The organism is Nodosilinea nodulosa PCC 7104 (genome assembly GCF_000309385.1).
GTDB lineage: Bacteria > Cyanobacteriota > Cyanobacteriia > Phormidesmidales > Phormidesmidaceae > Nodosilinea > Nodosilinea nodulosa.
The window spans coordinates 4,557,492-4,615,162 of the sequence record NZ_JH976537.1; the positions used below are offsets into that span (position 1 = coordinate 4,557,492).

General features: G+C 56.8%; 49 protein-coding genes and 1 tRNA gene (2 of these 50 cut by a window edge). 31 read left to right on the top strand and 19 right to left on the bottom strand.

What is annotated here, in order from left to right:
* From bioA to tig, 5 genes are all read right to left on the bottom strand, one after another.
* Positions 1-1,025: the 5' portion of an adenosylmethionine--8-amino-7-oxononanoate transaminase gene (bioA, locus tag LEPTO7104_RS0121195; protein ID WP_017300601.1), read on the bottom strand. Its footprint begins 268 nt before the window's first position; only the first 1,025 of its 1,293 coding nucleotides appear in the window; it begins with the start codon at positions 1,023-1,025; the stop codon falls past the left edge of the window.
* A gap of 65 nt (positions 1,026-1,090) precedes the next feature.
* Positions 1,091-1,978: an alpha/beta fold hydrolase gene (locus tag LEPTO7104_RS0121200; protein ID WP_017300602.1), complete on the bottom strand. Its 888-nt coding sequence runs from the start codon at positions 1,976-1,978 to the stop codon at positions 1,091-1,093.
* A gap of 2 nt (positions 1,979-1,980) precedes the next feature.
* The gene (clpX, locus tag LEPTO7104_RS0121205; protein ID WP_026072926.1) at positions 1,981-3,321 is read right to left on the bottom strand and encodes an ATP-dependent protease ATP-binding subunit ClpX; all 1,341 of its coding nucleotides are present in this window, start codon (positions 3,319-3,321) and stop codon (positions 1,981-1,983) included.
* Positions 3,322-3,330: 9 nt separating this feature from the next.
* Positions 3,331-4,020, bottom strand: a complete 690-nt coding sequence (gene clpP, locus LEPTO7104_RS0121210; RefSeq protein ID WP_017300604.1) for an ATP-dependent Clp endopeptidase proteolytic subunit ClpP — start codon at positions 4,018-4,020, stop codon at positions 3,331-3,333.
* Positions 4,021-4,260: 240 nt separating this feature from the next.
* On the bottom strand, positions 4,261-5,733 hold the full coding sequence (gene tig, locus LEPTO7104_RS0121215; protein ID WP_017300605.1) for a trigger factor: 1,473 nt from the start codon (positions 5,731-5,733) through the stop codon (positions 4,261-4,263).
* Positions 5,734-6,004: 271 nt separating this feature from the next.
* Here tig and LEPTO7104_RS0121220 point away from each other — a divergent pair, with 271 nt between their 5' ends.
* The 6 genes from LEPTO7104_RS0121220 (at position 6,005) to LEPTO7104_RS0121255 (ending at position 13,905) form a co-directional block, all read left to right on the top strand.
* Positions 6,005-7,033, top strand: a complete 1,029-nt coding sequence (locus LEPTO7104_RS0121220; RefSeq protein ID WP_026072927.1) for an aspartate-semialdehyde dehydrogenase — start codon at positions 6,005-6,007, stop codon at positions 7,031-7,033.
* Positions 7,034-7,114: 81 nt separating this feature from the next.
* Positions 7,115-8,020, top strand: coding sequence for a 4-hydroxy-tetrahydrodipicolinate synthase (gene dapA / locus LEPTO7104_RS0121225; protein ID WP_071527289.1), 906 nt, complete (start codon positions 7,115-7,117; stop codon positions 8,018-8,020).
* Between the two features lie 428 nt (positions 8,021-8,448).
* On the top strand, positions 8,449-10,329 hold the full coding sequence (locus LEPTO7104_RS0121235) for a ribonuclease J (protein ID WP_017300609.1): 1,881 nt from the start codon (positions 8,449-8,451) through the stop codon (positions 10,327-10,329).
* A 556-nt stretch (positions 10,330-10,885) separates the two neighbouring features.
* Positions 10,886-13,045 (top strand): ribonuclease E, encoded by a 2,160-nt coding sequence (gene rne, locus LEPTO7104_RS0121245; RefSeq protein WP_017300611.1) that lies wholly within the window; start codon positions 10,886-10,888, stop codon positions 13,043-13,045.
* Between the two features lie 18 nt (positions 13,046-13,063).
* Positions 13,064-13,651, top strand: a complete 588-nt coding sequence (locus LEPTO7104_RS0121250; protein ID WP_017300612.1) for a ribonuclease HII — start codon at positions 13,064-13,066, stop codon at positions 13,649-13,651.
* A gap of 172 nt (positions 13,652-13,823) precedes the next feature.
* Positions 13,824-13,905, top strand: a tRNA-Leu gene (locus tag LEPTO7104_RS0121255).
* A gap of 298 nt (positions 13,906-14,203) precedes the next feature.
* Here the strand turns inward: LEPTO7104_RS0121255 and LEPTO7104_RS0121260 are convergent.
* Genes LEPTO7104_RS0121260 through LEPTO7104_RS0121270 form a run of 3 tightly spaced genes read right to left on the bottom strand, consistent with a single transcriptional unit; the run spans position 14,204 to position 16,079 of the window.
* Positions 14,204-14,476, bottom strand: a complete 273-nt coding sequence (locus LEPTO7104_RS0121260; RefSeq protein ID WP_017300613.1) for a DUF3143 domain-containing protein — start codon at positions 14,474-14,476, stop codon at positions 14,204-14,206.
* A gap of 57 nt (positions 14,477-14,533) precedes the next feature.
* The gene (locus tag LEPTO7104_RS34755) at positions 14,534-15,178 is read right to left on the bottom strand and encodes a J domain-containing protein (protein WP_017300614.1); all 645 of its coding nucleotides are present in this window, start codon (positions 15,176-15,178) and stop codon (positions 14,534-14,536) included.
* A 49-nt stretch (positions 15,179-15,227) separates the two neighbouring features.
* A complete protein-coding gene (locus LEPTO7104_RS0121270) occupies positions 15,228-16,079 on the bottom strand; it encodes a YaaW family protein (protein ID WP_017300615.1) in 852 nt (283 codons plus the stop codon).
* A gap of 99 nt (positions 16,080-16,178) precedes the next feature.
* Here LEPTO7104_RS0121270 and LEPTO7104_RS34760 point away from each other — a divergent pair, with 99 nt between their 5' ends.
* Complete coding sequence (locus LEPTO7104_RS34760; RefSeq protein ID WP_017300616.1) at positions 16,179-17,231, top strand: NAD(P)/FAD-dependent oxidoreductase; 1,053 nt, start codon at positions 16,179-16,181, stop codon at positions 17,229-17,231.
* Positions 17,232-17,268: 37 nt separating this feature from the next.
* Here the strand turns inward: LEPTO7104_RS34760 and LEPTO7104_RS0121280 are convergent, their stop codons facing one another.
* Together LEPTO7104_RS0121280 and gltB are read right to left on the bottom strand one after the other, a co-directional pair.
* On the bottom strand, positions 17,269-17,448 hold the full coding sequence (locus tag LEPTO7104_RS0121280; protein WP_017300617.1) for a hypothetical protein: 180 nt from the start codon (positions 17,446-17,448) through the stop codon (positions 17,269-17,271).
* Positions 17,449-17,743: 295 nt separating this feature from the next.
* On the bottom strand, positions 17,744-22,453 hold the full coding sequence (gene gltB, locus LEPTO7104_RS0121285; RefSeq protein ID WP_051158522.1) for a glutamate synthase large subunit: 4,710 nt from the start codon (positions 22,451-22,453) through the stop codon (positions 17,744-17,746).
* Between the two features lie 469 nt (positions 22,454-22,922).
* Here gltB and LEPTO7104_RS0121290 point away from each other — a divergent pair, with 469 nt between their 5' ends.
* From LEPTO7104_RS0121290 to LEPTO7104_RS0121330, 9 genes are all read left to right on the top strand, one after another.
* Entirely contained in the window at positions 22,923-24,707 is a 1,785-nt protein-coding gene (locus LEPTO7104_RS0121290) for a phosphodiester glycosidase family protein (protein ID WP_155523724.1), read from the top strand.
* 291 nt (positions 24,708-24,998) lie between these two features.
* Entirely contained in the window at positions 24,999-25,418 is a 420-nt protein-coding gene (locus LEPTO7104_RS0121295; protein ID WP_017300620.1) for a cupin domain-containing protein, read from the top strand.
* 130 nt (positions 25,419-25,548) lie between these two features.
* Positions 25,549-25,938 (top strand): HesB/IscA family protein, encoded by a 390-nt coding sequence (locus LEPTO7104_RS34765; protein ID WP_017300621.1) that lies wholly within the window; start codon positions 25,549-25,551, stop codon positions 25,936-25,938.
* A 112-nt stretch (positions 25,939-26,050) separates the two neighbouring features.
* Positions 26,051-26,425 (top strand): 30S ribosomal protein S12, encoded by a 375-nt coding sequence (gene rpsL, locus LEPTO7104_RS0121305; RefSeq protein ID WP_017300622.1) that lies wholly within the window; start codon positions 26,051-26,053, stop codon positions 26,423-26,425.
* A 184-nt stretch (positions 26,426-26,609) separates the two neighbouring features.
* Positions 26,610-27,080, top strand: coding sequence for a 30S ribosomal protein S7 (rpsG, locus tag LEPTO7104_RS0121310; RefSeq protein ID WP_026072929.1), 471 nt, complete (start codon positions 26,610-26,612; stop codon positions 27,078-27,080).
* A 124-nt stretch (positions 27,081-27,204) separates the two neighbouring features.
* Positions 27,205-29,280, top strand: coding sequence for an elongation factor G (fusA, locus tag LEPTO7104_RS0121315; RefSeq protein ID WP_026072930.1), 2,076 nt, complete (start codon positions 27,205-27,207; stop codon positions 29,278-29,280).
* Between the two features lie 23 nt (positions 29,281-29,303).
* The gene (gene tuf, locus LEPTO7104_RS0121320; RefSeq protein WP_017300625.1) at positions 29,304-30,533 is read left to right on the top strand and encodes an elongation factor Tu; all 1,230 of its coding nucleotides are present in this window, start codon (positions 29,304-29,306) and stop codon (positions 30,531-30,533) included.
* A 114-nt stretch (positions 30,534-30,647) separates the two neighbouring features.
* Positions 30,648-30,965 (top strand): 30S ribosomal protein S10, encoded by a 318-nt coding sequence (gene rpsJ / locus LEPTO7104_RS0121325; RefSeq protein WP_017300626.1) that lies wholly within the window; start codon positions 30,648-30,650, stop codon positions 30,963-30,965.
* Between the two features lie 196 nt (positions 30,966-31,161).
* Entirely contained in the window at positions 31,162-31,803 is a 642-nt protein-coding gene (locus LEPTO7104_RS0121330) for an LON peptidase substrate-binding domain-containing protein (RefSeq protein ID WP_026072931.1), read from the top strand.
* Here the strand turns inward: LEPTO7104_RS0121330 and pheA are convergent.
* Positions 31,784-32,689 carry a prephenate dehydratase gene (gene pheA / locus LEPTO7104_RS0121335; protein ID WP_017300628.1) on the bottom strand — a complete coding sequence of 302 codons (906 nt, stop codon included), beginning with the start codon at positions 32,687-32,689 and terminating at the stop codon, positions 31,784-31,786. The two genes, LEPTO7104_RS0121330 and pheA, sit on opposite strands and share 20 nt — an antisense overlap.
* A 260-nt stretch (positions 32,690-32,949) precedes the next feature.
* On the opposite strand from pheA, the gene LEPTO7104_RS34770 reads away from it, so the two are divergent.
* Positions 32,950-34,788 carry a polysaccharide deacetylase family protein gene (locus LEPTO7104_RS34770; RefSeq protein WP_017300629.1) on the top strand — a complete coding sequence of 613 codons (1,839 nt, stop codon included), beginning with the start codon at positions 32,950-32,952 and terminating at the stop codon, positions 34,786-34,788.
* A 67-nt stretch (positions 34,789-34,855) separates the two neighbouring features.
* Here the strand turns inward: LEPTO7104_RS34770 and psb32 are convergent, their stop codons facing one another.
* Both psb32 and LEPTO7104_RS34775 read right to left on the bottom strand, forming a co-directional pair.
* Positions 34,856-35,596: a photosystem II repair protein Psb32 gene (psb32, locus tag LEPTO7104_RS0121345; protein ID WP_225887023.1), complete on the bottom strand. Its 741-nt coding sequence runs from the start codon at positions 35,594-35,596 to the stop codon at positions 34,856-34,858.
* A gap of 173 nt (positions 35,597-35,769) precedes the next feature.
* On the bottom strand, positions 35,770-36,042 hold the full coding sequence (locus LEPTO7104_RS34775) for an Npun_R1517 family heterocyst differentiation transcriptional regulator (RefSeq protein ID WP_051158523.1): 273 nt from the start codon (positions 36,040-36,042) through the stop codon (positions 35,770-35,772).
* A gap of 777 nt (positions 36,043-36,819) precedes the next feature.
* Here LEPTO7104_RS34775 and LEPTO7104_RS0121355 point away from each other — a divergent pair.
* The 9 genes from LEPTO7104_RS0121355 to LEPTO7104_RS0121390 all read left to right on the top strand — a co-directional run bounded on the left by LEPTO7104_RS0121355 (position 36,820) and on the right by LEPTO7104_RS0121390 (position 47,433).
* A complete protein-coding gene (locus LEPTO7104_RS0121355) occupies positions 36,820-38,475 on the top strand; it encodes an alpha-amylase (RefSeq protein ID WP_017300632.1) in 1,656 nt (551 codons plus the stop codon).
* A gap of 323 nt (positions 38,476-38,798) precedes the next feature.
* The gene (locus tag LEPTO7104_RS0121360; protein WP_017300633.1) at positions 38,799-39,878 is read left to right on the top strand and encodes a fatty acid desaturase; all 1,080 of its coding nucleotides are present in this window, start codon (positions 38,799-38,801) and stop codon (positions 39,876-39,878) included.
* Between the two features lie 157 nt (positions 39,879-40,035).
* On the top strand, positions 40,036-40,968 hold the full coding sequence (locus LEPTO7104_RS0121365) for a glycosyltransferase family 2 protein (protein WP_017300634.1): 933 nt from the start codon (positions 40,036-40,038) through the stop codon (positions 40,966-40,968).
* 77 nt (positions 40,969-41,045) lie between these two features.
* Positions 41,046-42,008 (top strand): glycosyltransferase family 2 protein, encoded by a 963-nt coding sequence (locus LEPTO7104_RS34780; protein ID WP_017300635.1) that lies wholly within the window; start codon positions 41,046-41,048, stop codon positions 42,006-42,008.
* A gap of 22 nt (positions 42,009-42,030) precedes the next feature.
* Positions 42,031-42,642, top strand: a complete 612-nt coding sequence (gene hpsU, locus LEPTO7104_RS0121375) for a hormogonium polysaccharide biosynthesis acetyltransferase HpsU (protein ID WP_017300636.1) — start codon at positions 42,031-42,033, stop codon at positions 42,640-42,642.
* A 377-nt stretch (positions 42,643-43,019) separates the two neighbouring features.
* The gene (locus LEPTO7104_RS0121380; RefSeq protein WP_017300637.1) at positions 43,020-45,641 is read left to right on the top strand and encodes a M1 family metallopeptidase; all 2,622 of its coding nucleotides are present in this window, start codon (positions 43,020-43,022) and stop codon (positions 45,639-45,641) included.
* Between the two features lie 142 nt (positions 45,642-45,783).
* Positions 45,784-46,899 carry a YcjF family protein gene (locus tag LEPTO7104_RS0121385; RefSeq protein ID WP_017300638.1) on the top strand — a complete coding sequence of 372 codons (1,116 nt, stop codon included), beginning with the start codon at positions 45,784-45,786 and terminating at the stop codon, positions 46,897-46,899.
* Positions 46,900-47,006: 107 nt separating this feature from the next.
* Entirely contained in the window at positions 47,007-47,216 is a 210-nt protein-coding gene (locus LEPTO7104_RS38520; RefSeq protein ID WP_071527291.1) for a type II toxin-antitoxin system HicA family toxin, read from the top strand.
* Positions 47,209-47,433: a type II toxin-antitoxin system HicB family antitoxin gene (locus tag LEPTO7104_RS0121390; RefSeq protein ID WP_040695581.1), complete on the top strand. Its 225-nt coding sequence runs from the start codon at positions 47,209-47,211 to the stop codon at positions 47,431-47,433. The genes LEPTO7104_RS38520 and LEPTO7104_RS0121390 overlap by 8 nt, the downstream gene beginning before the upstream one ends.
* 132 nt (positions 47,434-47,565) lie before the next feature.
* Here the strand turns inward: LEPTO7104_RS0121390 and LEPTO7104_RS41765 are convergent, their stop codons facing one another.
* From LEPTO7104_RS41765 to LEPTO7104_RS0121400, 3 genes are read right to left on the bottom strand one after another with little or no spacing between them, the layout of a single operon-like run.
* The gene (locus tag LEPTO7104_RS41765) at positions 47,566-47,748 is read right to left on the bottom strand and encodes a Uma2 family endonuclease (RefSeq protein ID WP_225887024.1); all 183 of its coding nucleotides are present in this window, start codon (positions 47,746-47,748) and stop codon (positions 47,566-47,568) included.
* Complete coding sequence (locus LEPTO7104_RS0121395) at positions 47,723-48,841, bottom strand: mechanosensitive ion channel domain-containing protein (protein WP_017300640.1); 1,119 nt, start codon at positions 48,839-48,841, stop codon at positions 47,723-47,725. The genes LEPTO7104_RS41765 and LEPTO7104_RS0121395 overlap by 26 nt, the downstream gene beginning before the upstream one ends.
* 54 nt (positions 48,842-48,895) lie before the next feature.
* Entirely contained in the window at positions 48,896-50,008 is a 1,113-nt protein-coding gene (locus LEPTO7104_RS0121400; protein WP_017300641.1) for a mechanosensitive ion channel family protein, read from the bottom strand.
* A gap of 299 nt (positions 50,009-50,307) precedes the next feature.
* Here LEPTO7104_RS0121400 and LEPTO7104_RS0121405 point away from each other — a divergent pair, with 299 nt between their 5' ends.
* Both LEPTO7104_RS0121405 and LEPTO7104_RS0121410 read left to right on the top strand, forming a co-directional pair.
* The gene (locus LEPTO7104_RS0121405; protein WP_040697207.1) at positions 50,308-51,852 is read left to right on the top strand and encodes a phosphomannomutase/phosphoglucomutase; all 1,545 of its coding nucleotides are present in this window, start codon (positions 50,308-50,310) and stop codon (positions 51,850-51,852) included.
* A 2-nt stretch (positions 51,853-51,854) separates the two neighbouring features.
* Positions 51,855-52,940: an AI-2E family transporter gene (locus LEPTO7104_RS0121410; RefSeq protein WP_017300643.1), complete on the top strand. Its 1,086-nt coding sequence runs from the start codon at positions 51,855-51,857 to the stop codon at positions 52,938-52,940.
* A gap of 119 nt (positions 52,941-53,059) precedes the next feature.
* Here the strand turns inward: LEPTO7104_RS0121410 and LEPTO7104_RS0121415 are convergent, their stop codons facing one another.
* On the bottom strand, positions 53,060-53,377 hold the full coding sequence (locus LEPTO7104_RS0121415; RefSeq protein WP_017300644.1) for an ArsR/SmtB family transcription factor: 318 nt from the start codon (positions 53,375-53,377) through the stop codon (positions 53,060-53,062).
* Between the two features lie 88 nt (positions 53,378-53,465).
* Here LEPTO7104_RS0121415 and trxA point away from each other — a divergent pair, with 88 nt between their 5' ends.
* Together trxA and LEPTO7104_RS0121425 are read left to right on the top strand one after the other, a co-directional pair.
* Positions 53,466-53,792 carry a thioredoxin gene (trxA, locus tag LEPTO7104_RS0121420; RefSeq protein ID WP_017300645.1) on the top strand — a complete coding sequence of 109 codons (327 nt, stop codon included), beginning with the start codon at positions 53,466-53,468 and terminating at the stop codon, positions 53,790-53,792.
* A 266-nt stretch (positions 53,793-54,058) separates the two neighbouring features.
* Positions 54,059-55,147: an alkene reductase gene (locus tag LEPTO7104_RS0121425; protein ID WP_017300646.1), complete on the top strand. Its 1,089-nt coding sequence runs from the start codon at positions 54,059-54,061 to the stop codon at positions 55,145-55,147.
* Between the two features lie 141 nt (positions 55,148-55,288).
* Here the strand turns inward: LEPTO7104_RS0121425 and LEPTO7104_RS0121430 are convergent, their stop codons facing one another.
* Entirely contained in the window at positions 55,289-56,062 is a 774-nt protein-coding gene (locus LEPTO7104_RS0121430) for an isoprenyl transferase (protein WP_017300647.1), read from the bottom strand.
* Positions 56,063-56,494: 432 nt separating this feature from the next.
* The gene (locus LEPTO7104_RS34785) at positions 56,495-57,325 is read right to left on the bottom strand and encodes a hypothetical protein (protein ID WP_017300648.1); all 831 of its coding nucleotides are present in this window, start codon (positions 57,323-57,325) and stop codon (positions 56,495-56,497) included.
* Between the two features lie 198 nt (positions 57,326-57,523).
* Between LEPTO7104_RS34785 and LEPTO7104_RS0121440 the strand changes: the two genes are divergently transcribed.
* Positions 57,524-57,671, top strand: partial view of a helix-turn-helix domain-containing protein gene (locus LEPTO7104_RS0121440; RefSeq protein ID WP_017300649.1) — the 5' portion only. It continues 2,324 nt past the right edge of the window; 148 of the gene's 2,472 nt are visible here — the first part of the coding sequence; the start codon lies at positions 57,524-57,526; its stop codon lies off the right edge, out of view.

Consider the following 57,671-nt stretch of genomic DNA (forward strand, 5'->3'; position numbering starts at 1 on the left):
AATACCCTGGCGGTCCAGTCGTAGCTCTCCAGCAGGTGCAGGTTCTCCAACGCCACCGCGCAGGCCAGAGGATTGGCCATAAAGGTAGGGCCATGCATGAACACCCCGGCTTCCCCCTGGGCGAACGTCTCGCTAATGTGGCTAGTGGTGAGCGTTGCTGCCAGCGACATAAAGCCCCCGGTCAGCGCCTTGCCAACGCAGAGAATATCTGGAGAAATCTCTACATATTCGCAGGCAAACAGCTTGCCCGTGCGGCCAAAGCCGGTGGCAATTTCATCGAGAATGAGAAGGACGTTGTGGCGATCGCACAGCTCCCGCGCCCGGCGCAGGTACTCGGGGCTATAGAACCGCATCCCCCCCGCCCCCTGCACCACTGGCTCAAAAATCGCCGCCGCAATCTCGCCAGAGTGGCGCTCTAAAATGGCCTCAAAACTGGCAATATCGCTCTCTTCCCACACCCCTTCAAAGGGAATTTTGGGGGCATCGGCGAAGTACTGTTCTACCAGGCTGTGGCGAAATAGATGGTGCATGCCGTTTACCGGATCGCACACCGCCATCGCCGCAAAGGTATCGCCGTGATAGCCGTGGCGCAGGGTGAGAAAGTGCTGCTTCTGCGGCTCTCCCCGGTTGTGCCAGTACTGAATCGCCAGCTTCATCGCCACTTCCACCGACACCGAGCCAGAATCGCAAAAAAAGACCTGCTGCAAGGGCTCTGGCGTCATCTGCACCAGCTTGTGGGCCAGCTGCACGGCGGGTTGATGGGTCAGCCCACCAAACATGACGTGGCTCATGCGGTCCATTTGCGCCTGGGCCGCCCGGTTCAGCCGGGGATGGTTATAGCCGTGAATGCAGGTCCACCACGACGACATGCCGTCCACCAGTTGCTCCCCGGTTTCCAGCTCCAGGTAGACCCCCTGGGCCGATCGCACCGGAAACACTGGCCCTGTGCCCGGCATCGCCGCGTAGGGATGCCAGACATGGCGGCGATCCAAGGCCATGAGCTGGTCGGTGGGCAATATGTCCATGGTCAAATCCCCTCTTCCTGAGGAAAGAGATGAGGTGGCTAAGACAAAGGATAGCCGGGCAGCAGCTAGCTAGCTGAGGCCACCGGCGTTTCCCTAGATTCCCCAAGAAATGCGTTGACGTAGTCGAGGTAAGTGTCGGGATCTTCCAGCATGGGAAAGTGCCCAGTATTTTTCACCAACGCATACTCAATCTTCGGATTCAAATCTGCGGCCCTGCGCCCCAGTTCCGCCGGGGTAATTTTGTCGAACTCACCTGATACAAGCAGCGTTGTCACAGTGATTTTGGCGAACTCTACGGGCATAACCTCTGTGGCTTTTTTACTGACGGAGGTAAAAATAGTGCCCAAGGCCGTAGCGTAGTCGGCGGCAAGAAAGTCTTCCAAAAAAGCAATTTTCTCCGCAGCGGGAATCGGGCGGTTGAGAAATCGGGCCATAAAAAAGCGCGGTGCCAGCGGAATTTTTCCCAGCCACTTGGGTCGCACAGCTACCACGTAGCCGCCAAATTTGTAGAATGACTCAAAGGCGGCCTTGTCGTATTCGAAAATGCCGTTGCAGGTGAGAATGGCCCGATCCACCAGATGCGGATACTGGTTCAAAAAATACACTGCCACCGAGGCCCCCATGGAGTGGGCATTGATCGAGACTTTCGACAACCCCAGTTTATCCACCAGCACCGCCAAATCGTCGGCGTAGGTTTCTAGCTCATAGCCTCGCGATTCCATTGCCGCCTGTTGTTCAACAGCAATGACCGATCGCCCAAACCCGCGCATGTCGTAGAGCAGGCAGTCGTAGCGATCGCCCAAGGCCGCCGCCGTACTCTGCCAGTAGCGGGCTGACCCGGCCCAGCCGTGGACAAACACCATCACTGGCCTGCGAGACTCTGGATCGCGGGGGGCATCGGTACCCACCCACTCATAGTAGTGATTGACCTGGTTAACCTGAACGTAGGGCATGGCTACGCAGACTCAGGTTTAGGCATTGAGGAGGGATGCACCAGCAGATCAGCGGTCGAGCGCTGCTCAACCATTTCGCGGGTAATGGTGCACCGTTTGAGATCTTTGCGGGAGGGCAGTTCGTACATGATGTCGAGCATCAGCTCTTCAATAATACCGCGCAGGGCACGGGCGCCAGTCTTGCGGCGATAGGCCTCACGGGCGATCGCCCGCAGCGCGTCTGACTTAAACTCCAGCTGCACGTTGTCCATCCGCATCAGCTTTTGGAACTGTTTCACCAGGGCGTTCTTAGGCTCAGTGAGAATGGCCATGAGCGACTCTTCGTCCAGCGGATCGACCACTGAAGTCGCCGGAATACGGCCAATAAACTCAGGAATCAGACCAAACTTCACCAGATCGTCGGGTTCCAGGTGGCGCAACACATCGGCGGTGCGCTTTTCGCGCGAAAACTGCCCTTCGCCAGGCTGCACGAAGCCAATGGATTTTTTGCCAATACGCTGCTCGACGATTTTCTCCAGCCCCACGAAGGCGCCGCCGCAGATAAACAAAATATTGCTGGTGTCGATCTGGATGCAGTCCTGGTAGGGGTGTTTGCGCCCGCCCTGGGGCGGCACGTTGGCCACAGTGCCCTCCAGCATTTTCAGCAAGGCCTGCTGCACCCCTTCTCCCGACACATCACGGGTAATTGAAGGGTTCTCGCTCTTGCGGGCAATTTTGTCAATTTCGTCGATGTAGATAATGCCCCGCTGGGCCTCTTCCACATCCAGGTCGGCCACCTGAAGCAGCCGCAGGAGAATGTTTTCAACATCTTCGCCTACGTAGCCGGCCTCGGTCAGGGTGGTGGCGTCGGCCACGGCAAAGGGCACCTCTAGAATGCGGGCCAGGGTTTGGGCCAGCAGCGTTTTGCCACAGCCCGTGGGGCCAATCAGCAGAATATTAGACTTTTGCAGCTCAATAACATCTTCGGGAGCCTCGCCATCGTTCCCCTGCAGATAACTCAGCCGCTTGTAGTGGTTATACACTGCCACCGAGAGCACTTTTTTGGCTTCATTTTGGCCGATGACGTGCTCGTCTAGGTAGTTCTTAATCTCCCGTGGTTTGGGAATTTGGCTGAGGGAGATGGCTGGGGCCGTCCTCGGGTGGTCTGGGGATGGCGCATCGCGACGGGGTACTGGTTGAGCGATCGCGGTGCCCGAATCAAACAACTCTTCGTCTAAGATTTCGTTGCATAGATCGACGCACTCGTCACATATATAGACCCCCGGCCCCGCAATTAGCTTGCGCACCTGCTCCTGAGACTTGCCGCAAAACGAGCACTTAAGATGGGAGTCGTACTTAGACATAAAATGACCCTAGTTGAGTGCAGTCATCGTGACGTTGGCCGAAAGCGATCGCTGCTCTACAACATCGTCAATCAGCCCGTAGTCCTTAGCCTCGGCGGCAGACATATAAAAATCGCGCTCGGTGTCAGCCTCAATCCGATCCATAGGCTGCCCGGTGTGGTAAGCAATCAGCTCATTGAGGCGGCTCTTGTGGTAGAGAATTTCCCGCGCCTGAATTTCAATGTCCACCGCCTGGCCCTGGGCACCTCCCAGAGGCTGGTGAATCATGATTCGAGAACTCGGTAGCGACAGGCGTTTACCCTTAGCCCCTGCACAGAGCAGAAAGGCTCCCATACTGGCGGCTAAGCCGAAGCAAATGGTCACCACATCGGGGCGGATTTGCTGCATGGTGTCGTAGATAGCCATCCCCGCTGTGACAGAGCCGCCAGGGGAGTTGATGTAAAGTTGCACATCCTTCTCGGGCTCCTCAGCATCTAAATAAAGCAGCTGCGCCACAATTGAGTCAGCCACCTGATCGGTAACCGGAGTGCCCAAAAACACAATTCGCTCCCGCAGCAGGCGAGAGTAAATATCAAACGCCCGCTCCCCCCGCCCTGATTGCTCTACGACAACGGGCAGCATACTGCGAACCTGGTTGGTGTTCAGGGCAGACTGGCTCAAGCTCAAAATAGGGCTATTTAAAGGGTTCGATGCAATCATAGTGGGTTTGGGCAAGATTTCAAGGGGTTCAAGATATTGCTTTACGGTAGCCCTAAGGTTGTTGCCTAGGCTAGCCCAATCGGAGACGGCTGGCTGGCCAAGCTATTGCTTGGCCTAATCGACATTATGCCCCAAAAATTTGGCTTCACGGGGTAGGTTCCCCTGGCGGAACCACATTTGGGCCCGCCCATCGATCGAATTGTTAGCTACCTTGGCTAATTTCTGGCCCTGACCGGGTTTTCAGGGTGTTTCCTCGGTCTCTTCTACGACATTGGCAGCTTCGACATCGGTGGCCTCAACATCTACGGTGGCGGTTTCGGCATCTACCTCAGCGGCCTCGGCTTCGATCGCATCGGCTTGCTCAACCGCTGCCGCCTCTGCTGCGGCCTCCTGCAAGGTTCCTTCAGGCACAAGCTCAACGGTGTTGGCTGCTTCGAGCCAGGCCAGAATTTTTTCCTGAAGCAGCTCCTCAGTTAGCACCTGCTTGAGGCGATCGGGATCCACCTGACTGGGATCTTCTACCTCAGCCATGGCTTCTTTGATCTTCTCTTGCAGGGCCTCCTCTTCAATTTTGATGCCCTCTTGCTTAGCCACTTCCCCCAGCGCCAGGGTGCGGCGCAGGCGATCGATGGCCTCGGGTCGGGTGCGCTGCCGCATGCCATCTACCAGCTCACGGGTCAGCATCTTGTTGACATCAATGCCCTGACGGCTGAGCTGCATGATGGTTTGGGTGAGTACAAAGTCCACCTCTTTTTGCACCAGAGTGTTGGGAATCTCAGCCTCTAGATGCTCTACCAGGGCTTCGATCAGAGCTGCATCCTTGTTGGCTTTAGTCTTTTCCTCGGCCTCGGTCTGGTAGCGCTCGGTTAGCGATGCTCTGAGTTCCTCAATGGTCTCAAACTCGCTGATTTCCTGGGCGAAATCGTCGTCTAAGTCGGGCAGCTCTTTTTCTTTGATTTCCTTCAGCGTGATAGAAAACACCGCTGGCTTACCCGCTAGCTCGGTTTGGGAATAGTCATCGGGGAAAGGAATCTCAACATCTTTAGCTTCATCCAGGCCCATGCCGATGATGCCCTCGACAAAGCCAGGGATGAACCGTCCTTCCTCTAGCTCTACCTGGAAGTCGGTGCCGGAGCCACCCTGAAACTCTTCGAACTCGCCGCTCTCGTTTTGAACCTTGCCTACGAAGTCAATTACCGCCACGTCACCCTGCTGGGCCGGGCGATCTTCAATGGGTACCAGGGTGGCCAAGTTGTTTTGGTACTGGCTGAGGGTCGTATCGACGCGCTCTGGGTCGGGCAAGATTTCTTCAGCCTGTACGGATAACCCCTTGTACTGCTTCAGCGTGACGCGGGGGGGAACATCGACAGAGGCTTGAATCGTGATGGGCTGCCCCGGTTCGTAGGCGAGCACCAATTCTTCAAAGGAGGTTTTGAGCTGGTAGTTGCCGATCGCGTCAATCTCTTCCTGGGCGATCGCCTTATCTACGGCATTCTGCACCAGCTCTTCCAGTACCGCCGCTTTAAACTGAGGCACCCCGACGCGCTGCAAAAAGACCTTGCGGGGCACTTTGCCTTTGCGAAAGCCCGGTACGTTAACCGTCCGCATCATCTTACTCAGCACCTGATCGTAGGTTTTTTGAGATAGATCGGCGGGGACTTCAATTTCTAGGCCTACCTGGCTATCGGGCAGTACTTCCTGAGTAACTTTCATGGGGTCTTTTGGTAACTAGACAGCGGCTGCGCAAGCTCCAAAGTGGCCTGGAGAACTTTTGACGCAATTTATAAGCATACTCTATTGCTATGGTGTGATCGGTATTCCTCGGGTTTAGTCCATATTTTTGAGCGCCTCGAACGGCTGGACGGAAATCAAGCCACCGTTCCAACTCCTCGGGCAGGGCTGTTGAGCCGCAAAGCCAAAATGTTAGTATCAGCTGATGCACGTATACTTTGAACATTTTTGATCATCTCGATGAGGTAGCGCTGTGTCGAACGGGCTAAGGGTTGCGGTGTTAGGGGCCACAGGGGCCGTGGGGGCAGAGCTTTTGGCGCTGCTAGAGCAGCGATCGTTTCCCCTCAAAGACCTGACCCTGCTGGCCTCGCCCCGCTCGGCTGGTACCACATTGAGCTTTGGAGGCGAAGAGATTCTCGTGCAGGCGCTAGGGGAAAATTCCTTTGCCGGTATTGACCTGGTGCTGGCATCGGCAGGGGGATCCGTCTCGCAGGAGTGGCTGCCGAAGGCCGTGGCGGCAGGGGCCATTTGTATCGACAACTCCAGCGCCTACCGAATGGAGTCCACCGTTCCCCTCGTTGTTCCCGAGGTCAACCCCGAGGCTGCCCAGACCCACCAGGGCATTATTGCCAACCCCAACTGCACCACCATTCTTATGGCCCTGGCGGTATGGCCCCTGCATCAGGTCCAGCCCGTGCAGCGAATAGTTGTGGCCACCTACCAGTCGGCCAGCGGTGCGGGAGCGCGCGCCATGGAAGAGGTGAAGCAGCAGGCTCGCGCCATCCTGGCGGGGGAAGAGCCGGTGGCGGAGGCGTTCCCCTATCCCCTGGCGTTCAATCTGTTTCCCCACAACTCGCCGCTCAACGAGCAGGGCTATTGCCAAGAAGAAATGAAGATGGTGAACGAAACTCGCAAGATTTTCGGTGCCGCCAACCTGAGGATTTCGGCCACCTGTGTGAGGGTACCCGTACTGCGAGCCCACTCCGAAGCGATTAACATTGAATTTGGAGCTCCGTTTGCGCCCCAGGAGGCTAAAGCTCTACTGGCCAAAGCCCCAGGGGTCAAGGTCGTCGAAGACTGGGGTCGAAACTACTTCCCCATGCCAGTTGAGGCCAGCGGGCAAGACGATGTGCTGGTAGGTCGCATCCGCCAGGACATCTCTAATCCCAATGCCCTAGAGCTATGGCTCAGTGGCGACCAGATCCGTAAGGGAGCGGCCCTAAACGCCGTTCAGATTGCGGAACTGCTGACGGTGCCCCAAACCGTAGGAGCAAGCTTCTAATCTTTCCCAGGGCTGACCCGCCGGGGGCGAACTTGGTATAATCTCAGGAACATTGGATTTCGTAGGACGTAAGGCATTCGGGTGACGTATTTTGGCAGGGTGTTAACGGCAATGGTGACGCCATTTTCTGAAGATGGCTCCGTTGACTATGCTGTGGCCGAGCGCCTGGCCGATTATCTGGTGACCAACGGCAGTGACGGAATAGTCGTGTGCGGCACTACGGGGGAGTCGCCAACCCTGAGCTGGCAGGAGGAATATCAGCTGTACAAGACCGTGAGCGGGGCCGTAGCCGGTCGTGCTAAGGTAATCGCGGGCACTGGGTCAAATTCTACTTCAGAGGCGATCGAGGCCACTCGCCATGCTTGTGACCTGGGGCTGGATGGCTCCCTGCAAGTGGTACCGTACTATAACAAACCATCCCAAGAGGGTCTCTATCAGCACTTCAGCCAGATCGCAGCAACGGTGCCCGACCTGCCGATTATGCTTTACAACATCCCTGGGCGTACCGGCTGCGCGCTGGGCGTTGAGACCATTTCCCGTTTGGCAAAAATATCGAATATAGTGGCTATTAAGGAGGCTAGCGGAAGTTTAGACCAGGCCAGTCAAGTTCGTTATCATACCCCTGCTGAGTTTGGCATCTACTCCGGGGATGACTCATTGACTCTTCCAATCCTTGCCGTGGGCGGCTGTGGGGTAGTAAGTGTTGCCAGCCATCTGGTTGGCCCTCAAATTCAAGGTATGGTGCAGGCCTACGAAGCCGGAGAGACCCGGTTGGCTACCAAAATTCATTTGCAGCTACTGCCTTTGTTCAAGGTACTGTTCCTTACCACCAATCCAGTACCGCTTAAGATTGCGCTAGCGCAGCAGGGATGGCCGGTGGGCGCTGTGCGATCGCCTCTGTGTATGCCCGATGAGTCTGTGAGTATTGCAATTTCAGAGGTGCTGCAGCAGCTCTCTGAGCAGGGTATTTTAGCCCAGAGAGCCTAGCTTTTAATGGGTCAACGACTAGCCGAAGCGCAGGGCACTACCTTTAAGGCCTCCGGTGCCTCAGGAAAACCCCTAAGCTAAACCGGCTCGAGGAAGCTACTCATTTCTGCCCAATTTTCTAACAACTGAATAGCCCGCTTATCCTTTATTCCTGTGTGAACTTTATCTATGGATCTATCTGTACTGTCTATGGCCCTAGCCGCTCTATCTGTCGATGTTGCGACATCGATTTGGGCCTGCATAGTTCCTATCACTGCTCCTGCCGACCGCTAGAGCCATAGTTGCGCTGCATACAGGCTAAGGAAATTGTCTTGCCCGCTGAGGTATAGCGCAATTCCCGATCACCATACGCGGTCTGGCCTTAGGTGCTATCTATTTCTGCTCAACTTTCCAAATTTTCAAACAACTGTTTACTGACGAGATTGTTTATGACTTCAAATTCTGCCAATAACGCCCTGAAAATCATTCCCCTGGGGGGACTGCATGAGATCGGCAAAAACACCTGCGTCTTCGAGATCAACGATGAAATTATGCTGCTCGACGCCGGGCTTGCCTTCCCCACCGATGGAATGCACGGGGTCAATATTGTGCTGCCCGACGTAACCTACCTGCGGGAAAACCGCCACAAGATTAAGGGCATGATTGTGACCCACGGTCACGAAGATCACATCGGCGGTATTGCCTTTCACCTCAAGCAGTTTGACATCCCCGTAATCTACGGCCCTCGCCTGGCTATGGCGCTGCTTGAGGGCAAGCTAGAGGAAGCAGGGATGAGCGATCGCACCGAACTGCGGCAGGTGCGTCCCCGCGAAACTGTGAGGGTGGGTAACTCCTTCCTGGTCGAATACATCCGCAACACCCACTCGATCGCCGACAGCTGCTCAGTGATTATTCACACCCCCGTAGGTATTGTGATTCACACGGGCGACTTTAAGTTTGACCACACCCCCGTCGACGGCGAAACCTTTGACATTCAAAAGCTGGCGGAGGCTGGCGAGAAGGGTGTGCTGTGTTTGGTCAGCGATTCCACCAACTCTGAGGTGCCCGGCCATACTCCCTCGGAGCGATCGGTGTTTCCCAACCTCGATCGCGAGTTTAGCAAAGCCGACGGACGGCTAATTGTCACCACTTTTTCGTCCTCCGTGCACCGGGTCAACATGATTTTGGAGCTGGCCCAAAAGCACAACCGCAAGGTATTTGTGGTGGGTCGCTCCATGCTCAACGTCATCGCCCATGCCCGCGACCTGGGCTATATCAAGTGCCCCGAGAGCCTGTTCTTGCCGCTCAAATCCCTAGGCCATACCGCCGACGAAAATGTGCTAATTCTCACCACCGGCTCCCAGGGTGAGCCGATGGCGGCCCTCACCCGCATCGCCGACGACTCCCATCGGCAGATCAAGGTCAAGAAAGGAGACACGGTGGTCTTCTCTGCCAACCCCATCCCCGGCAACACCATCTCGGTGGTCAACACCATCGACAAGCTGATGATGCGCGGAGCCAAGGTGGTCTACGGCAAAGACAAGGGCATTCACGTTTCCGGCCACGGTGCCCAGGAAGATCAAAAGCTGATGCTGGCCCTGACGCGGCCCAAGTATTTTCTACCCGTTCACGGCGAGCATCGCATGCTGGTCAAGCACTCTGAAACGGCCCAGAGCATGGGTGTGCCCGCCGAAAACATGGTGATCATTAACAACGGCGACATCGTTGAAGTCAACCCAGCGGGCATTCGCATCGCAGGTCAGGTGCCCTCGGGCATCGAGCTGGTAGATGCCTCCCGCGTTGGGGTAGTGGGCCGCGATGTGCTCAAGGAACGGCAGCAGCTAGCCGAGGACGGCGTTGTCACGATCGCCGCCACTGTGGGCAGCAATGGCAAACTGGTGGCCGAACCCACCGTGCAAATTCGCGGGGTAGCCCAGTCAATTTCCCAGGAGCGTTTCCAGGGGCAGGTGAAGCAGATCATTACCCAGGTGCTCTCTAACCGTGGCTCTGAGCTGATGGTGTCCAACGGCAATGGCAAGGCTGCCCTCGACCTAGATGCCCTCAAAGCTGCCCTTGACCAAGATCTGCGACGCCTGGTGCGGCGAGAGCTGGATAAGCGCGACCCGATGCTAATTTTGCTGATTCAGGGAGCTGGTGTAGAAGGCTCAGTCCAGCCCCAGCCCCAGGCTGAGCCAAAGCCTAAGGCCCAATCAAAGCCCAAAGCTGAACCAAAGCCCAAAGCCGAACCGAAGCCCAAAGCCGAACCCGAGCCTCAGGTGGCTGTGGCCGAGCGGCGTACCCGCACTCGGGCCACGGCAGCGGCATCCTAAGCTAGCGCCATAGTTACAGCCGGTGGGAGGAGACTGCGATCGCAGGCTCCTCCCATTTTTTATTGGCCATGGAGGGGGCCTAGGCCAATGTAAATCAACATTGCAGATGCGATTTTTGCCCACTTGTGGTAAAAAGGTACGCAATATAATGTTGCTGCTTCTGCTTGGCGCTATAATGCACACAGCAGGAGCTGATGTACCTGAGCAAAGGTGCATAGCAAGTGTCTTAAGCAGCTACACATCCTTAGCGCTCAAGGCTTCTGTCAGAATTTTTGTTCAGCTTGTGCGGTTTATCCCAAGCAGATCTAGCGCAAACGAGATCCAGTCCGAACAAGAATTCCCAGAGTTGCCCGGCGGGCTAGGTGATTTGTGCATGCCCTTAGGAGATACGAGGTCATCGCGGTGTCGCGGTGAGTTCCATTGCAAAGCCTTTGCAAATGAGTTTTCCGACGACCCGGTGGCGGTGCTGACGTGGCTTGTGAATAGCCAAATCACCCACTCAGGGCAGGAAAAGCAGACTTTATTCGCCCCGGTGAGCGTCGTATGAGGAATTTGAATGCCGAAGCAGATTGTTATTGCTGAGCAAAACCGAATCGCTGCGGTTTTTTCTGAAGATCAGATTCAAGAGCTAATCGTGGCAACGGGAAGCCACCAGGTTAGCGACATTTATTTAGGCACGGTAGAAAACGTGCTGCCCGGCATTGATGCCGCCTTCGTCAACATTGGTGACAGCGAACGTAACGGCTTTATGCACGTTACCGACCTTGGCCCCCTGAAGCTGAAGCGTAGCGCTGGTTCTATTACCGAGCTAGTAGTGCCCCAGCAGAAAGTGCTGGTGCAGATCATGAAGGAGCCCACTGGCAACAAGGGGCCTCGCCTGACCGGCAACATTAGCTTGCCCGGGCGCTATCTGGTGCTGATGCCCTCTGGGCGTGGGGTGAACCTGTCTCGGCGCATTCGCAGCGAGAGCGAGCGCAACCGCCTGCGGGCCTTAGCCATCCTGGTTAAGCCAGCCGGGATGGGGCTACTGGTGCGCACCGAAGCCGAGGGCATTAGCGAAAACGCCATTATCGAAGATTTAGAAACCCTGCAAAAACAGTGGGAGAGCATTCAGCAACAGGCCTTAAACACTCGCGCGCCGGCCTTGCTCAATCGCGACGACGACTTTATTCAGCGGGTTCTGCGCGACGCCTACAATGCTGATGTCAACCGCATTGTGACCGACTCCAGTACGGGCATGAAGCGAGTAAAACAGCATCTAGCTAACTGGAGCGATGGCCAGGTGCCGGCGGGAGTTCTAATCGATCACCACCGCGAGCGCACTCCCATTTTGGAATATTTTCGGGTGAATGCGGCCATCCGTGAGGCCCTCAAGCCCAGGGTCGATCTGCCCTCCGGTGGCTACATTATCATTGAGCGCACCGAAGCGTTAACGGTTATTGACGTCAACTCCGGCTCCTTTACCCGCTCGGCCACAGCCCGTGAAACGGTGCTGTGGACCAACTGCGAAGCAGCTACCGAAATTGCCCGGCAGCTGCGCCTGCGCAATATTGCTGGGGTGATCGTGGTCGACTTCATCGACATGGATTCGCGGCGCGACAAACTCCAGGTGCTGGAACACTTCAATAAGGCTCTGCGCTCTGACAAAGCCAGACCCCAAATTTCGCAGCTGTCTGAACTGGGCCTGGTAGAGCTAACTCGTAAGCGTCAGGGCCAAAATATCTATGAATTATTTGGGCGTCCCTGCCCCACCTGTGGTGGGCTTGGCCACCTAGTACACCTGCCGGGCGAGGCCCCAAGTGACAACGGGCAGGAGGCGCCCCGTGCTCTGGTATCTGGAGGCGGAACATCTCCGCAGGTGGCGCCAGCACCATCCCTAGGGGATGCCGACAGCTTTGATGGCCGTTCTGACCTGCAAGAACTCGATTTAGTCAATCACCCCAGCTACCAAGATCGCTCAGGACGGGGCAGCAATCGCCGCCGCCGCCGCCGTGATCCCCTGCCCACCGTCCGCAGCAATGGAAAAGATGCTCCCGCAGTGAAGGATGCTGGAGCAGGACCTGGCCTTGAGGGCAAAGAACCTGCGGAGGCAGCGACACCTGTGGTGTTAGCCAACCAGCTTGAGGAAGATAAAGCGCCGTCTCGCGGGCGCGGGCGAACCGGGGGGCGGAGTGACTCGCAGGGCGATTCTTCCCGAAATCGCAAGCCTGCGGTTGTTCCCCAGGTGGTAACCGTTGAGATGACCGCTGATGAACAGCGGATTTACGCCATGATGGGTATTTCGCCCATGGTGCTGTCAACCCAGGAGGTTGACGACCCCCGCAATGTGATGGTGTCGGTGGTTCTACCTGGTCAGGCTGCCTCAGAAGAAAGCGCGCGCAGTTCGGGCGAAACCCCTGCGGCAGCTGCCGCAGGAGGGGAGAGTTCCTCGGAAATGCCCGCCCTCGCGATCGCAGAATCTGACGCAGAGTCCGACTCTCCACCGCCTAAGCCCAGCCGTACGGTGCGCACTCGCTCAGCCCGGGCTCAGACCCAGGCTGCGGATAGTCCTAAAGAAGCGATCGCAGGCATTCCAGAGCCGATCGTGGCTGCCCCCGCCAGTGCCGAATTAAGCTCTGAAGACAACGCCCCCGAGGCAGAGGTAGAGGCCAGCAGCAGCGTCCGCCGCCGTCGCCGCCGCCGCTCCTCTGCCACCGACGACGGTGGCGATGAGTAGCCTTAGGAGCTAGCGCTGGTGGTGCGCAGCTACGGCCCGCCGATTACAACAGCTGGGGTCGATGAAGTAGGCCGAGGGTGTCTGTTTGGCCCCGTGGTGGCGGCAGCGGTGGTGCTGTCACCGGGCGCCTGTGAGCGACTCCAGGCGCTGGGCGTGACCGACAGCAAGCGGCTGACTGCCGCCCAGCGCGATCGCCTGGTGGAACCGATTCAACGTCTGGCTACGGGCTATGCCCTGGGGTTGGGCACGGTTCACGACATTGAGCGGTTGAACATTCTCTACGCCAGTCTGCTGGCCATGGCTCGAGCCCTGCGTCGCCTGGCTGTCACGCCAGATCTGTGTTTAGTGGACGGCAACCAGCCCATCCCCAATCTGGGCTTTCCCCAGCAAACCGTGGTGCAGGGCGATCGCATTCACACCGAGATTGCCGCCGCCAGTATTTTGGCTAAGGTATGGCGCGATCGCCTCATGGTTCGCCTCGATCGCCGCTATCCCGGCTATTCCTTGGCCCGAAATAAGGGCTACGGCAGCGCCACCCACCGTCTGGCTCTGCAAACCCTAGGGCCTACCTCCCAGCATCGCAAATCCTTTAAAGGCTGTCGCTAACACCGAATTTAGGCAGCCCCAGTCATCAATTTACCTCTGTGGCAACCCGAAGCGAAGTGCTTTCCCCAGCACCGCTGTCGTGGGCCCCTAGCGCTCTTTTGTTTCCAGAAGGAATAGAGGTGAAATAGGGTTTCCAGAGTTCTCAATTCTTTGCTATGCTAAATCACCTGACGCGGATGTGGCGGAATTGGTAGACGCGCTAGATTTAGGTTCTAGTGTCTTCGGACGTGAAGGTTCAAGTCCTTTCATCCGCATACAGATAAAGCCTTAGCCTGCTGCTAAGGCTTTTCTTTTCTAGATATGCCGATCCTCCTTTCAGGGCTGGGGCATAGTGACGCTGGGCGGACATCAGGCTGCCGTTCTACCTCCCCAAGCCCCCCGATCGCTTGCGATCGGCAATAGTTAATACACTTATGCCGTAGGTTGCTAGGGGCTGTAATCAATTAGTTGCTGATGGTCAAAAAATCAACGGTACAGCCCCTAGCCTGTTTTTTGGGGCGGGCGTGGCAATGCTGGTGGAATCAGGATTTTAGCCAGAATTGATGACACACCCTAGGGGCCAGAAAAAATTGCCTCCTCCAAATCTTGGCGGCTGAGAGAGTACTTGAACACCCGCTGAATATCCTTGTCCTCGACTCCGGCGCTGATGTAGCGCACCACAATACAGTCTGTTTCAAGCACAATTTCGGCTTCCCAGCGGGGTCGCACCACGTGCCAACAGTGAAGATTGCTGCTGTCTTGGGTGCAGTTCTGCTGACGCAGCCAGACTTCGATATCGGGTAGGGGATGGTTGTAGAGGGGGGTAGCCGCAGAGGGAAGTGCCATAGGAAAAAGAAACCCACAAAGAATTAATTAATGCAGAGTGAACGTTCAGCGGCTGGGCTAGAGCCACGTCGGTGGCGAAGCCGCTGGAGGCCTTGGGTAAGCAGGTTTTGTAGGGAGGGAAGGCGCTGCACTAGGTAACTCTGCTCCCAATTCCCCGACCTTGCTGGCCTCAGCCTGGGCCGAGGGAGCCTCTGCATCAAGCGTTCCTGGACCAGATGGTCCTTGCTCTAGATCTGTTCCTAGGGTTGTGCCGCGATCGGCTGTATACTCGCCGCGGGTCAGGCCGACAGTAACGACTAAGGCCAGACAGGCTACAAAGGTAAGCCCTAAAATAAACAGGGCAAAGATTTCTCCTGCTGACAGGGGGCGATCGGTAGGGTCGAGGTACAGGTTGGCGGGCTCGCGGCGCAGGGGGGGCGTTGCGGAGTGCCGCAGCGAATCTAAGGGCTGCATCAGCGAAATGCGGGAGTATCCCACCTGCTGATCGTAGGTCCAGCGGCGATCGGGGCTGCTGAGAATAGCGTAGGCATCGTTGAGCTGCTGAAACTTTTCAGTCGCTTCGGCGGCAGGTAGTTCGGTGGTATCGGGATGGTAGAGCTTACTCAGGTCACGAAAGGCGCGCCGAATTTGCTGTGGGCTAGCGGTAGGCTTAACCCCCAACTGCTCGTAGTGGGTTTTGGGCTTTGGGTTTAGATTCGGCATAGCATCCCACTGGCAGGGCAGTTGGCAACTGGCGGAGCTTAGCAATTCCCTATCCTAGAGCAAGCTCCCAATCTTCGAAGGAGCGGGTTAAGCGAATTTGTGCCAGGGTAAACACGACCGGAATGACCCGGCTGTAGTTGGTGGCCACCGCTCGCCAGCCCAGGTCAGCCAAAAGCCAGCCCCAAAGAGCTGGTCCTAATACTGAAAAAACCGCTCGCGTGGCCCCATAGCGCGCGGCGCTGGCGGCTACCCCTCGAGATGCCATATTTAGAACAACCCGCTGCTGAATTTGAGCCACTACGGTCCCCCCACCCTTCATTACGGCCTGTCGAGCCACCTCGTAGCGGGCCATTTGAAAGGCCATTTGCCGGGCAATCTGCTGCAGCAGCCAGGGCTGCAATACGGCGCTCACAGCTACGACACCACTGCCTTTGGCCAGTAAACTCAGGGGGTTAGTCTGAAGGTCCAGGGGTAGTGCCTCAAACCGGGCTGAGCCTGCTAGGGACTGCTTTAGGGACTGGTGGAGGCGATCGCGCTCTGCCTGGGGCAGTTTTCTCCAGTTGCTGCGCAGCAGGTGCAAAAACACCTCTGCCTCTAGGTCATCGGTAGACCAGGCTTTGCCATAGGGCAATTTGAGATAGTTACAAACCTGGATTAGCACTTGTCGATAGGTTATCCGCTGACTTTGCCCATTTATCACCGTTAGCCCATCGGCGGCTAAGAACCGAAAGCGGCGCTCCAAACGGTCGAGCCACTGCTGCCGACTGCCCGCCTGCGCAGTTAACGGGGCAGGATTTTGTAGATAGTCTAGCGGGTTGAACCGAGGCCGAAACAGCATATCTGTTAAGGCCAAGAGTTCTTCATCCGTCGCTAGCTCTAGGGCAGATCGCAGCTCATCCACCGGACATCACCGTTTAAAAACTGTCTTACATTTTTACACAATTCCCCAAGATAGGATGTTGGACAACGACAACACAGCAAAATTCCAGGGGGAATCAGCATGGAAGATGTGGTGGTAATTGGGGCGGGGCTAAGCGGGCTAACGGCGGCCCAGGAGCTGCACCAGCTGGGCTACCGAGTGCTAGTTGTCGACAAGTCGCGCGGCCTCGGGGGACGATTAGCCACCCGCCGCATCGGCGCCACCGTTCTAGACCACGGCTGTAGATATTTGCAGCCCTTTGCCGATCTAGAGCTCAGCCCTATTCCAGCGCTACTGGCATCCGGCATCCTCCAGCCTTGGCAGCCCGAGGGATTTGAACTTAGCGCTGACGGTTTACTGACGGCTATGTCACCCCAGGACCTCTATGTAGCTCCTCAAGGGATGAGCGCGGTGGCCAAGGCCATGGCATCTGAGCTAACGATTCAGCGCCACTGGCTTGCCACCCGCCTCACCCCCCTATCCCAGGGCTGGCAGGTTGAAGGAACCTGGCTAGGGGAGTCTGAGCAAGACAAGCCCAAAGCCTTTGCCGCCAGGGCTGTTGTCCTGGCGATTCCTGCCCCCCAGGCCGCTGCCCTGCTGCATACCGCAGCGCAGCGCAGCGCAGGAATTGACGACCTGCTGCACCAGATTCAGCGGGTCGGTTTTGATGCCGTGATTACTGTTATGGCAGGCTATGGCCCAGATCGATCGACGCGTTTAGCGTCTCAAGAAAGGGCGGATGGATGGATGATCGCAGGCAACAGCCACCCCACTTTGCGGTGGATAGCCCTAGACAGCAGCAAACGCGCTGACCCTCCGGAATCGGTGATCGTGCTGCACAGCAGTGCGGCATTTGCGGCTGACGCGTTAGATCAAGCTAACCTCGAACCTACGGGCCAGACGCTGCTGGCGGAGGCAGCCCACCTAGGGGCCTGGATGCTTTCTCCCGATTGGATGCAGGTGCACCGCTGGCGCTATGGATTTGTGCGACAGGCGCTAGGGGCACCGATCTTAGCTAGCCCTAAATTGACGAACTTGGTGGGCTGTGGCGACTGGTGCAGCGGCAGCGGCGCAGAGGATGCGATCGCCTCGGGTCGGCAAGCTGCCGCCGCTGTTGTCACAGCCCTAAGCTAGGGACAGCCTGAGCACTGTTGACCCAAACGCCACTGGCCTAGGCGTTATTGTTGGAGTAGTCGCTATTCTCTTTATCCTCACTGCCCTCTTCATCGGTAGCGCCGGAGTTGTTGCGGCGGAAGAAGCGCTGGTTGCCAGAGCGCTTTTTGCGGAACTTGCGGGCGTAGGCCTGGTTTCGCAGGGCCTTTTCTTTTTTAGGATTGCGACGCTTAGACATTCAATAACCTCAGACAACAGGGCAGGTGTGATCAGCAAACAAAGAATGGCAGTTATAAAAGGGAAGTCCCCCACTTTGGAGGGGCGCTTGGGGCCTTACCCAAAACAGCAGGTACGGCAGCGCCACCAGACACTCTGCCCGCACTGGCATCCGCCACTGACGACGTGCCATGACCAGAGGTTTACTGTAGCACATAGCCATACCCTGGCTCAGAAATAGACCTGCGGGCAACGGCGGCCAGCCAAATAGGGATATTTTCCCTTTTTAGCAGACCGCTGCGATCGCCCCCAAAGGGCTACGGCTGACTGGTGGAACTGAGCACCTTTTCCGGGCTGGTTGTGTTTGATTGGCCTGAGCTGGCCTCGGCAGTGTCGGCCTCAGAGGGGGGCACCACCTGCCAGAACCTGGGCAGGTACTCACTCCAGTTGGCCAGCATCTTTTTGGCCTTGGGGCTGCCGGTACGGGCCAGGTGAGCTTCGATTAGGGCCTTGAGCTGCGCCTCTCCAGCGGCAGTGAGGACGCGCTGCACCTTAACAATTTCAGGATTAACCCGGACCGGGAAATTACCGTCCTCGTCTAGGAAGTAGCCCAGTCCGCCGGTCATCCCGGCCCCCACATTGCGGCCCACCGGGCCTAGCACAACCACCACGCCGCCGGTCATATATTCGCAGCAGTGATCCCCGGCCCCTTCAATGACGGCCTGACCTTTGGAGTTGCGCACGGCGAACCGTTCCCCGGCGGTGCCCAGGGCGTACAGGGTACCCCCGGTGGCGCCGTAGAGGCAGGTGTTGCCAACAATGACGTTGGTTGAGGGATCGTAGGTCACACCGGCCGGGGGCTTGACCACAATTTCACCGCCGTGCATGCCTTTGCCGACATAGTCATTCGACTCGCCTACCAGGGTTAGCGTCATGCCAGGCAGGTTGAATGCCCCAAAGCTCTGGCCGGCACTGCCCTCAAAGGTGAGGTTGAGCTGTCCTTCAAAGCCAGCGTTGCCGTACTTTTCGGCGATCGCCCCCGCCACCCGAGCCCCAATGGTGCGATCGGTGTTGACGACGGAGTAGGTCTTGGTGGCGCTGCCCTGGGTTTGAATCGCCTTCTGAATATCGACATCGGCCAGGATCTCGTCGTCGAGCACCGAGCCGTTGCTGTGCACTGCTTCGTGCTTGAGCCAGGCGCGATCGCCGCGCCCGTCGGGCAAATTCATCAGGGTAGACAGATCTAAATTGCCGGTTTTAGCCAGCGATACATTGGCCCGAGCCTTGAGCAGGTCGGCCCGGCCCACAATATCGAGGAGCGAGGTATAGCCCAGGCGGGCCAGCAGCGATCGCACCTCCTCGGCAATGTAGAAGAAGAAGTTGACTACGTGCTCAGGGATGCCGGTAAAGCGCTGGCGCAGCTCCTCTTTTTGGGTGGCGACGCCCACGGGGCAGTTGTTGGTGTGACAGACCCTGGCCATAATGCAGCCCTCGGCGATCATGGCGATGGAGCCAAACCCAAACTCTTCGGCCCCCATCAGGGCGCCCATGACCACATCCCAGCCGGTTTTAAGGCCGCCATCGACCCGCAGGGTGACGCGATCGCGCAGATCATTCTCCATCAGCACCTTATGCACTTCGGTCAGCCCCAGTTCCCAGGGGACGCCAGCATGCTTGATAGAGCTGAGGGGCGACGCTCCGGTACCGCCATCGTGCCCTGACACCTGAATGACGTCGGCATTGGCCTTAGCAACCCCTGCCGCAATGGTGCCAATGCCCACCTCCGACACCAGCTTCACCGACACTCCGGCCTTGGGATTGATCTGGTGGAGGTCGAAAATGAGCTGGGCCAGGTCTTCAATCGAGTAGATATCGTGGTGAGGCGGCGGCGAGATGAGCGCCACCCCCGGTTTTGAGCGGCGCAGCATGGCGATGTAGGGGCTGACCTTCTTGCCCGGCAGCTGTCCCCCCTCACCAGGCTTAGCCCCCTGGGCCAGCTTAATCTCAATTTGGCTGGCGTGCATCAGGTACTCCGGGGTTACCCCAAAGCGGCCTGAGGCCACCTGCTTGATGGCCGAGCTGGCGGTGTCGCCATTCTTTAGCCCCCGCAGATGGGGGAAGGTGGGGGAATTCCCCTCGGCGTCGACATCTGACAGCACCTTAAAGCGAACGGGATCTTCGCCACCTTCGCCGGAGTTTGACTTGCCGCCAATGCGATTCATGGCCACCGCCAGCACTTCATGGGCCTCTCGGGAGAGCGCCCCCAGGGACATGCCCCCGGTGCAGAAGCGACCCATAATCGACTCCACCGACTCCACCTGGTCGAGGGGAATGGGCTGGCGATCGCTCTCAAAGTCCAGCAGGTCGCGCAGGGCGCTGAGCGGACGATGCTCCAGCTGAGCCCTGTACAGCTCGTAATGGTCGTACTGGCGATCGGCCACGGCCCTGTGCAGCAGCTTGGTCATGGCGGGGTTGTTCATGTGGTACTCGCCGCTGGGCCGCGACTGCACAAAGCCCATATTCTGCAGGCGCTTTGCCGTAAGTTCAGGGAACGCCCGCTGGTGAAACTTGATGGTTTCCTGGGCCAGCTCCGCCACCGAGAGTCCCCCCAGGCGAGAGGTAGTCCCTCGAAACGCCAGATCCAGCAGGTCGGGGCCAATGCCAATGGCCTCAAAGATCTGCGCTCCCCGGTAGCTGGTAATCAGCGAAATTCCCATTTTGGAGAGAATTTTGAGCAGCCCCGCATCCACCGCCTTGCGGTAGTTGTCCTGGGCACCGTTGAGGGTAGATACCGGCAGTTTTCCGGTCTCCATCAGCTTTTGGGTCCGGTTGTCGCTCCACCAGTGGCGCACCGACTCCAGGGCCAGGTAAGGACACACGGCGCTAGCCCCGTAGCCAATCAGGCAGGCAAAATGATGGGTGCTCCAGCACTGGGCGGTGTCTACCACCAGGGAGGCACGCATGCGCAGCCCGTTGCGAATTAGATGGTGGTGCACAGCCCCCACCGCCAGCAGGGGGGGAATATAGCTAGTTTCGGCGCTCAGGGGGACAAAATTGCCCTGGCCGTCTACGCGATCGCTGAGCACCAGGATCACCTTGCCCGCTTTGACCGCCTCGTCGGCGCGATCGCACAGAACCTCTACGGCGCTGGCCAAACCAGCGGGGCCATCCGTGATGGAGTACAGCGTCGAGAGGGCGACCGTCGCAAACCCCGATGTGCCGATTTGCTCCAGTTCCACCTCGTTGATGACCGGGCTTTCCAGCTTCAGCAACCGCGCATACTCGGGTCGCTCATCCAGCAGATTGCCCTGGGAGCCAAGCTGGGTAGCCAGCGACATTACCAGCCGCTCGCGTAGGGGGTCAATAGCCGGATTTGTAACCTGGGCAAACCGCTGTTTAAAGTAGTCATAAATCAGGTGCGGCTTCTCCGACAGCACCGCGTGAGGGGTGTCATCGCCCATGCAGAAGGTGGGTTCTTTACCCTGGGCGGCCATGTCCTGAATGATCATGTCCAGGTCTTCGGCGGTGTAGCCGAAGGCGCTCTGCTGGCGCAGCAGGTCGGCGGCAGCGTACAGGGGGGCGTCTGCAAATAGCTGGGGCTGAAGCTCAGCCCGATTTTCCTCGAGCCACTGGCCGTAGGGGTGCCGGGCGGCAACCCGCTGCTTAATGTCCCAGTTTTTAAGAATTTCCTGGCTGTGCAGGTCTACCGCAATCATCTGGCCAGGGCCAAGGCGGCCCTTTTCCACAATCTGCTCAGGAGCCACGTTCAGCACTCCGGCCTCCGAGGACACCATGAGCAGATCGTCTTTGGTGACCACATAGCGGGCCGGGCGAAGGCCGTTGCGATCTAGGGTGGCTCCGACCTGGGTGCCATCGCTAAAGACAATCAATGCCGGACCATCCCAGGGCTCTTGCAGGCCCCCATAGTAATCGTAGAAGTCGGTGATTGCAGGATAGGCGTCCAGCTCAGGCTGATTGTTGTAGGCCTCAGGCACCATCATCATCAGCGCCTCCTGGGGAGAGCGGCCCGATCGCACCAGCAGCTCCATCACGTTGTCCAGGTTGGCCGAGTCGCTGTTTTCGGCATTGACAATGGGCTTTAGCAGGTCGAAGCGATCGCCCCAGATCGGATGGTATAGATCTGCCTGACGGGCCGCCATCCAGTTGATATTGCCTACCAGAGTGTTGATTTCGCCGTTGTGGCCCAGCAGCCGCATGGGGTGAGCCAGGGGCCATTTAGGCATGGTGTTGGTGCTAAAGCGGCGGTGGTACACAGCAAAAGCGCTGACGTAGTCAGGATCGCGCAGATCTTCGTAGAACGCGGCCAGTACCGCCGATCGCACCATGCCCTTGTACACAATGGTGCGGCAGGAGCAGGAGCACACGTAAAACTCCTTCAGACCCGCCAGCATCTCCGCTGACGGATCGCTGGGATCAAGCGCAACATTTGCCGTTAGGCGCAGTACCTGGCGACGTACCAGGTACAAAAGGCGCTCTAGATCGTCCCCGGTTACAGTGGCCGAAGCCAGAATCAGCTGCTCAATGCGGGGCTGGTACTGCCTTGCCAGTGCCCCCAGCACCTCGGGACGCACCGGCACAGGGCGCCACCCTACTACGCTCAACCCTTCTTTTTGGGCCACCTGGTCGAAGGTGTCACGCACGAAGGCGGCGGCAGCCTCGTGGTTGGGGAGAAACATCATGGCTACTCCGGTGCGATCGCCCTCTAGCTCCCCCTGCCCCTGGCCCTGGGCCCAGCGATTCAGCACCGCCCACGGGATTGCGGTCATCACCCCCGCCCCATCGCCAGAATCCTGGTCGGCGCAGCAGCCCCCTCGATGCTCCATGCAGTCAAGGGCTGCCAGAGCCTTCGCCACCAAATCGTGGCTAGGACGATTCTGGCGATCGGCCAAAAAACCTACCCCGCAGGCATCACGTTCTTCGACCAGTGACTTTGGCCCCCAGTTTAACCACTCAGAACGGGTGGGCTGCTGGGGTAGATAGGGTTGATTCACAGGTGTACGTCCCATGGAAGAGAAATTAAGGAAAAAATAGCGGTCCAAAAACTAAGCTATGCATCCAGGAGGATTAAGACTAGCGGTATTGTCCTCTATCAGCAAGACTCCAGGTGTTCAACTCAGCGCCCGAGCCAAGGAAACCGACCCAAAATCCGGGCGCCTCACCACGGTCCAAGTGAGCCAGGGAGAAACATCTAGAACTGGGCTAATCCATTTCGTTCCAATTGGTTTAGCCTTAGCTGAAGGATATAGGGCAGTTACCTTCGGCTAAAAATCACTGGCGCGCGCCGCGCTTTATCTGTAATTTACAGACTTTATCAGTAGTTTACAAACCCTAATTCTGGCATTTAATCCCAGCTTCTTAGAATTAATCCGACGGGACGGTAGCGATTGTTTCAAAACCGCCGTTCTATCCTCCTCAAGCGGCTCGGCACCCGGTCCTTCGCACTTGTACTATTCAGCTATTGACTGCATTTTTTCTATGATTAGACTGCTAGGCTTAGCCCCGTGGCCCTTTCTTCGTCGCCATGGCTGTCGCTGGGCCGCGATTGGATGGTTTTCGCTCAGCCTGCTAGGGGCGATCGCGCCACTGGCCGTCGCCACCGAACCTTCTCCGGCATCAGACGGCATTGCTATAGCCGTCACTCCCACGACCCAGGGGCAAACTCTGAGCCTCAATGGGGCTCAGGCTGCTGTTCCCTGGATGATCGCCAACGGCCAGGTGGGTCTCGCTGACTACGGGGTTACCGATCAGCTAGGTGCCACCCTGCTCAGCAATAGTGACCCCAGTCGTCAGCCAGTCCAGTGGTTCACGGAGCCAGGCCGCCCGGTGGAACTGGCCGCCTGGGTTCACGGCGGCTATCGATACCTCGACATCGCGCCACTGGCCCAGCGCTACGGTTGGCAGGTGCAGGCGCAGGGCAGCACCCTGCAGATCGCCACTCCCCCGGCCCAGATAGTAGCCGTCCGTCGAGAAGCCCAAGAGCGTTTAATCATCGATCTATCTGGCCCTGCCCCGGTTAGTTTGGCCGACAGTGCAGATTCGCTCACCCTCACGCTGGGGGCCACCGCTGGCGATCGCGTGATCCAAGATGCGATCGCATCTCCCGCCGGAGCCCAGCTGGGATCGCTCACCGTCACCCCTGTCCCTGGGGGCCTGCGCTTCCAGGCCAGCGCCAGCCATCCGCCCCACCTTGTTACTCAAACCAACCAAATTATCGTAGACATCCGTGCCGATAGCCTGCCGCCCCACAGCATTGCCTGGGCTCCCGGCGTGCGCTGGCAACAGCGGTATATCTCCGCAGCCGGGCAGATGTTCCCCGTTTACTGGCTTCAGCTTGACCCCGCCCAGGTCAGCCTCCGCCCGATCTGGACTGATCCCACCACGGCAGTGGGTACGGCACCGCTGACTACCATTGCACAGCGCTGGCAGGCCGCCGCCGCTATCAATGCAGGCTTTTTCAACCGCAACAACCAATACCCGCTAGGCGCCGTGCGCAGCAACAACAGCTGGATTTCAGGGCCTATCCTCAGCCGAGGCGCCGTGGGCTGGAACGATCGGGGTCAGGTGCACATGGAGCGCCTTTTTTTAAATCAAACCCTCACCGCAGCTGGTGGGCAGACTTTTCCGATCCAAGCCATTAACAGCGGCTACGTCCAGGCGGGCATCGGTCTCTACACATCGGCCTGGGGGCCTGCCTACCGACCCATCACAGAGGGGGAAATCCTCATTACCGTGGTGAATGACGCCGTTGCGAACCAACAGGCCGCCAGCGCCCTTGGCGGTGGTGGGTTGCTCATCCCCACTGATGGCTACATTCTGGCCCTGCGATCCTACGCTACAGCAGCTCAGGCGTTACCCCGGGGTCAGCAGGTTGCCCTGAGCTCCGAGGTATTGCCCGCTACGCTGGCCCCCTTCCCCAACCTGGTCGGCGGCGGGCCTCTGCTAATTCGCGATCGCGTCCAGGTGCTCAATGCCGGTCTAGAGCAGTTCAGCTCTGCCTTCGCGACCCAGGCGGCCCCTCGCAGCGCCATTGCCACGACTTCCGACAGCAGCATTTTGCTAGTCGCTGTACACCAAAGCCCTGCCGGCCCGGGTCCCACCCTCAACCAACTCGCTCAAATCATGCTCCAGCTGGGCGCGATCGACGCCCTCAATCTAGACGGTGGCAGTTCAGCAAGCCTCTACCTAGGCGGACGGCTAATCAACCGTTCTCCCCGCACGGCCGCTCGGGTCAACAACGGCATCGGACTCTTTATCCAGTAGATCCAGCCGCGGCGCAGTTTCCAAGCAAGGGCCATCAGTTCCTTAACATGAAAAAGCAGGGTGTAAAGACTTCGTATGGTTATCCCTCTTGTCAGCCAGAATCCTTTGGGTGTCTAGCCGCCCTTGTTAAACTGTTGGCTGAAAGAAAAGCGGCCTGAATTCCCAGACCGCCAAGATGAAACCTTTGAGCTAAAGCAACGGTCTCACAGGAATGGGCACCCTGAAAAATGCAGCCCCAGAGTCGCCTTTCCTGGCGCAGTTTAAACTTCAGGTTCTAGGAGAACTTTCACCATGCCAAAACTGGAAGAGTCAATTCAGCCCGCTGCGCTGGCCCTGGCCACCAGCAACGGTAAAGAAATCGCCGAGACAGGCCTGCGTCCCTGGGGCTGCTACACAGTTCTCGAAGAGGGTCGCGGCTACAAAATCAAGCGGATAGAAGTAAAATCTGGCCATCGACTCAGTTTGCAAATGCACCACCACCGCAGCGAGCACTGGATTGTGGTCTCCGGCACCGCTAAAGTGGTTTGCGGCGACAGTGAAATTCTGCTCTCCAGCAACCAATCCACCTACGTGCCCCCCTGCACCCAGCACCGCTTAGAAAACGTAGGCGTCATTCCTCTAGTGCTCATTGAGGTGCAAAACGGCGAATATCTGGGCGAAGATGATATCGTTCGTTTTCAGGACGACTACTCCCGCGCCGAGACCGTCTAGCGCTAGGCTGCTCCTGCCGCTTGACCAGCTGTCTGAGCCGAGTTAGCTCAGCAGATATCGGCTATGGTGCTAAGCTCAGCACCATAGCCGATATCTGCTTTTTACTTGTAGATTTGTAGCCGTTACCGCAATGATTCATATTCGCCCTGCCGCTGCCCAAGAATTTAAGCGGTTGCTTGCTCAGCAGGCTCCCAGTACCGATAAGCCCCCCCAGATCTGCCTTACCCTAGAGCGTGGTGGCTGTGCCGAATGGACCTATCACCTGACCGCTGAAGCCATTCCTAAGACCGCTGACACTGCCACGGTGCTAGATTGCAACGATATTGCCCTAGCGGTGCCAAAAAAGCACTTAGACCTGATCAAAGACCTCACCATTGATTACACCGAGGACCTAATGGGCGGAGGATTTCGCTTCATCAATCCCCTCGCCCAGCGCACCTGCGGCTGCGGCAACGCTTTCTCACTCAAAGCCGACGCCCCAGTCACCCAAGACTGTACCGGTGGGTTGTCAGCGGGCTGAAGGCGGAGCATCCCAGCCAAAAATTCCTGCGTTTGACCAAAGCCGATTTGCAGTGCTAGCATTAGATCTTGTGAAAACTTGAGTCCACCTGCCGTAGCACAACAAGCATCCTATGCCCACGATTCAGCAACTCATCCGGAGTGAGCGTCAGAAAGCCGAGAAGAAAACCAAGTCCCCTGCCCTAAAGAGCTGCCCTCAGCGTCGAGGGGTTTGCACTCGCGTATATACTACTACCCCCAAAAAGCCTAACTCGGCTTTGCGGAAGGTAGCGCGGGTTCGTCTTACTTCTGGCTTTGAGGTTACGGCCTACATCCCCGGCATTGGCCACAACCTTCAAGAGCACTCCGTAGTCATGATTCGTGGTGGCCGGGTCAAAGATCTGCCCGGTGTGCGTTACCACATCATTCGCGGCACCCTTGACACCGCTGGGGTAAAAGACCGCCGCCAAGGTCGCTCTAAATACGGAGCTAAGCGTCCTAAGGGGTAAGTTTCTAAACCCGAAAATTAGGCCAGCAAATTAGCTCAAAGCCTCACTCCGCTCTGGGCATGTCAGTCATTTAGCTGGATTTGGGCACACGAGCCGAAATTCGCTTGATAGCTCTATTTGCCTCAAAAAAAGAAATTTTGTTCGGTTATCTGCGCAACCTTAAATCGCTACTGGAATTTGAATCATGTCTCGCCGCACCGTTATTCAAAAGCGTCCGATCCCGCCTGACTCTGTTTACAACAGCCGTCTTATCACCATGATGAGTCGCCGTCTGATGACCAGCGGCAAAAAATCTCTGGCCGATAAAATCATCTACAACTCCTTTGGAATTATCAAAGAACGCAGCGGTGGCGATCCCTTAGATGTGTTTGAACGGGCCGTACGCAATGCCTCGCCTCTGGTGGAGGTCAAAGCCCGCCGGGTGGGTGGTGCCACCTACCAAGTGCCCATGGAAGTACGCTCTGAGCGCAGTGTGGCTTTAGCCCTTCGTTGGCTAACTCAATTTGCTCGCCAGCGTCCCGGCAAGTCGATGGCAATCCGTCTGGCCAACGAGCTGATGGATGCAGCCAACGAAACCGGCGGTGCTGTTCGCAAGCGTGAAGAGACTCACCGCATGGCAGAAGCCAATAAAGCCTTTGCCCACTATCGTTACTAAGTCTGTAGGGTTACTGCTGCGGCCCCAGCACATCTGGTTGATTGGCGATCGCTGTTTCCACTTTCTACAATAGATCTATTCTGGCACAGCGAAACAGTAGCTATAGCGTGACGAGGAGGTGCCTGTGGTTCGGACAATACCCATAGAACAGATCAGGAATATTGGTATTGCTGCTCACATTGACGCTGGCAAAACCACCACCACGGAGCGTATTCTGTTCTACTCAGGCATTGTGCACAAAATTGGCGAGGTGCACGACGGCACCGCTGTCACCGACTGGATGGAGCAGGAGCGAGAGCGCGGCATTACCATCACAGCGGCAGCCATTAGCACGACCTGGCGCGACCATCAAATCAATATTCTCGACACCCCTGGCCACGTTGACTTCACTATTGAAGTCGAGCGCTCTATGCGCGTCTTGGACGGGGTAATTGCTGTTTTTGACTCGGTGGGGGGTGTTCAGCCTCAGTCCGAAACGGTGTGGCGTCAGGCCAATCGGTATAGTGTGCCTCGCATTGCCTTCGTTAACAAAATGGATCGCACTGGGGCGGACTTCTTTAAGGTGTGCGGTCAGCTGCGCGATCGCTTGGACGCAAACGCAGTGCCAGTTCAAATTCCCGTTGGGACTGAGGGCAGTTTCCAGGGCGTTGTCGATCTAGTTGCGATGCGCGCCCGTATCTACCATGACGATCTAGGACAAAATTTTGAGGATACAGAGATTCCGGCCGATGTGCTGGACGTCGCAGAAGAGTACCGCGCCAAACTAGTTGAAGCAGTATCCGAAACCGACGATACGCTGATGGAAAAATATTTTGAAGGGCAGCCGCTGTCGTCAAACGAGATTATGACGGCCCTGCGCCAGGGAACCGTTAAAGGCACTATTGTTCCAGTGCTGTGCGGCTCTGCCTTCAAAAACAAAGGGGTGCAGCTACTCTTGGACGCGGTGGTAGACTATCTTCCTTCACCGATTGAAGTACCGCCAATTCAGGGCCATCTGCCCAACGGTGAAATCGCTGAGCGGCCGGCCGATGACGATGCCCCCCTGGCGGCTCTAGCCTTCAAGATTATGGCTGATCCCTATGGACGGCTGACCTTTGTACGGGTCTACTCTGGAGTGCTGCAAAAGGGCAGCTACATCTACAACGCCACCAAAGATAAAAAAGAGCGAATTTCTCGGTTGATTGTGCTTAAAGCTGACGATCGCATTGAGGTCGACGAGCTGCGGGCTGGCGATCTCGGTGCCGCCATCGGACTCAAAGAGACTTTTACTGGGGATACCATCTGCGATCCTGCCCAGCCCATTGTGCTCGAGTCGCTCTACGTACCTGAACCTGTAATTTCAGTAGCCGTAGAGCCGAAGACCAAGCAAGATATGGATAAGTTGGGCAAGGCTCTGCAATCCCTATCTGAAGAAGATCCGACCTTTCGGGTCAGCACTAACCCTGAAACTAACCAAACCGTAATCGCAGGTATGGGCGAACTTCACTTGGATATCTTGGTTGACCGCATGCTGCGAGAATTCAAGGTAGAAGCCAATATTGGGGCTCCTCAGGTGGCCTATCGAGAGACGATACGCAAATCGACCAGCGCCGAGGGCAAGTTCATTCGCCAAAGCGGTGGCAAAGGCCAGTATGGTCACGTTGTTGTTGACGTAGAACCGGCCGATGAAGGCAGTGGATTTGAATTCGCATCTAAAATTGTGGGAGGTACCATTCCCAAGGAATACATTTCTCCTGCTGAGCAGGGCATGAAAGAAGCCTGCGAATCTGGTATCCTAGCTGGGTACCCAGTAATCGATTTAAAGGTTACTCTGGTTGATGGGTCTTATCACGATGTAGACTCATCAGAGATGGCTTTTAAAATCGCTGGGTCAATGGCGATGAAGGAAGCCGTCTTAAAGGCGTCTCCCGTCCTTCTAGAGCCGATCATGAAGGTCGAGGTTGAAGTTCCAGAAGATTTTCTGGGTGACGTCATGGGAGATTTGAACTCCCGCCGGGGCCAGATCGAGGGTATGGGAACAGAAGTTGGCGTTGCAAAGGTTACAGCCCATGTTCCCCTAGCTGAGATGTTTGGTTATGCTACCGACATCCGCTCAAAAACGCAGGGTCGGGGCATTTTTTCGATGGAATTTAGCCATTATGGCGAAGTTCCTCGAAACGTGGCTGAGGCCATTATCTCTAAAAACACTGGGAACGCTTAGAAAGGAAAGGACAAGTAACGTAAATGGCACGCGAAAAGTTTGAACGCAATAAACCCCACGTCAACATCGGCACCATCGGTCACGTTGACCATGGCAAAACCACTCTGACGGCTGCTATCACCATGACGCTAGCAGCGGCTGGCGGTGCTAAGGCTCGTAAGTATGACGAGATCGATGCAGCTCCCGAAGAGAAGGCCCGTGGTATCACCATCAACACGGCCCACGTGGAGTACGAGACTGAAAATCGCCACTATGCCCACGTTGACTGCCCTGGCCACGCCGACTACGTGAAAAACATGATCACTGGCGCAGCCCAAATGGATGGTGCCATTTTGGTTTGCTCTGCCGCCGATGGCCCCATGCCTCAGACGCGGGAGCATATCCTGCTAGCTAAGCAGGTGGGTGTACCCAGCATCGTAGTGTTCTTGAACAAGCAAGACCAAGTCGATGACGAAGAACTGCTCGAGCTGGTCGAGCTAGAGGTGCGCGAGCTGCTGAGCTCTTACGATTTCCCCGGCGATGATATTCCTATTACCTCTGGCTCCGCTCTGATGGCCGTGGAGGCGCTGACTACCACTCCTATTACTAAGCGCGGCGAGAATGAGTGGGTGGACAAAATCTTAGCGCTAATGGACAGCGTTGACGAATATATCCCCACCCCGGAGCGTGACATTGACAAGCCCTTTTTAATGGCTGTTGAGGACGTATTCTCCATTACTGGCCGTGGCACGGTGGCCACCGGGCGCATTGAGCGCGGCAAGGTAAAAGTGGGCGAAACCGTTGAGTTGGTTGGCATCCGCGATACTCGCAACACTACGGTAACTGGAGTAGAAATGTTCCAGAAGACCCTGGATGAAGGGATGGCCGGAGACAATGTAGGCTTGCTGCTACGCGGTGTGCAGAAGGAAGACATCGAGCGCGGCATGGTGCTAGCCAAGCCTGGCAGCATCACTCCCCACACTCAGTTTGAGTCTGAGGTCTATATCCTCAAGAAAGAAGAAGGTGGTCGCCACACTCCTTTTTTCCCCGGATACAAGCCCCAGTTCTACGTGCGTACAACTGATGTAACCGGTAGCATTGTAGCTTTCACTGCTGATGATGGCAGCGATGCTGAGATGGTTATGCCTGGCGATCGCATCAAGATGACCGTAGAACTCATTAACCCCATCGCCATTGAGCAGGGTATGCGCTTTGCCATTCGTGAAGGTGGCCGCACCGTTGGAGCGGGCGTGGTTTCCAAAATCCTGAAGTAGCCTAGCGCTGACTCCGCAGATACAGGAGTGATCCTTCCAAGGATTCACTCCTGTATTCTGTCTCTAGGGTTTTCTGTTTCTTCTGTACCTCGACAATTTATTTCCTTCAGATCTATGGCTACTATTCAGCAACAAAAGATTCGTATTCGCCTCAAGGCCTTTGATCGCAGACTGCTTGACACCTCTTGCGAAAAAATTGTAGATACTGCTAATCGCACTAACGCTACCGCTATTGGCCCCATTCCGCTGCCGACTAAGCGCAGAATTTACTGCGTATTGCGGTCTCCCCACGTCGATAAGGACTCCCGCGAGCACTTTGAGAGCCGCACTCACCGCAGAATTATTGATATTTACCAGCCCTCCTCCAAGACTATTGATGCTTTGATGAAGCTGGATTTGCCTGCTGGGGTTGATATTGAAGTGAAGCTTTAGGTAACCTGTTTTACCCGCTGAATCGTTTGGGTTTAGCGGGTTCTCTTTGGGTTCGCTGTAAAAGAATTCGCTGGGTGACTAATGCCTCTACCGTCGGCATTTCGTAGGGGAGTTGGGTTAGAATACCCCTATGTAAACAAGTGTTACAGCCTGCCTTGCTCTGGCACGGCGTGCTTGAACCCCGCAAGAGGCGACAATGGCATTCTCCGAGTCCATATCTGTGCGAGAACTCCCGCTTTTCCCCTTACCTGAGCTAGTTCTGTTTCCAGGGAGGCATCTGCCGCTTCATGTGTTCGAGCCTCGCTATCGGATTATGATGAATACCATACTCCAAAGCGATCGTCGTTTTGGAGTACTAATGCTGGATCCAGCCACAGGGCAGCCGGCCCAGGTTGGTTGCTGCGCAGAAATTCTTCACTACCAGCGGTTGCCTGACGATCGCTTAAAAATTCTCACCATTGGTCAGCAGCGATTTCGGGTGCTCAGCCACGTGCGGGAAAAACCCTACCGGGTTGGTCTGGTGGAGTGGGTAGAAGACAAACCCACTAGCCAAGATCTTCACCCGCTTGCCTCTGATGTCGATCGTCTGCTGCGGGATGTAGTGCACCTGTCGGCCAAGCTCACCAATCAAGATATTGACCTGCCTGACAACATTCCCGACATCCCCATTGAACTGTCCTACTGGGTCGCGAGCAACCTGCATGGGGTAGCCCTTGAACAGCAGGCCTTATTAGAGATGGATGACACCAGCGTGCGTTTAGAGCGTGAGGCTGAGATTCTAACCTCTACCCGAAACCACCTAGCAGCCCGAACCGCCCTCAAAGAAGTGCTTGAGTAGACTGGGCTTTTGCTTTGGTAGCTGCCAGGCTGGGGTCTACGGCAACTAAATTGTAGGTGCCGAAATTTATTAGGGTTTCAGTACAGGCCAAAAGCTCGCTGAGAGCTTGTTGTCCGGTTGGGCTATGGGCGTTGGTTTCAAGATCTACAAAAAATAGATATTCTCCCAGCGATCGCTTGGTGGGTCGAGATTCAATTCGACTGAGATTAATGCCGTAGCGGGCAAGAACATCCAGGGGCTTAAGCAAAGCACCGGGGCCGTTTACGGGCAGGCTAAATGCCAAGGATGTGTACTGTCCACTGAGGGCCTGGATGTTAGGTTTACTGCCCTTAAGCACCCAAAACTTAGTGCAGTTATCGATGTGATCGTTGATATTGTGGGCCAAAATAGGCAGGCTGTAGAGCTGGGCCGCCCATTCAGACGAAATAGCGGCTATTGCTCCATCGTCGGCTAGGTGTTCTAGGGCCTCTGTGGTAGAACGAGTGGCCACCAGGGTGGCCTGGGGCAAATTGTGTTCTAGCCAAATCTGGCACTGAGAGAGCGCCTGGGGATGGGAGTAGACCATGCTGACTACCGATAGCTGCTGGGCTCGGGAGAGCAGCGCGTGGCGAATTGGCATGACCATCGCGTGGTGAATTTTGAGCTGCTGAAGCTGCCACAGGGTATCTAGGGTGGTTGTTACGCCTCCTTCGGTAGAATTTTCCACAGGCACCAGGGTGAGGTCAGTTAAGCCCTCAGCAGTTGCCTGGATGGCTTTAGGAATGCTAGGCATGGCCCTTAGCTCGGCGGGTTGCCCCGTGCGCTGTTCTAAGTCAAGACCATAGGCTAGGGCAGCAAGCTGGGAATAGGTGCCTTCAGGCCCCAAGTAGGCAATGGTGACAGTCATGGGAAAGGGCGATCGCACAATGGATTTGTTTCATACTACGCCCTAGTCTAGCCGCAGGAGATGGCCCTACCCAGTTGATCGAGATTAATGGTTCCTTAATCGAAAAACGGAGCGCCTTAATCGAACAAAGTCAGCATTCCCCAGTAATATGTAATGGGTCTGGGCCGGGGCTAATGTTCTGGTGGGGAGTGAGCACAATGGGCAAGGGCGGGAAAAAAAGATTTGGCATGAAGCCCTCAAGGCTGCGAACACTGTTGACTATGGGATCAGCAGCGTTTTTGTTGGGTGCAGCCGTACCCCTGGCGGCCGCGCTGACCACTGGAGCTATTACCATAGCCAGTGTTGTAAATGCGGCACCCAACTCTGCAAATCGACCTCAAGCCTTAGATACTAAGCTGTTTGCCTTAGTTGATGCCCCAGGAGTAGACGCCTTTCCCACAGCGGTGAGCAGCGAGCGCCTGTGCCAACGCCCCCAGGGATTGGGAGAAGCGATCGCTCGTAAAGACAATCAGCTGTTTCAAGGCGTTGGTCTGGGGCTAGAAACGGCCCCCAGGGTTACTGAGGCAATTGCCCAACTGGGGGCAGCTCCCTGGCCCAGCATTCACCCTCGGGCAACTGAGGCTCGGGTGCCGGTCTTGATGTATCACGATGTGCTGGAACCAAAGGAGGTCTTTTTTGATCTTACCCCCGCAGAGTTTGAAGCTCAGCTGCAAACTATTCTGGAGCATGGCCTTACGCCCATCAGCGCAGATCAGCTGGTACAGCACCTGCGCACCGGCTCGTCGCTACCCGAAAAGCCTGTCTTGCTCACCTTTGATGACGGCTACGTAGGTCACTACGAGAACGTTTATCCGCTTTTGAAGAAATACCATGTACCCGCTACATTCTTTGTTTTTCCGGGCAAGGTAGACGGCAAAGTGGCCGGGCGCTCGACCTTAACTTGGGAGCAGCTCAAGATCATGGCTGCCGATCCGCTGGTGACCATTGCGTCCCATAGTGTTACCCATCCAGCTGACATGCGTGCCCTCAGTGACGAGGACTTAGCCTATGAGGTAGTTGAGTCTAAGCGAAGGCTGGAGAGCGAATTGGGCATCCCTATCCATTACTTCGGTTATCCCACTGGCCACTACGATGAGCGGGTGGCCCAGGCCGTAGCCGACGCTGGCTATTTAGCTGCATTTACAATGCGTGAGCAAAACGAGCAGTTTGCCGGAGCCTCAGAGTCACTACTGGCCATCGAGCGATTCGGTCAGTCCAATCTGCCAACGCTGCTAGATACGGCCTGGGGTGGTCCCCCAGAGGCCGGGGCAGCACCTGTTGCAGTGGCTAACTCAGCATTTAGCTTCAACACGCCCGTAGAGCTGAAAAAGATAGATCTAGATGGGCAATCCTTTTCCCTCATCAGCGGTGGTCGGCCGGTGACTATGCACGCCAACAGCCGCTACCAGCTGCCAGAGATGATGGCGGGTACTAACCTGGCCGCTGCTGTTGACGGCGGCTTCTTTTCCTTAGAATACCTGGACTCTAACGTGATGATTGGCCCGGTGCTGAGCCAGAGTACGCGGCAGTTTGTGCCCGGCTATGGGGGAGAGACGCCCCGGCTTAACGGTCGCCCCCTGGTGCTAATTGGCCCTGATCGGGTATTGTTCGTCCCTTTTGATGCGAACCGCCACAATACTTTAGCTGGATTAGCTCGGGAACTGCCGGGTGTAACCGACGCCTTTGTCGCAGCGGCGTGGCTGGTTAAAGATGGCCTACCCCAACCCGCCAGTAGCTTTGGCAGCCTGTTTGATTTCGATGCCCATCGCCACCGTGCCTTTTGGGGCATTAACACGGCCGGACAGCCGGTAGTAGGAGTTACCCACACCATGGTGGACTCGGTGCAGCTCGGGGAAATGCTGGCCCAGGCAGGCCTGCGGGATGCGGTAATGCTTGACTCGGGGGCCAGCACGTCCCTGGCCTATCGAGGCGATTCTTTGGTTGGGTATACCCCGCGTCCAGTACCTCACCTGGTTGGGCTAGTGCCACCAGAGGCCAACAACGGCAGCCCCTGCCCTCTGGTAATTAATGAACAAAACGCCGCAACTACCAAGCGTTAATCTCACTCAAGGCAGTGGCCTGGCTCAAAAACTCTCTTCTAGCCTGGACTGAAAAAGCTAGCTTGGCCTAATTGCCAAAGCCCGCGTACCAGAAGTACGTTGCCATAGGAATAACTGTGGCTAGCACTAAGAGCACAACTAAAATAATTGTGCTGTTGCCCCGGTTCTCGGCGGTTTCCTCGGCGCTGGCAAAGGTGCTTTCGCTGTCAAAAGAGTCATCAAAGGCCGGGGGGCCGGGGTCTTCTTTACCGCTGAGCACCGCCACTAGGCGATCGCTGGCGGCCAAAAACGACTGGTTGTATTTGTCGCCCTCCAGCAGGGGGTAAAGTACAGTTTCTTGGGCAACGCTGGTAGCAATCTCAGGTTCCAGCAGCGCGGCTGACTGCTCACCTACGCGAATACCAACTGTTTTGGTCACTTCATCGAGCACTAGCAGGGTTTGATTGGCCTGATCGGCCGGGGTGGTATACCAGCGCTCAAAGAGCTTATCGGTAAAGGTCTGAGCGGTTTCGCCATAGTCAAAGTGGTGAATGGTCACCAGGCGTACTTCGTTGCCGGTGGCGGCAGCTAGGTCTCCAAGGCGGCCCGAAAGCTTATTCTCGTTGATGCGGCTGATCAAACTAGCTTCATCAATAACCCAGGTCGACTCTCCGGCAGCTACCGTGGGCATCTGAAAAACTGCCACCGCCTCAGCTGTAGAAACCTCAATCCCGAACACTAGACACAGCGGCAAAAGCAGGTTTAAAAAGCCCTGTCGGCACAGCTGACCTAAACGGGCAAACATCCGTTGGCAAGAGGGACTGTTCATAGTCTCAGGCTACAGCAACTAACTACAGGGCCTAGGGATTACCAAGCTTCGCCTAAAGCCCTACTAACCAATATACGGGCCTGAGAGCCCAGAGGGAACCTGATCCGTCAGGTTCCTGCGCAACAGGCGATGTGCCCAGCGCTGCCTGTTGCAAGCCAAGCTACGGGATGGCGTTAGGCGGCAGGCAAATTTCGGAGTCTAATTAGCTGGCGACGCATCAGTGGCGAAGCCGCCGTTGCCGATACCTCGTTCACTTCTAATTGAGCCTCTAGCTGCTCTACAAATTCATCGCTGCCGTAGGAGTAGGCGTCGATCAGCAGCTCTAGCAAATGCTCGCGATCGGCCATAACGCCATCTTCCTCTAAGATTCGAAATCTAAGTGTAACAGCGCATTCATAGATGCCAACCTGGGCCTCAGTGGACGCATGGGGTGCAGACGTAGCCATAGTCAAAGGTGTACTCCCTGGGTAAAAAGAAAAGGAGTCATCAAAGGAGACTGGGGGCTATAGGGTTTTTCCGGCTGAGGGCGGGCAGGAGCATCGGTAACGCCACAGGATCGCGGCTGATTAAACCGGTCTAGGACGGTGATGCAAACCCCAATGATGACAGCAGGTTATTCAGGTTTTAGGGCTGCTGTGCCTGGGCAATCGGCAGTGTCCTAGGCCTAAGCGCCTAATGCCATCAAATCAAAAAAAATAGCCAAGGCTAGATTTTGCTGCCTGTTTTCACAGGATTGATACATTTTTATGAGGCCAGGATTAATGGAATTCAGACCTATACGTATAATTTCAGATTGACCTGTTTTTTTTATACTTAAGGCCTGTTTAAGGCTTAGGACTGAGCTGGTTTTAGAAGCTTCTTGAAATTTAAGATTGCTGCTAAAACCCCTGTGCTATCGACCATAGCGAGGAATTGTCGGGTTGAGTTGTTGAGATTGATTTAGAAAATTTAGCCTATTTTGGGCAGCAGCGAGCAACTGGTTTACTGGGCTGAAATTGAGTCAGGAGTCTGCTGGTGCGATCGCGACAAATACGCGCTGCCTCTGCAAAGGCCCGTAGAATACTGACTAGGCTGAGTGCCATAGCGAACTGACAAAATGCGTAATTCTCTGCGGCAGGCCCACCGGGGCGTGCAGGCATTGTCGATCGGTGAGGGTCCAGCCTTTACCCAACCCTTAAGATTTACGCCTATTGTGATGGGACTATCATCCTACGGTGACTGCAATGTCTAATCCTTTTCAGCAGCTAAAGGATACGTTTAGGACTATTGGATCCAATCTCACCACAGAGGCAGCTACTACGGCTAAGGCCTCTCTGCGGGAATGGCTGGAGGCCAACGCCGACGCGCTTCAAAATCGGCACAAGCAGGGAGAGTTTAACGGCACGATGATGCAGTATTTTCACTGGTACAGCCCCGCCGACGGCAACCACTGGAATCACGTTAGGGAGGAGGCCCAGGCCCTGGTTCGCGCGGGCATTACGGCCCTGTGGCTGCCCCCTGCCTATAAAGGTATCGGCGGCGGCTACGACGTGGGGTATGGGGTTTATGACTTGTTTGACCTGGGGGAATTTGATCAAAAGGGAACGGTTCGCACCAAATATGGAACCAAAGATGAATTTGTGGCAGCTGTCAACACCTGCCGCAATCTAGGCCTGAATATCTACGCCGATGTGGTGTTTAACCACAAAATGGCGGCGGATGTTGAGGAGGAGTTTAATGCAACTCCAATGGATCCGAGCGATCGCCATCGGCCCCTGGGCGAGATGCGCAAGATCAAGTCTTGGACAGGCTTTAATTTTCCGGGCCGGGGAGACAAATACTCAAGCATGAAGTGGCACTGGTATCACTTTGATGCGATCGACTACAACAGCTTTGAACCCGACTACAAAGCCGTTTGGCTGATGGAGGGCAAAACCTTTGAAGACAAAGTGAGCTGGGAATTGGGCAGCTTTGACTACCTGATGGGCTGTGATCTCGACATTGACCACCCCGAGGTATGCGGCGAGCTGAAATACTGGGGCGAGTGGATGCTTGACCACATCGGTGTAGACGGCTTTCGGGTCGATGCGATTAAGCACATTTGCGGCGACTTCTTTGTCGATTGGCTGGGTCACCTAGAGCACTATGCCCAGCGAGATCTGTTCTGCGTAGGTGAGTACTGGACCTACGATTTAGGGGCGTTGAGTTGGTATGCCGGCAATTCGGGCGGTCGATTAAATCTCTTTGACGCACCGCTGCACAACAATTTTCACCAGGCCAGCAAAGCAGGTAGCAGCTACGATCTGCGCACTATTTTTGACAATACCGTGGTGAAAGAAATGCCCCTGCTGGCGGTCACCCTGGTCGAGAATCACGACACTCAACCTCTACAGGCCTTGGAGTCAGTAGTAGAAGCGTGGTTTAAGCCCCTGGCCTATGCCCTGATTTTGCTGCGGGAGGAAGGCTACCCCTGCATCTTTTACTGCGACTACTATGGTGCCCACTACGTAGACAAAGGCCGCGACGGCCATGAGTATGAGATCTGGCTAGATTCGCACCGGGAGATTTTAGACCGGCTGCTGATTGGTCGCAAGCATTTTGCCTACGGCCCCCAGTACGACTACTTTGATCACCCCAACGTGGTGGGCTGGACTCGCCTGGGCTCGGACAGCCACCCCCGAGCAATGGCGGTACTGCTGAGCAACGGGGCAGAGGGCACCAAGTGGATGGAGGTAGGTAAGCCCAACACCACCTTCTACGACCTGACGGGGCATATTCCCCAGACGATTACCACCAACGAGGACGGCTGGGCGGAGTTTCGCTGCAACGGCGGGTCGGTGTCGGTGTGGGCAGAAGAACATCCAATTTTGGGATCGCTGCTGGGTCTGCTGCCGGGGTAGATATAGCTGTAGCCAGTTTGGTTGAGACATGGCTCCTATGAGCGCTCAAACGTTTGAACGTTCATAGGGTGTTTCTAGATGTCCTACCCAACGTGCCTATGGCTATGGCTATAGCAAAAGCTTGGCTGAGCTAGGGGCTGCACTGGGGGGCGATCGCATCTATCCCCAAAGCAGCTTTGAGGGTGCGCAAGCTACCGCGCCAGCCGACGGGTCATCTTCCATGGGATAGAATTTTATGCCGCGAAAAGTTAAGCTGTGTAACGCCCGCTCATTTTTTGCTCAAGCAGCTGGGCGTTTGTCTCTATGGTTAAATTGGTACTTTCGTGCAAGTAGATCGCGTTTCGACCGGGGCTACAGATGCAGAGCTGTCAGCCTATGTTCGATCAGCTCAGGAATTAGACTTCACCCTTCAAGATCTCAAAGCTGCTATTCCCGCCCGCTGTTTTCAGCCTTCTGCAATTCGCTCACTGGCCTATTTCTGCTTAGATATTGGGATTATTGCCGCTCTGTATGCCCTGGCCCATGCGGTCAATTCCTGGCTCTTTTTTCCTGTCTTTTGGCTGGCCCAGGGCACCATGTTTTGGGCTCTTTTTGTGGTGGGTCACGACTGCGGCCACGGGTCATTCTCTCACCATAAATGGTTAAACAACGTCGTCGGACACCTGGCCCATACGCCCATTTTGGTGCCTTACCACGGCTGGCGTATCAGCCACCGCACCCACCACGCCAATACAGGCAACATTGACACCGACGAGAGCTGGTACCCGGTTGATGAATCGACCTATCGGACTATGCCGGCGGTGCAAAAGTTTATTCGGTTTTACGGCTCTCTGCTGGCCTATCCGTTCTACCTGTTCTTCAGATCGTCGGGACGTAGCGGATCACACTTTATGCCCAGTAGCGATCTGTTTCGCCCTTCGGAGCGCCGCGATGTGCTGGTCAGCACCCTGTGCTGGGCAGCTATGGTTTTGGCGTTGGCCTGGCTGGGGGTGACCAACGGCCTGCTGTTTGTGGTGCAGTACTACGTGGCACCCTATCTAGTGTTTGTCATGTGGCTAGATTTTGTGACGTTTTTGCATCACAGCGAGCCAAATATTCCCTGGTATCGGGGAGATGAGTGGTATTTTCTCAAGGGGGCGCTGTCGACTATTGACCGCGACTACGGCTTTATCAACCCCATTCACCACAACATTGGCACCCACGTGGCCCACCACATTTTTCTGAGTATCCCTCACTATCATCTAAAGACAGCGACTGAGGCCATTGTGCCTGTTTTGGGCAGCTACTACCGGCGCTCTGAGGAGCCGGTGTGGCGAAGCTTTGCTCGGTCATTTTGGGCCTGCCACTATGTAGCCGATCAGGGCGCTAAGGTTTACTATCAGCCCCAACCCAACCATCGCTAACCCCGATCGCGCCTGAAATACCCCTCGCTCAGGGCTGCTTCGGTAGTCCCAGCGATGAAGTGGGCAGTTTAGAATCAGTGCGGTTCTAGGCTGCCCACTTTAGTTTGGAGTTGGGGGTTTGGAGCTGGCATTTAGTTCTTGTAGCAGCGCTTTGGCGATGACCCTGCCTTTAATTTCGGCCATTATTTGCACCCATAACCGGGCCAGCTATTTGGGGGCTGCGATCGCCAGCCTGCTGGAGCAAACCTATGTCAACTATGAAGTCATCGTGATTGACAATGCTTCAACCGACGATACAAAGGCGGTGGTTGAGGCCTTCCAGCCCCGGCTGACCTACCTGTACGAGGGGACGCTGGGGCTATCGGCGGCGCGCAACCGGGGAGCGGCGATCGCGCGGGGCAGCATTCTGGCCTACCTAGATGACGATGCCGAGGCCTCGCCGCAGTGGCTGGCGGCGTTGGCAGAGGCCTTTGCGAACCATGCCCAAGCCGCGATCGCGGGCGGTGCGGTGAGCCTAATCTGGCCCCAGGGCATAGCCTCCCCCCGCTGGCTATCGCCGACGCTGGCAGAGAGCCTGGGGGCATACGATCTAGGCCCCGGCCTTCGGCTCATTACTGACCCGGGTCAGACCCCACGGGGTCTCAACTACGCCGTCAAAAAGTCCTTCCTCGATGCCGCTGGCGGCTTTGACCCCCAGCTGGGACGGGTCGGCAAAAACCTGCTCTCTAACGAAGAACTGCACCTGACCCAGCAGGCCCTGGCCAGCGGCTTTGAGGTCCTGTTTGTGCCCCAGGCGCAGGTAGCCCACAATGTTGCCCCCGAGCGGCTGCACCCGGGCTGGTTTTTGCGCCGGAGCTGGTGGCAGGGCATTAGCGAGTGCTACCGCGAACACCTGACCCGCACCCTGACCGGGCAGCGGTTGAAGGTGCGAAGTATGTGCCTGCTGCGGGGGCTGGCTAAGGCAATTAAAAGCTGGCCAGACCCCGCCCTGCGGTTTGAAAACCTGGTCTATGCCTACGGCCAGTTGGGCTACGTGTTTAGCGGCCTGCGCCACCTGCTGCCTGGTCTCAGGTCCAGAGCCTGCCCTTGATCTCTGCTTTTAATCTATCGAGGCTACAGTGCTTCCATTGCCTGCTCACCCAACCCACGATTTGAAGAGAATCCACCATGTCTACGACGCCCCCTAAGGTACCTATCTCGGTGCTGATACCGGCCAAAAATGAGGAGCAAAACCTGCCCGCCTGCCTGGCCAGCCTGGAGCGGGCGGCGGAGATTTTTGTGGTGGATTCCCAAAGCAGCGATCGCAGTGCAGCCATTGCCAAGGCTGCCGGAGCCAAGGTGGTGCAGTTTGAGTTTAATGGCCACTGGCCCAAAAAGAAAAACTGGGCCTTGGACAATCTGCCGTTTAGCCACGAGTGGGTGCTGATTGTTGACTGCGACGAGCGCATTCCCCCCGCGCTGTGGGACGAAATCGAAGGGGCCATTCGCCAGGGAAACGTCGATGGCTACTACCTGAACCGTCGGGTCTTTTTTCTGGGCACCTGGATTCGCCACGGCGGCAAGTACCCCGATTGGAACCTGCGCCTGTTCCGCCACCAAAAGGGCCGCTACGAAAACCTGCAAACTGCCGATATTGCCAACACTGGCGACAACGAAGTGCACGAGCACGTGATGATCGAGGGGGCGGTAGGCTACCTCAAACAGGACATGCTCCACGAAGACTTTCGGGACCTGTACCACTGGCTGGCCCGCCACAACCGCTACTCCAACTGGGAGGCGCAGGTCTATTACAATCTGCTCACCGGGATGGAGGACGGCGGTACCATTGGCGCCAATCTGTTTGGCGATGCGGTGCAGCGCAAGCGGTTTCTGAAGAAAATTTGGGTGCGCCTGCCGTTTAAGCCTCTGCTGCGGTTTGTGCTGTTTTATGTGCTGCGGCTGGGTTTTTTAGACGGACGGGCAGGCTATATCTACGGGCGGCTGCTGAGCCAGTACGAGTACCAGATTGGGGTCAAGCTGTTTGAACTGCGCCAGTTTGGGGGACAGCTAAATGTTACCCCCAAGGCAAGCGCAGCGTCGCCCCAGTCTGCGATCAAACCCTCGATTGTTTCGATAGAATCGGCCCCCTAAGACCTGTTAATAGTGGCTGGTAATGACGGTTCCTGCTCCTGCTAATTCCGGTGAGTCTTTTGATTGGGGAGGCGATCGCCCCTGGGTGCAGCTCAATACCTACGACCAGTCCTGGTATAAACCAGGGCGATCTAAGGCAGTTATTCTGCTGTGGTGGCTGCTGCAAGCGGTGATCTTTCCGCTGACGCCCCACGCCTTCCACGGGCCAAGGTGCTGGCTGCTACGGCGGTTTGGGGCCACCATCGGCCAGGGCGTAGTGATTCGCCCGACGGCGCGGTTTACCTATCCGTGGAATGTGGCCATTGGCGACCACAGCTGGATTGGGGACGATGTGGTGCTCTACAGCCTGGTGCAGATCACCATCGGCCAGCACTGCGTGATTTCGCAAAAAAGCTACCTGTGCACCGGCAGCCACGATATCCAAGATCCCCACTTTGGCCTGGTGGTGGCGCCAGTGAGGATTGAAAACGGTGCCTGGGTGGCGACCGACTGCTTTGTCGCGCCTGGGGTAACGGTGGGAGCTAACAGCGTGGTGGGGGCGCGCAGCAGCGTATTTAAGTCGCTGCCGCCGGGACAAATTTGCTACGGCAACCCCTGTCGGGCCGTTGCCCCGCGCCGCATGGCGACAGACTAAAAGATTCTGCGATCGCCTCAGGGATGACCCTACGCCGCTGCCCGAGTCCTCGGATGGCTCGCAGAGGCGGTTTAAATCTTTATCGCTTGTCGGTTAACATTTCAATGCACAGTGCCGACACCATTGATCTAAGCTAATAGTCTGGTGGCGGCATCTGCCCGTCGGATCAGCAACAGCGGTAGGCATTCGGCCCACCTTTGAGTTTTAGCGATCGCGGCCTTGCTTAAGCAATGTCAATCTGACTACGGATTAGGAGAATTCGGAGTAGGATGGCTCTATGCCAGTCGGGGTAGACTGTTTGACCTGGGGCGCGCACGGTTTGTTAGCCCTGTCCCCGGTGGCAGCGCGAATACGTCACATAAAGGTTCATTGCTCCAATGCCAAACGCCCACCGCACATTTCAGATCGAAAGCTCGCTGGATACCAACAACGGCCACAAATCCTTTGAAATGCCGGGGGCCAAACCCCACTACAACCCCGATCGCCCCGGCCAGGTCGAGCACATTGCGCTAGATCTCAGCCTCGATCTGGATAACAAAATCTGCGCGGGCACCTGCAAAATTCGCATCAACCCCGTGCGCGATGGGGTCGATAGCCTGACGCTGGACGCGGTGAACCAGCAGATTGAGTCGGTAAAGGTGGGCAGCGCCAAGCAGGACTTTGACTACGACGGCGAGCGGCTGGTGGTGCGGCTGAAAAAGCCCGCGATCGCGGGGGAAGCCTTTACCGTTGCGATCGCCTATCGCCTGGTGCAGCCCGAGCGCGGCCTCTACTTCATTGGCCCCGACAAGCACTACCCCGACAAGCCCGTGCAGGTGTGGACCCAGGGCGAAGACGAGGACTCCCGCTTCTGGTTTCCCTGCTTCGACTATCCCGGTATGCTCTCCACCTCAGAGATTAAGGTGCGGGTGCCCGCCGCTTACCAGGTGGTCTCCAACGGCGAACTGGTCGACACCAGCGAAGACGACGGCCACAAGGTCTACCACTGGCACCAAAAACAGGTGCACCCCACCTACCTAATGGCCCTGGCGGTGGGCGAGTTCGACGTCATCCAAGACCAGTGGCAGGATATTCCCGTCACCTACTACGTGGAGAAGGGCCGCCAAGACCAGGGGCAGCTCACCATGGGCAAAACGCCCCGCATGGTGGCATTCCTGAGCGAAAAATACGGCTATAACTACGCCTTCCCCAAGTACGCCCAGGTGTGCGCCGCCGACTTTATCTTTGGCGGCATGGAAAATACCTCGGTGACGATTCTCACCGATCGCTGCCTGCTGGACGAGCGGGCTGCGATCGACAACCGCAATTCCGAATCCCTCGTCGTCCACGAGCTGGCCCATCAGTGGTTTGGCGACCTGCTGGTGATCAACCACTGGAGCCACGCCTGGGTGAAGGAGGGCATGGCCACCTACTCCGAGGTGATGTGGACCGAGCAGGAGTACGGCGCCGATGCCGCCGCCTACTACCGCCTGGGCGAGGCCCGCAGCTATCTGAGCGAAGACAAGAGCCGCTACCGCCGCCCCATGGTCACCCACGTGTATCGGGAGGCGATCGAACTCTACGATCGCCACATTTACGAAAAAGGGGCCTGCGTGTACCACATGATTCGCGCGGAGCTGGGCGACGCCCTGTTCTGGAAGGCGATTCAGACCTTTGTTAACGACAACGCCCACCAGACCGTGGAAACCATCGATCTGCTGCGGGCGATCGATAAAGCCACCGGACGCAACCTGCGCCCCCTGTTTGACCAGTACGTGCTGCGCGGCGGCCACCCCGACTACAAAGTCGCCTACAGCTGGGACGGCGACAGCAAGCTGGCCAAGCTCACCATTACCCAAACCCAGGCCAAGGACGGCGACACCAGCAGCACCAGCGGCCTGTTCGACCTGCGCATCCCGATCGGCTTTGGCTACCTGGGCCGGGGCAAAACCACCAAGGTCGAGGTCAAGCCCTTTACCGTGCGCATCCACGAGCGGGAGCAGGCGCTGTTCTTCCCCCTGGAGAAAAAGCCCGACTTCATTAGCTTTGATGTGGGCAACCACTACCTCAAGACCGTGGAGCTGGAGTACCCGGTGGCCGAACTCAAGGCCCAGCTCCAGCACGACCCCGACCCCCTGTCGCGGATTGAGGCGGCGATCGCCCTGGCCAAAAAAGGCAGCTTAGAGGCCGTCGCCGCTCTGGGCACCGCCCTCACCGATGACTCCTTCTGGGGCGTACGAGCCGAGGTGGCCGAGCAGCTGGCCTCGGTCAAGCTCGACCAGGCGGTGGAGGGCTTGCTCAAGGGCCTCGATGACCCCGAAGCCCGCGTCCGCCGCGCCGTGGTGGACGCCCTGGGCGACATCAAAACCCCCGAAAGCTACAAAGCGCTCAAGACCATCGCCGAAAAAGGCGACCCCAGCTACTACGTCGAAGCCGCCGCGATTCGCTCCCTGGGCAAAGTTGGGGCTGCCGACCTGGACGGCAAAGCTAAAGACAAGAAAACCCTGAAGCTGCTGGAGAGCATTCTCAAGGAGCGCCAGGGCTGGAACGAAATGGTGCGGTCGGGGGCGATCGCAGCCCTCAGCCAGTTCAAATCCTCCGAAGAGGCGCTGGAGCTGGTGCTGAAGTACACCGAAATCGGCACGCCCCAGGCTCTGCGCCTGGCGGCGATTCGCGCCCTGGGAGCGATCTCCAAGGGCCAGAGCAAGCCCAACGTGGAGCGAATTTTGGACCGCCTGGACGCGATCGCTCACGAGAGTTTCTTTCTCACCCAGGTCTCTGCGGTGTCGGCCCTCAGCGGCATCGAGACCGGGCGCGCCATCAGCGTGCTGCAATCGCTGGCCGACCACACCCCCGATGGCCGGGTGCGCCGCCGCGCCGAGGAAGCCGTGCAGCAGGTGCAAAAGGCGATCGGCAAGGACAAAGCGGTGGAAAAACTGCGCCAGGAAGTTGACGATCTTAAAAAGTCTAACCAGGAACTCAAGAGCCGTTTAGAAACTTTGGAAGCTAAAGCGAAGTAATCACAAATGCCGGTTGGCTTTAGGCTTTCCACATTCATGGCTTTTTCATAAAGATTCGCTGATTCATCTCGATGGGTAGGAAACACTCTGGATATAATCATCCACAAGACTAAGCCTGTTCAATAAAAACCTGGTTTTCTCTATGCATCAAATACCTAGCGGAGTAGACTTTGCTGATTTATTAAAAAAAGCAGTTGAGGAAGCCTTGAAAAATCGTGGCAATGTAAATGTTTTAATTGCAGGAAAAACAGGTGTAGGCAAAAGCACTCTCATTAATTCTATCTTTCAAGGTAATCTTGCCGAAGTGGGTCAAGGGCGACCAGTTACTACAAATACTCGAGAAATCACAAAAGAGGGAATCCCCTTGTCAATCTTTGATACAAGGGGACTTGAAATCGCCAAATTCGACGAAACACTTTCAGCTCTAGAAAAGTTTGCAAATGACCGTAGCAGAGAGATAGATCCTGGCAAGCATCTTCACGTAGCTTGGATATGTATTTCAGAAGATAGTCGCAGGCTAGAGGAAGGCGAAGTCACACTTGCTAAAATGCTTGACCATTACATGCCAGTAATAGGCGTGGTCACGAAGTCAAGAGCTGACAATGGCTTCAAAGACTATATTCTTGAGGAACTTCCTTTTCTTAGGAATGTGATTCGAGTGAGAGCTATAAAAGATGTCTTTGAAGATGGTCATGAACTTCCTCCTTGCGGCTTAAAAGAGCTTGTCGACTTGACAATTGAAGTGGTCCCTGAAAGTGTAAAGAATGCTTTTACTGCGGCACAGAAAGTTTCACTGAAGGCAAAAATCAACCGTTCTCATAAAATTGTTGCTGCCGCTGCCGTGACTGCTGCTGGGATTGGTGCTGCTCCCGTCCCTTTTGCTGATGCTTTAGGTCTAGTTCCTACGCAAGTCAGCATGCTAGCTGGAATTAGCGCTGTGTTTGGGTTAGAAATAACTACTGCATTCCTTGGCACATTACTTTCTGGTTCAATTGTTGGTGCTGGCGGGACAGTTGGAGGGAGAATCTTAGTTGCCAATATGCTCAAGATGATACCCGGTGCTGGGACGCTTGTGGGAGGAATGATATCTGGCAGTACTGCGGGTGCTCTAACAGCCTTATTCGGAGAGGCTTACATAGCGGCACTATGTACTCTACTCAGCAGTAGTCCTGATAATCAGCCAACGGCTCAGCAAATCTCTGATGCTTTCAAGGTTGAACTTCAAAGGAAAAGTTTCCCATCGCTTTTAGGTAATTGATATTTTGAGTATGCCTTTGAATAGCTCTTTAAATTTTTGGAAGGTTGATCTCGGTAGCTATAGAATAGGCAAAGGGTTACCTCTATCCCTTTACAGCAATTAGATACATGCCTAAGAAAGTTCGAGAGTTGAAACGATGGTTGCGTCAGGCAGGTTTCCAAGAAATTCCGGGTAAAGGGAGTCACACAAACTGGGTACATCCTTGCTATTCCGGAAAAATTACCATTTCTGGTAAGGAAGGCGCAGACGCAAAACCCTATCAGGAGAAAGAAATATCTCAAGCGATTCAGATAGTAAAGAGACAGCAAAATGACTGACCATCTTAAATATCAAATGGTTATCCAATGGTCTGAGGAAGACGAAAGCTTTTTGGTAGGCTTTCCCGATTTTCCGGGCCAGCAATGGCGCACGCATGGAGATACTTATGCTGAAGCTGCTGCTAACGGCATCGAAGCGCTGGAATCTCTTGTGATTGCCTATCAAGCTACTGGGGAGTCTCTGCCACAGCCCAACGTCATTTGCACCGCTGCATGAAGCAGTCAGTAAATCGTAATCAGTAACTGAGTCAACTTTCTACAAGAGGTTGGCAGAAGATGTCTGATACGGAATCACTAAACCTTGGCAACAGGGGATTGCTCAGGGCGTCGCCTTTCAAAAGTGTCCCGCCTAAGTGAAGCTGAGCCTCGTTGCGCGATGAATTTCTAGGGTTTTGAGCTGCCAGTTGACGATCCAATATTCCTGCACCCAGTAGCGCGAGTAGAGTTTGAGCTTGACATCTTTGTCGCGCTGCTTGTTGAGCTCGCCTACAGATGGCGCTGTCGGTCTACAGCGTGACCGGCGACTCGACATACACCGTCGGCTCTTGCAGGGTGAACTCAATGCCGTAGCCCTGCAACTCGCTGACGATGGTATCGTTAGCCAGCTCCAGCAGGCGCTTGCGCAGTTCAATCGAACTTTCGCTAGAGCCCAAAATAAAGAACGTCACCCGCGCCCGACTGGCGGCAAAACCGCCGTTTTGGGAAGGCTCCGTCGCCGCCGGAAAGCTGATGTTGGTGCTGCCGGGGTCAATGCCAAACAGCAATTCGGTGCTGCGGGTCACCACCTGCTTCACCAGGGCCGCATCCTCTTCGCGCAGGGGCCGCGAAAAGTCCATGTACAGCATCACCATCACCTTTTTGGCCCGGCTGACGTTTTCAATTTCTTCATTGACCAGCTTCGAGTTGGGGACGATAATCAGCGTGCTTTTGGCGGCGGTGCGCAGCTTGGTCGATCGCAGCCCAATTGACTCGACCCGGCACAGCTGGCGATCGCCCTGGCGAATGTACTCGCCCGGCACAAAGGGGCGATCGAGATACAGCACTAGGGTGCTGAGCAACTGCTCCAAAATCTTTTGGGCGGCCAGGCCCAGGGCAATGCCGCTAATCCCCAGGCTGGCGATCAGCCCCACCAGGTTAAACCGCTGGCTCTGGGCAAAGGCCAGCACCGCAATAAAGCCGATAATCACATTGGCCAGGGTTTCAAACACCAGCAGCAGTTCATCGACCTCGCGCCCCATGCGGCGCACCATTTTAATGCCGTACACCCTGACAAACTGGCGAAACAGGCGCGACGCCAGCCAGGCTACGCTCAAAATAGTCGCCAGATCGACCAGGGGCCGAAAAAAGCCGTAGAGACCCGCCGAAGCCTGCTGTAGCCACACCATCGACAGCGACACCAGCAGCAGCGTGCCCGCCAGCTTAACCGCGCCTCTGATCGGCACAATCAGGTTGTTGTAGACGACCGCCCCCTGCTGGGGCGAAAACCGCTGAATAATTAGCCCCACCAGCCCCGGCGTGTAGCGACCCACCAAAATCGCCAGCAGCAGCGCCACCAAAAACACCGCCATCGGCGGCAGCGCCAGGAGCTGTACATCAACGGTATTGAGAAGTTCGCGGAGGGTCACAGGCGGTAGTTAAGATGGCGGCGGTGGGGTGTCTGTAGTGCAAGGGAAGGCCCGCTAAACCGTGATGGGAGCATCCACATACACCGTTGGCTCTTCAATATCAAAGGCAATCCCGTACTGCTTCAGCCGATGGGTGAGCTGCTGGCTGGCCACATTGAGCAGCTGGCGACGAATCTCCATGGAGCTGTCGCCCGATCCCAAAATAAAGAAGGTGATCTGAGCCTGGGAGAGCCTGCCGCTGTCGAGATCGCGGAAGGCAATGTCGGTACTGCGGGGGTCGATGCCCGACAGCTCCTGGGTGCTTTCTAAAATCACCTGGCGAATCAAGGCCTGCTCTTCGGTGGTCACGGCCCGGTACAGGTTGAGGTAGGTAATCGCCATTACCTTCTTGGCCCCGGAGAAATTCTCGACGGTGGATTGAATGATCACATTGTTGGGCACGATCGCCAGCGACCCCTTGCCCGACACCCGAATTTTGGTCGAGCGCAGGCCGATCGCCTCGACCCGGCCAAAGGTGCCGTCGGGTAGGCCAATGTAGTCGTCCACGCCAAAGGGATGATCGACATAGATTACCAGCCCGCCCAGCAGCTGCTCCAGCACCTTTTGGGCGGCAAAGGCCACGGCAATGCCGCCCACTCCCAGACTGGCGATTAGGCCAAAAATATTCAGGTCGTGGGTTTCAGAAAAAGCCACCACCAGAATCAGCAGAATGCCGACGTTAGCAAAGAACCGCGCCAGCACTAAAATTTCGCTGTTGCTCTTGCGGCCCTCCTGAAGGGCGGCATCGAGCAGGTAGGTGTTGAAGTAGGCCCTAAAGCTGCCCGCTAAAAACCAGCCCAAAACCACGGTGAAACCCAGGGTGAGGGGAATTTCCAGATAGGGGTACCACCGCACCTGCAAGTCTCGTTTGAGGATCAGGTAGGCGACTAAATCCAGCAGGGCCAGCACCAGCACCCCTTGCAGCAGCGCCTCCTGGGGCTGAACCACCAGGCGATAAAATTTGTCGGCCCGGCCCGCGACAAAGCGGCGCAGCAGCCAGTTCACTAGGCGAGAGAGCACGTTGCCCGAAAAGTAGGCCAGGGCGGCAATTAGCCCCAGCAGCCCCAGCCAAAAGAGAGAGGGGTGCTCGCCTGACAGGCGGAAAATTTGAGTATATAGCTCTGACATTGACGGTGAGGAATGGTTGACGCTGGCCTATCCCGGCAAAAATTCACGGGGGCGCTTGCTCCGGGGGCGCTGGACCAGCAGGGGCGTTTAGCTCGAGTAGCCTCCGCGCTAAGGATAGCCGTAATTGAGAATTACGACGCCCCTCGCTGGGAAGATATTGGCGCGATCGCCCCAGCCCCAGTGCTGACAGTGCCCCAGGCCCAGCTGGCAGGCCGCAGGCGCAAAAAAGCTGAAGAAATCGGCAGAATTCTGCGGCGGCTTCTATGGTGGGGGTGCCGACAGACGGAGCGATCGCCCCCATGCCCCTATCTACTACTCCCACAAACTGGGCCGCCCTGCAAAACGGCTCCGACATTCGCGGCGTTGCCCTCGATGGCGTTGCCGGGGAAGCCGTCAATCTCACCCCAGACGTGGCTAACCTCCTGGGTAAGGCCTTTGCCACCTGGCTGGCTGACGAGCTGAGCCTGCCTGCGACGGATTTGGCGATCGCCGTGGGTCGCGACAGCCGCCTCTCTGGGCCAACCCTGATGGCGGCGGTGATTGACGGCATGACCGCCCTCGGCTGCCGGGTGATGGATGTGGCCATGGCCTCGACTCCGGCCATGTTTATGAGCACCGTGCTGCCAGAGTTTAGCTGCCACGGCGCGATTATGCTCACCGCCAGCCACCTGCCCTTCAACCGCAACGGGCTGAAGTTTTTTACCCAATCGGGCGGCTTGGGCAAAGGGGATATTGCGCGCATTTTAGAGCGGGCTGAGCAGGGCGACTTCGCAGCCGCCGCATTCCCCGGCCCGGTAGAGCACCGCGACCTGATTGCCGCCTACTCAGCGACCCTGGTGCAGCAGATTCGCCAGTCGGTCAACCACCCCGGCAACTTTGACCAGCCCCTCCACGGCCTCAAGATCATCGTCGATGCGGGCAACGGCGCGGGCGGCTTCTACGCCAGCCAGGTGCTTGAGCCGCTGGGGGCCGACACCACGGGCAGCCAGTTCCTCGACCCCGATGGCACTTTTCCCAACCACATGCCCAACCCCGAAAATGAGGCGGCAATGGCCTCGATCTGTCAGGCGGTGGTGGCTCACGGGGCCGACTTTGGCATCATCTTCGACACCGATGTCGATCGCGGTGCGGCGGTCGATGAGAATGGGCGCGAGCTCAACCGCAACCGACTGATCGCGCTGATCGCAACGATCGTGCTGCAAGCGCACCCCGGCTCCACCATCGTCACCGACTCGATTACCTCCGACGGGCTGACCCAGTTCATCGAGGGCGATCTGGGCGGCATTCACCACCGCTTTAAGCGCGGCTACAAGAATGTGATCAACGAAGCGGTGCGGCTGAATGAATCGGGGCAGGCGGCCTGGCTGGCGATCGAAACCTCCGGCCACGGCGCGATGAAAGAGAACTATTTCCTGGATGACGGAGCCTACCTGGTCAGCCAGCTCCTGGTAGAACTCGCCAAAACCCGTCTGGCTGGCAAGCGTCTGACTGACTTAATCGCGACGCTGCAAGAACCCGAAGAAAGCAGAGAGTTTCGCCTCAAAATTTTAGAGACCGACTTTCAACCCTACGGTAACAGCGTCATCGACCGGCTCCAGGGGTTTGTAGCTACCCAGAGCGACTGGGAAGTGGTACCCAAAAACTACGAGGGCGTGCGCGTCGCCTGCCAGGCTGCTGACGAAAACGGCTGGTTTTTGCTGCGGCTGTCGCTCCACGATCCGGTGCTGCCGCTGAATATTGAGTCGAATGTGGCGGGTGGGGTAGCTAAAATAGCGGCACGACTCAGGACTTTTTTAACAACGCTGGCCGACATAGATATTGCGGCTTTAGAACGTGAAAGGTAACTATGGGATCTTTTTCTAACCTGCCCAAATGGGCGATCGCAGGCCTGGCCTTTCCCCTCATTTGCCTCAACGGCTGGCTGCTGTACTGGCTGGGGGGGCTGCTACAGCCCGCTACCAGCATTGTCATCACCGCCACGCTGATTGCCTTTTTGCTCGACTACCCCATCGACTGGTTAGAGCATCGCGGCCTGGCCAGAAGCCTGGCGGTGGCACTGGCGGTGCTGCTAGCCGTTGTGGTTACTACGGTATTGGTCACCTTTTTGGGGCCTCAGGTGTGGCAGCAGCTCAACGACCTGGCCGAACGATTACCGGGCTGGATCGATCGCGCCAAAACCCAGCTGCTGCTGCTCGAAGATCGCACCGTCTTTCAAAACCTGCCCATCAACCTCGATCAGCTCACGGTAGAGGCCGCCAACCAGCTTACGAACGCTTTGCAAGCTACCACCACCCAGGCGATTAGCGTTACCCTCAGCACCCTCGACAGTGCAGTTAACCTGCTAGTGACTGCGGTGCTGGCCATTTTGTTAGTCATTAACGGCGACCCGCTGTGGGAAGGTCTGCTAAGCTGGCTGCCCGCCCCCTGGCGATCGCAGATTCGCAGCTCGCTGCGGCCCAGCTTTCAGGGCTACTTTTCGGGGCAGGCCACCCTGGCGCTGATTTTGGCGGTGGCCCAGTCAACCGCCCTGATTTTGCTCAATGTGCCCTTTGGTCTGCTGTTTGGCCTGGTGATCGGCCTGGTCAGCATCATTCCCTTTGGCGGTACGGTGGCGGTACTCGGGGTGAGCAGTCTACTGGCGTTTCAAGACATTTGGCTGGGTCTTAAGGTGCTGGGCGTCGCGATCGTGCTGGGGCAAATTAACGACAACTTGGTGGCCCCGCGCCTGATGGGCGGCATCACCGGACTCAACCCTGCCATCATCATCCTGGCTCTGCTGATTGGGGCCAAGTTCGCCGGTTTTTTGGGCCTGCTGCTAGCCGTACCCACCGCCAGCTTCATCAAAAAAACTGCCGATTCCATTCGCGAACCGGGTCACGAGACCGAGCTAGAGCCGCTTCAGAGCGGTGTCCTGGAGTCTAAGCCGCTGTAGGGACACCGGATATTCACGCCCCTAAAACCAGCTCCCTTAGTCAACGTCACTAATGTCCCCTAGCTCCCTTGGGGCGGCTTCGCCGACAACTTTGCTCAGGGAACGGCTGTGACTCTGCGCTAGCTTTCAACTTTGGTCCGAGCCGCCTTCAAAATGCTGTCGAGCAGGCCAGGAAACGCCGCCTCTAAGTCATCGCGGCGCAGCGAGTTCATGTGCTGAGTGCCCTGCTTGCGGCAGTGCAGCACCCCAGCCTCGCGCAAAATTTTGAAGTGGTGGGAGAGGGTCGACTTTGCCACCCCCAGGTCCAGGTCAGAGCAGGACAATTCGTCGTTGTTGGCTAACCGCTGCACAATTTCGAGCCGCACGGGGTCGCCCAGGGCATACAAAACCCCCTCCAAGGCGATGTCTTTGCAGTTGGGATGATGAATAGGTCGCATAGTTGCATTATGCCACGGCAGGCGCTATAGTTTGATTGTTCGATTTTTTCGAATAACTGAAATTTCCCCAGTTGGCGGAGGTGTTCATATGTCCGCAGTTGCAAGTATTACCCAAGATACATTTCAGTCCGAGGTGCTAAAAAGCGATGTCCCGGTGCTGGTAGATTTTTGGGCGCCCTGGTGTGGCCCCTGCCGCATGGTAGCCAGCGTTGTCGATGAGATGGCCCAGCAGTATGAGGGGCAGCTCAAGGTGGTCAAGGTCAACACTGACGAGCAGCCCGGCATCGCCTCCCACTACGGCATTCGCAGCATTCCTACCCTGATGGTGTTTATGGGTGGTCAAAAAATGGAGCAGGTGGTTGGGGCTGTGCCCAAGGCCACCCTCGCCAAAGCGATCGAGCCGTTTCTAAGCTAATCCTTAGCTTCTGGTTGATCGCTTTGAAGGGTTACCTCGGAGGCGAAGAAGTAGGGGGGAAGCAGCGGTGGCAGCGCCGCCGAGCCGATGCTTTCTGCGGCCTAGGCTGTCTACAGCCAGATGCATCCCCTTTCGCCCTCCTACATCTTTCCCCCTCCTACATAAAGACGGCGGATGTGGTTTTCTAAGGTCGCTATCTGCCCTGACTTAGATCTTAATTCAGCCATGCCCTGGCCTCAGCTCTAGCTATCGCAAAGGAAATTCCTATGTCTACTGAAAAGAACTTGTTTACCCCTATTCAGCTGGGCGCGTACGAGCTGCCCAACCGCGTCGTTATGGCCCCCCTGACCCGCAACCGGGCCGGGGAAGGCAATGTGCCTCAGCCACTGAACGCTCTCTACTACCAGCAGAGGGCTTCCGCTGGGCTGATTATTAGCGAGGCGAGTCAGATCTCTCCCCAGGGGCAGGGCTACCCCGCGACTCCCGGTATTCACAGTGCCGAGCAAATTGCTGGATGGCAGCAGATCACCCAGGCTGTCCATGCCAGGGGGGGGCGCATTTTTCTCCAGCTCTGGCATGTGGGCCGTATTTCGCACCCCTCCCTACAGCCCGACGGGGCCTTGCCCGTAGCTCCCAGCGCCGTTCAACCCAGGGGCGATGCTATGACCTATGAGGGTATGCAGCCCTTTGTCACCCCCAGGGCGCTAGAGCTCGATGAAATCGCCGGGATTGTCGACCAGTATCGCCAGGCCGCTAAAAATGCCCTGGAGGCGGGCTTTGATGGTGTTGAAGTGCACGGGGCCAACGGCTACCTGCTGGATCAGTTTTTGCGCGACGGCACCAACCACCGCACCGATGCCTACGGCGGGCCGGTCGAAAATCGCGCCCGCCTGCTGCTGGAGGTGACCCAGGCCGTGGTAGATGTCTGGGGCAGCGATCGCGTTGGCGTCCGTCTCTCCCCCAGCAGCACCTTCAACGACATGACTGATTCTGACCCCAAGGCTACCTTTGGCTACGCCATTCAGGCGCTCAACCCGTTGAACCTGGCCTATCTGCACCTGCTAGAGCCCAGCGAGTCAGATCTGCGCCACGGCGGCACGGCTATCCCCACAAAAGAATTCCGCTCGCTGTACAACGGCCTGCTGATGGTGAACTGGGACTACGACCGGGAGTCGGGCAATCGGGCGATCGCCAGCGGCGATGCCGACTTAGTCTCCTACGGCAAGCTGTTTATTGCCAACCCGGACCTGCCCGAGCGGTTTGCCAAAGACGCGCCTCTCAACGAGCCAAATCCTGACACCTTCTACGGCGGCGGGGCCGAAGGGTACACCGACTATCCCGCGCTGGCGGCCTAGGGCTGATTTCGAACCGTCTGATCGATTGCCTGATTCACCCATAGGTCCAGATCGCGCCTGATCTGGACCTGCCTTTGTAGGCAGCGGCGGGATGGTGTGCGATCGCGGGGAAGGCCAGTGGCTCTAAGGCTAAGCATGGAGCTATAGTCCCTGGGCTATGGGAGCTGCCACTAGCCCACCAAAGCGGCGTTGGCGGCCCTGGTACCACCGCAGGGCCTGGTAAAAAGCGGCGCGATCGAACTCGGGCCACAGCAGGTCGGTAAAGTACAGCTCGGTGTAGGCCAGCTGCCAGGGTAAAAAGTTGCTCAGCCGCTGTTCGCCGCTGGTGCGAATCAGTAGATCGGGGTCAGGGAGGGGATGGGTCAGCAGCGCTCTAGACAGGGTCTCTTCATCGATTTGGTCTAGGGACAGGGCACCGCAGGACACCTGCTGGGCAATGTGCCGTGTGGCGGCCACTAGCTCCTGGCGACCGCCGTAGTTCACCGCCACATTAAACTGCACCCGCTGGTTGTGCCGAGTCGCTGCCATCGCCTCTTGCATGAGATCTTGCAGGCGATCGGGCAGGGGTGACAGGTCACCCAAAAACCGAATTTGCACGCCCTCGCGCTGCATTTCGACCATTTCGCGGCGCAGCAGTCGGTCAAACAGGCGCAGCAGAAAGCCGACCTCCTCCATCGGTCGCCGCCAGTTTTCGGTCGAGAAGGCATAGACCGTCAAGGCCCCAATGCCCCAGTCTTTGCAGCAGCGCAGCAAATCTTTGACCGTTTTGGCCCCCTGGCGGTGGCCCGCCACGCGCGGCAGACCCCGCTGGGTCGCCCAGCGACCGTTGCCATCCATAATCACTGCTACGTGGGCGGGAAGGGCATCGAAATGAAGATCGATCGGGAGCGTTGAAAAGTCATTTACCTGGGTCATAGCTAAATGCTCAATTAAATATAGGACTCGATAAATAGGGCCAAACCCGTTGGCCAAAAGCGCCGGGATTAGAGCCAGCAGACTGCGGCATGGGTTTCTGGACTATGGCCGATCGCAAGGTAGCAGTGGGGCTAGGGAGCCAGGGGAGTCGGAACGGTGGCTTGATTTCCGTCCAGCAGTACCAGGGCTTAGTCCTGCCGCTTAAATTCCTTTCTCGACATGAAGGAGGCTTTGAGTTATCCAGGCTTTCCTTTGCATAGTTCCCTCTTTGGCCTTCCCAGGCCATCTTGTAGAATGCTGCTCAGAAAAATGTGGGCCAAATAGATGCTCCAGGTAAGGTCGCGTTAGGGATCGATCCCACCGCCACAGCACCCGCATCACCCGATCGAAGGTATAGAGAAATGCAGCGCGATGGCTCAGGTTCCACTGGCCTCAGGCCAGTTCGCCAGCCATACGCTTTAGGGTGTGCATCAGACTGCCCTGGAGCCCTGGCTGTCGGCACTTTTGCACCGTAGCCTGGGCCAGCGTGGCGGCCATCATGCCGAGGCCGGTTTCGGGGTAGGCCCAGCGACCAAAGCCCCAAAATTTGGTCATATGGTTGACCTCATCAACTAGTAGTTCGCCTAGCACGGCCTGGAGCGGCCCGGTGGTGTAGGCCATCATCCATAGGTAAAGGCAGGCGGCGCCGTACTCAGTGGCCGTGCGGTGCAGCCCGTGGCGGTAGAGGTCAGCGCGGGGGCTGCCGCTGGGGGTGTAGGGCCGGGCGGAGTGGGGTACGGGTGTGGGCCGATCGCCAGACAGACGGCAGTAAAGGTTTATAAGCGCTGGGGTATGGCGTTTTTCTTCCAGCTCCCACAGCCCCGGTGAGATCACCTGCCCGGCGGCATCTGCGGTACCTCCCACAAACTGGGCCATCGGCGGATGGAAATGCGCCAGGTATTGGCGGCTGGCCTGGGTGTAGCCGCGAATAGGGGCTTCGGTATTGATGGTGCCGAGCAAAATGGCGCAAAAGGTCTCCAGGGAAATGCCTATCACCTGATCGGGGTGAATCTCGCCCCAGCGCACCGGACTCCAGCGGCGAGGCCGAGGAGCCTGAAACTGATGGGGTAGATCGGCGAGGCGATCGCGCAAATGCTCGACAGTTACATACCGTTGGGTTAGTCTGGCAATCCGCTGTCTGGCCAGCCCGAGGCCAAGGCCAGGCTGCCAGGGGCCAGCCAAATCATCCTTGTAGAGGGGCGAGAGATTCGTGATCGCGGTCATATTTAATACGCTTTGGATACGCTACGGTTGAGTAACTTCACCGTAGCGGCGGCAACGCCTACCGTCAGTCGGGCAGAGTCGGCCCTGGCTCAAAACACAAGTGTCCTGAGAGACGGAAAAAGGCGGAATCCGTGAGCTTAAAGGTGAAAGATATAAAAATCTCGGCTAGAGTTGTGGCCGTAGGGGATACAAGCGACCATGGCATCAGATGCGGTAGAGTTGGCAGACCGGCTTGTCTTCACCGTCACCGGGCGGCATCTGAACGATCTGCAGCGCACTATTTTGCACCAGGTGTGGCACGGGCAAAAGTACCTGGACATTGCCAACACCGCCGGATACACCGAGG

Coding starts and splice junctions, on each gene's coding strand:
- psb32 (WP_225887023.1), bottom strand. CDS start 35,596: ATGAACAGTCCCTCTTGCCAACGGATGTTTGCCCGTTTAGGTCAGCTG.
- LEPTO7104_RS0121260 (WP_017300613.1), bottom strand. CDS start 14,476: ATGGCACTTCCCTCTGCGGCTACCCCCCTCTACAACCATCCCCTACCC.
- LEPTO7104_RS0121385 (WP_017300638.1), top strand. CDS start 45,784: ATGCATCAAATACCTAGCGGAGTAGACTTTGCTGATTTATTAAAAAAA.
- LEPTO7104_RS0121380 (WP_017300637.1), top strand. CDS start 43,020: ATGCCAAACGCCCACCGCACATTTCAGATCGAAAGCTCGCTGGATACC.
- LEPTO7104_RS34765 (WP_017300621.1), top strand. CDS start 25,549: ATGATTCATATTCGCCCTGCCGCTGCCCAAGAATTTAAGCGGTTGCTT.
- LEPTO7104_RS0121200 (WP_017300602.1), bottom strand. CDS start 1,978: ATGCCCTACGTTCAGGTTAACCAGGTCAATCACTACTATGAGTGGGTG.
- LEPTO7104_RS0121400 (WP_017300641.1), bottom strand. CDS start 50,008: ATGTCAGAGCTATATACTCAAATTTTCCGCCTGTCAGGCGAGCACCCC.
- rpsG (WP_026072929.1), top strand. CDS start 26,610: ATGTCTCGCCGCACCGTTATTCAAAAGCGTCCGATCCCGCCTGACTCT.
- LEPTO7104_RS34755 (WP_017300614.1), bottom strand. CDS start 15,178: ATGCCGAATCTAAACCCAAAGCCCAAAACCCACTACGAGCAGTTGGGG.
- rne (WP_017300611.1), top strand. CDS start 10,886: ATGCCGAAGCAGATTGTTATTGCTGAGCAAAACCGAATCGCTGCGGTT.
- clpX (WP_026072926.1), bottom strand. CDS start 3,321: ATGTCTAAGTACGACTCCCATCTTAAGTGCTCGTTTTGCGGCAAGTCT.
- LEPTO7104_RS0121330 (WP_026072931.1), top strand. CDS start 31,162: ATGGCATTCTCCGAGTCCATATCTGTGCGAGAACTCCCGCTTTTCCCC.
- LEPTO7104_RS0121390 (WP_040695581.1), top strand. CDS start 47,209: ATGACTGACCATCTTAAATATCAAATGGTTATCCAATGGTCTGAGGAA.
- LEPTO7104_RS34760 (WP_017300616.1), top strand. CDS start 16,179: ATGGAAGATGTGGTGGTAATTGGGGCGGGGCTAAGCGGGCTAACGGCG.
- rpsJ (WP_017300626.1), top strand. CDS start 30,648: ATGGCTACTATTCAGCAACAAAAGATTCGTATTCGCCTCAAGGCCTTT.
- LEPTO7104_RS0121410 (WP_017300643.1), top strand. CDS start 51,855: ATGGGATCTTTTTCTAACCTGCCCAAATGGGCGATCGCAGGCCTGGCC.
- tuf (WP_017300625.1), top strand. CDS start 29,304: ATGGCACGCGAAAAGTTTGAACGCAATAAACCCCACGTCAACATCGGC.
- LEPTO7104_RS0121235 (WP_017300609.1), top strand. CDS start 8,449: ATGACTTCAAATTCTGCCAATAACGCCCTGAAAATCATTCCCCTGGGG.
- LEPTO7104_RS0121415 (WP_017300644.1), bottom strand. CDS start 53,377: ATGCGACCTATTCATCATCCCAACTGCAAAGACATCGCCTTGGAGGGG.
- LEPTO7104_RS0121425 (WP_017300646.1), top strand. CDS start 54,059: ATGTCTACTGAAAAGAACTTGTTTACCCCTATTCAGCTGGGCGCGTAC.
- rpsL (WP_017300622.1), top strand. CDS start 26,051: ATGCCCACGATTCAGCAACTCATCCGGAGTGAGCGTCAGAAAGCCGAG.
- hpsU (WP_017300636.1), top strand. CDS start 42,031: ATGACGGTTCCTGCTCCTGCTAATTCCGGTGAGTCTTTTGATTGGGGA.
- LEPTO7104_RS38520 (WP_071527291.1), top strand. CDS start 47,007: ATGCCTAAGAAAGTTCGAGAGTTGAAACGATGGTTGCGTCAGGCAGGT.
- tig (WP_017300605.1), bottom strand. CDS start 5,733: ATGAAAGTTACTCAGGAAGTACTGCCCGATAGCCAGGTAGGCCTAGAA.
- LEPTO7104_RS34780 (WP_017300635.1), top strand. CDS start 41,046: ATGTCTACGACGCCCCCTAAGGTACCTATCTCGGTGCTGATACCGGCC.
- LEPTO7104_RS34775 (WP_051158523.1), bottom strand. CDS start 36,042: ATGGCTACGTCTGCACCCCATGCGTCCACTGAGGCCCAGGTTGGCATC.
- LEPTO7104_RS0121365 (WP_017300634.1), top strand. CDS start 40,036: ATGACCCTGCCTTTAATTTCGGCCATTATTTGCACCCATAACCGGGCC.
- LEPTO7104_RS34770 (WP_017300629.1), top strand. CDS start 32,950: ATGGGATCAGCAGCGTTTTTGTTGGGTGCAGCCGTACCCCTGGCGGCC.
- LEPTO7104_RS0121290 (WP_155523724.1), top strand. CDS start 22,923: ATGATTAGACTGCTAGGCTTAGCCCCGTGGCCCTTTCTTCGTCGCCAT.
- LEPTO7104_RS0121430 (WP_017300647.1), bottom strand. CDS start 56,062: ATGACCCAGGTAAATGACTTTTCAACGCTCCCGATCGATCTTCATTTC.
- LEPTO7104_RS0121355 (WP_017300632.1), top strand. CDS start 36,820: ATGTCTAATCCTTTTCAGCAGCTAAAGGATACGTTTAGGACTATTGGA.
- gltB (WP_051158522.1), bottom strand. CDS start 22,453: ATGGGACGTACACCTGTGAATCAACCCTATCTACCCCAGCAGCCCACC.
- LEPTO7104_RS41765 (WP_225887024.1), bottom strand. CDS start 47,748: ATGTCGAGTCGCCGGTCACGCTGTAGACCGACAGCGCCATCTGTAGGC.
- LEPTO7104_RS34785 (WP_017300648.1), bottom strand. CDS start 57,325: ATGACCGCGATCACGAATCTCTCGCCCCTCTACAAGGATGATTTGGCT.
- clpP (WP_017300604.1), bottom strand. CDS start 4,020: ATGATTGCATCGAACCCTTTAAATAGCCCTATTTTGAGCTTGAGCCAG.
- LEPTO7104_RS0121295 (WP_017300620.1), top strand. CDS start 24,999: ATGCCAAAACTGGAAGAGTCAATTCAGCCCGCTGCGCTGGCCCTGGCC.
- pheA (WP_017300628.1), bottom strand. CDS start 32,689: ATGACTGTCACCATTGCCTACTTGGGGCCTGAAGGCACCTATTCCCAG.
- trxA (WP_017300645.1), top strand. CDS start 53,466: ATGTCCGCAGTTGCAAGTATTACCCAAGATACATTTCAGTCCGAGGTG.
- LEPTO7104_RS0121405 (WP_040697207.1), top strand. CDS start 50,308: ATGCCCCTATCTACTACTCCCACAAACTGGGCCGCCCTGCAAAACGGC.
- LEPTO7104_RS0121280 (WP_017300617.1), bottom strand. CDS start 17,448: ATGTCTAAGCGTCGCAATCCTAAAAAAGAAAAGGCCCTGCGAAACCAG.